Annotated in this window: 51 protein-coding genes and 3 pseudogenes (1 of these 54 running past the window's edge); 47 read left to right on the top strand and 7 right to left on the bottom strand. The window is 51.6% G+C overall.

All coding sequences use genetic code 11. The features are described 5' to 3' along the window. The 19 genes and pseudogenes from B5E66_RS08815 to B5E66_RS08730 form a co-directional block, all read left to right on the top strand. A protein-coding gene (locus tag B5E66_RS08815; protein ID WP_087231652.1) for a PcfB family protein crosses the window boundary here: on the top strand, positions 1-115 show its end. Its footprint begins 356 nt before the window's first position; only the last 115 of its 471 coding nucleotides appear in the window; its start codon lies off the left edge, out of view; the stop codon is at positions 113-115. Further along, complete coding sequence (locus B5E66_RS08810) at positions 112-1,866, top strand: VirD4-like conjugal transfer protein, CD1115 family (protein ID WP_087231649.1); 1,755 nt, start codon at positions 112-114, stop codon at positions 1,864-1,866. The genes B5E66_RS08815 and B5E66_RS08810 overlap by 4 nt, the downstream gene beginning before the upstream one ends. A 236-nt stretch (positions 1,867-2,102) precedes the next feature. Then, positions 2,103-2,318 carry a Maff2 family mobile element protein gene (locus tag B5E66_RS08805; protein WP_087231647.1) on the top strand — a complete coding sequence of 72 codons (216 nt, stop codon included), beginning with the start codon at positions 2,103-2,105 and terminating at the stop codon, positions 2,316-2,318. A gap of 265 nt (positions 2,319-2,583) precedes the next feature. Then, positions 2,584-3,450, top strand: coding sequence for a VirB6/TrbL-like conjugal transfer protein, CD1112 family (locus B5E66_RS08800; protein ID WP_087231645.1), 867 nt, complete (start codon positions 2,584-2,586; stop codon positions 3,448-3,450). Between the two features lie 31 nt (positions 3,451-3,481). Beyond that, positions 3,482-3,874 (top strand): PrgI family protein, encoded by a 393-nt coding sequence (locus B5E66_RS08795; protein ID WP_087231642.1) that lies wholly within the window; start codon positions 3,482-3,484, stop codon positions 3,872-3,874. A 31-nt stretch (positions 3,875-3,905) separates the two neighbouring features. Further along, on the top strand, positions 3,906-6,251 hold the full coding sequence (locus tag B5E66_RS08790; RefSeq protein ID WP_446718509.1) for a VirB4-like conjugal transfer ATPase, CD1110 family: 2,346 nt from the start codon (positions 3,906-3,908) through the stop codon (positions 6,249-6,251). Then, positions 6,248-7,972, top strand: coding sequence for a C40 family peptidase (locus tag B5E66_RS08785; protein WP_087231636.1), 1,725 nt, complete (start codon positions 6,248-6,250; stop codon positions 7,970-7,972). Before B5E66_RS08790 ends, B5E66_RS08785 begins: the two co-directional genes overlap by 4 nt. A gap of 14 nt (positions 7,973-7,986) precedes the next feature. Continuing rightward, a complete protein-coding gene (locus B5E66_RS08780; protein WP_087231633.1) occupies positions 7,987-8,259 on the top strand; it encodes a DUF4315 family protein in 273 nt (90 codons plus the stop codon). Next, positions 8,240-8,944: a DUF4366 domain-containing protein gene (locus tag B5E66_RS08775; protein WP_242958137.1), complete on the top strand. Its 705-nt coding sequence runs from the start codon at positions 8,240-8,242 to the stop codon at positions 8,942-8,944. Before B5E66_RS08780 ends, B5E66_RS08775 begins: the two co-directional genes overlap by 20 nt. Before the next feature lie 129 nt (positions 8,945-9,073). Continuing rightward, positions 9,074-10,297: an ATP-binding protein gene (locus B5E66_RS08770; RefSeq protein WP_087231630.1), complete on the top strand. Its 1,224-nt coding sequence runs from the start codon at positions 9,074-9,076 to the stop codon at positions 10,295-10,297. A gap of 306 nt (positions 10,298-10,603) precedes the next feature. Continuing rightward, the gene (locus B5E66_RS08765) at positions 10,604-11,812 is read left to right on the top strand and encodes an ATP-binding protein (RefSeq protein WP_087231626.1); all 1,209 of its coding nucleotides are present in this window, start codon (positions 10,604-10,606) and stop codon (positions 11,810-11,812) included. Between the two features lie 16 nt (positions 11,813-11,828). Further along, complete coding sequence (locus tag B5E66_RS08760; RefSeq protein ID WP_087231623.1) at positions 11,829-12,287, top strand: low molecular weight protein-tyrosine-phosphatase; 459 nt, start codon at positions 11,829-11,831, stop codon at positions 12,285-12,287. Positions 12,288-12,354: 67 nt separating this feature from the next. Then, positions 12,355-14,442 carry a DNA topoisomerase 3 gene (locus B5E66_RS08755; protein WP_242958136.1) on the top strand — a complete coding sequence of 696 codons (2,088 nt, stop codon included), beginning with the start codon at positions 12,355-12,357 and terminating at the stop codon, positions 14,440-14,442. Continuing rightward, positions 14,439-14,924 carry a YodL domain-containing protein gene (locus B5E66_RS08750; protein WP_087231617.1) on the top strand — a complete coding sequence of 162 codons (486 nt, stop codon included), beginning with the start codon at positions 14,439-14,441 and terminating at the stop codon, positions 14,922-14,924. Before B5E66_RS08755 ends, B5E66_RS08750 begins: the two co-directional genes overlap by 4 nt. Next, positions 14,921-15,133, top strand: a complete 213-nt coding sequence (locus B5E66_RS08745) for a transposon-transfer assisting family protein (RefSeq protein ID WP_087231614.1) — start codon at positions 14,921-14,923, stop codon at positions 15,131-15,133. Before B5E66_RS08750 ends, B5E66_RS08745 begins: the two co-directional genes overlap by 4 nt. Positions 15,134-15,142: 9 nt before the next feature. Then, positions 15,143-15,685, top strand: coding sequence for a hypothetical protein (locus tag B5E66_RS08740; protein ID WP_087231611.1), 543 nt, complete (start codon positions 15,143-15,145; stop codon positions 15,683-15,685). 56 nt (positions 15,686-15,741) lie between these two features. Further along, the gene (locus B5E66_RS08735) at positions 15,742-16,470 is read left to right on the top strand and encodes a class I SAM-dependent methyltransferase (RefSeq protein WP_242958135.1); all 729 of its coding nucleotides are present in this window, start codon (positions 15,742-15,744) and stop codon (positions 16,468-16,470) included. Positions 16,471-16,928: 458 nt separating this feature from the next. Continuing rightward, on the top strand, positions 16,929-17,666 hold the full coding sequence (locus B5E66_RS13635; protein ID WP_446718508.1) for a TnpV protein: 738 nt from the start codon (positions 16,929-16,931) through the stop codon (positions 17,664-17,666). A gap of 419 nt (positions 17,667-18,085) precedes the next feature. Further along, positions 18,086-23,611: pseudogene (locus B5E66_RS08730) on the top strand (DEAD/DEAH box helicase family protein); the annotation flags it as partial. Positions 23,612-23,664: 53 nt separating this feature from the next. Here the strand turns inward: B5E66_RS08730 and B5E66_RS13105 are convergent. After that, positions 23,665-23,829, bottom strand: a complete 165-nt coding sequence (locus B5E66_RS13105; protein WP_158098348.1) for a hypothetical protein — start codon at positions 23,827-23,829, stop codon at positions 23,665-23,667. 163 nt (positions 23,830-23,992) lie between these two features. Between B5E66_RS13105 and B5E66_RS08725 the strand changes: the two genes are divergently transcribed. Beyond that, a complete protein-coding gene (locus tag B5E66_RS08725; protein ID WP_087231606.1) occupies positions 23,993-24,469 on the top strand; it encodes a DUF3848 domain-containing protein in 477 nt (158 codons plus the stop codon). Positions 24,470-24,543: 74 nt separating this feature from the next. Here the strand turns inward: B5E66_RS08725 and B5E66_RS08720 are convergent, their stop codons facing one another. Together B5E66_RS08720 and B5E66_RS08715 are read right to left on the bottom strand one after the other, a co-directional pair. Beyond that, positions 24,544-25,440 (bottom strand): IS3 family transposase, encoded by an 897-nt coding sequence (locus B5E66_RS08720; protein ID WP_242958140.1) that lies wholly within the window; start codon positions 25,438-25,440, stop codon positions 24,544-24,546. Next, on the bottom strand, positions 25,413-25,733 hold the full coding sequence (locus B5E66_RS08715; RefSeq protein WP_158098347.1) for a transposase: 321 nt from the start codon (positions 25,731-25,733) through the stop codon (positions 25,413-25,415). Before B5E66_RS08715 ends, B5E66_RS08720 begins: the two co-directional genes overlap by 28 nt. A 71-nt stretch (positions 25,734-25,804) precedes the next feature. Between B5E66_RS08715 and B5E66_RS08710 the strand changes: the two genes are divergently transcribed. The 3 genes from B5E66_RS08710 (at position 25,805) to B5E66_RS08700 (ending at position 28,006) form a co-directional block, all read left to right on the top strand. Beyond that, on the top strand, positions 25,805-26,140 hold the full coding sequence (locus B5E66_RS08710) for a hypothetical protein (protein ID WP_446718507.1): 336 nt from the start codon (positions 25,805-25,807) through the stop codon (positions 26,138-26,140). A gap of 69 nt (positions 26,141-26,209) precedes the next feature. After that, positions 26,210-26,542, top strand: coding sequence for a plasmid mobilization protein (locus tag B5E66_RS08705; protein ID WP_087231596.1), 333 nt, complete (start codon positions 26,210-26,212; stop codon positions 26,540-26,542). 81 nt (positions 26,543-26,623) lie between these two features. Beyond that, positions 26,624-28,006 carry a relaxase/mobilization nuclease domain-containing protein gene (locus tag B5E66_RS08700; protein ID WP_087231685.1) on the top strand — a complete coding sequence of 461 codons (1,383 nt, stop codon included), beginning with the start codon at positions 26,624-26,626 and terminating at the stop codon, positions 28,004-28,006. Positions 28,007-28,254: 248 nt separating this feature from the next. On the opposite strand, the gene B5E66_RS08695 is transcribed toward B5E66_RS08700, so the two are convergent. The 3 genes from B5E66_RS08695 to B5E66_RS08685 form a co-directional block, all read right to left on the bottom strand. Beyond that, on the bottom strand, positions 28,255-29,334 hold the full coding sequence (locus tag B5E66_RS08695) for a HipA protein (RefSeq protein ID WP_087231593.1): 1,080 nt from the start codon (positions 29,332-29,334) through the stop codon (positions 28,255-28,257). A 424-nt stretch (positions 29,335-29,758) separates the two neighbouring features. Then, a complete protein-coding gene (locus B5E66_RS08690; RefSeq protein ID WP_087231589.1) occupies positions 29,759-30,001 on the bottom strand; it encodes a helix-turn-helix domain-containing protein in 243 nt (80 codons plus the stop codon). A 180-nt stretch (positions 30,002-30,181) separates the two neighbouring features. Then, on the bottom strand, positions 30,182-31,180 hold the full coding sequence (locus tag B5E66_RS08685) for a tyrosine-type recombinase/integrase (RefSeq protein ID WP_087231586.1): 999 nt from the start codon (positions 31,178-31,180) through the stop codon (positions 30,182-30,184). A gap of 250 nt (positions 31,181-31,430) precedes the next feature. Between B5E66_RS08685 and B5E66_RS08680 the strand changes: the two genes are divergently transcribed. From B5E66_RS08680 to B5E66_RS08565, 24 genes and pseudogenes are all read left to right on the top strand, one after another. Next, positions 31,431-31,940, top strand: coding sequence for a hypothetical protein (locus B5E66_RS08680; RefSeq protein WP_143406959.1), 510 nt, complete (start codon positions 31,431-31,433; stop codon positions 31,938-31,940). Next, a complete protein-coding gene (locus tag B5E66_RS08675; protein WP_087231581.1) occupies positions 31,930-32,649 on the top strand; it encodes a CpsB/CapC family capsule biosynthesis tyrosine phosphatase in 720 nt (239 codons plus the stop codon). The genes B5E66_RS08680 and B5E66_RS08675 overlap by 11 nt, the downstream gene beginning before the upstream one ends. Further along, on the top strand, positions 32,646-33,665 hold the full coding sequence (locus B5E66_RS08670; RefSeq protein ID WP_158098349.1) for an LCP family protein: 1,020 nt from the start codon (positions 32,646-32,648) through the stop codon (positions 33,663-33,665). The genes B5E66_RS08675 and B5E66_RS08670 overlap by 4 nt, the downstream gene beginning before the upstream one ends. A gap of 20 nt (positions 33,666-33,685) precedes the next feature. Then, entirely contained in the window at positions 33,686-34,504 is an 819-nt protein-coding gene (locus tag B5E66_RS08665; protein WP_087231575.1) for a YveK family protein, read from the top strand. Beyond that, a complete protein-coding gene (locus B5E66_RS08660; RefSeq protein ID WP_158098346.1) occupies positions 34,501-35,274 on the top strand; it encodes a CpsD/CapB family tyrosine-protein kinase in 774 nt (257 codons plus the stop codon). Before B5E66_RS08665 ends, B5E66_RS08660 begins: the two co-directional genes overlap by 4 nt. 1 nt (position 35,275) lies before the next feature. Further along, positions 35,276-35,992, top strand: a complete 717-nt coding sequence (locus tag B5E66_RS08655) for a hypothetical protein (protein ID WP_087231568.1) — start codon at positions 35,276-35,278, stop codon at positions 35,990-35,992. A 161-nt stretch (positions 35,993-36,153) separates the two neighbouring features. Then, a complete protein-coding gene (locus B5E66_RS08650; RefSeq protein ID WP_087231565.1) occupies positions 36,154-37,506 on the top strand; it encodes a sugar transferase in 1,353 nt (450 codons plus the stop codon). A 48-nt stretch (positions 37,507-37,554) separates the two neighbouring features. Beyond that, positions 37,555-37,971 carry a serine O-acetyltransferase gene (locus B5E66_RS08645; protein WP_206393050.1) on the top strand — a complete coding sequence of 139 codons (417 nt, stop codon included), beginning with the start codon at positions 37,555-37,557 and terminating at the stop codon, positions 37,969-37,971. Positions 37,972-38,158: 187 nt separating this feature from the next. Beyond that, positions 38,159-38,611: a glycerol-3-phosphate cytidylyltransferase gene (tagD, locus tag B5E66_RS08640; RefSeq protein ID WP_087231562.1), complete on the top strand. Its 453-nt coding sequence runs from the start codon at positions 38,159-38,161 to the stop codon at positions 38,609-38,611. 71 nt (positions 38,612-38,682) lie between these two features. Further along, on the top strand, positions 38,683-39,837 hold the full coding sequence (locus B5E66_RS08635) for a CDP-glycerol glycerophosphotransferase family protein (RefSeq protein ID WP_087231559.1): 1,155 nt from the start codon (positions 38,683-38,685) through the stop codon (positions 39,835-39,837). Further along, on the top strand, positions 39,834-41,021 hold the full coding sequence (locus B5E66_RS08630; RefSeq protein ID WP_087231556.1) for a glycosyltransferase family 4 protein: 1,188 nt from the start codon (positions 39,834-39,836) through the stop codon (positions 41,019-41,021). The genes B5E66_RS08635 and B5E66_RS08630 overlap by 4 nt, the downstream gene beginning before the upstream one ends. Next, entirely contained in the window at positions 40,999-42,204 is a 1,206-nt protein-coding gene (locus tag B5E66_RS08625) for a glycosyltransferase family 4 protein (RefSeq protein ID WP_087231553.1), read from the top strand. Before B5E66_RS08630 ends, B5E66_RS08625 begins: the two co-directional genes overlap by 23 nt. After that, positions 42,201-43,280 carry a glycosyltransferase family 1 protein gene (locus B5E66_RS08620; protein WP_087231550.1) on the top strand — a complete coding sequence of 360 codons (1,080 nt, stop codon included), beginning with the start codon at positions 42,201-42,203 and terminating at the stop codon, positions 43,278-43,280. The genes B5E66_RS08625 and B5E66_RS08620 overlap by 4 nt, the downstream gene beginning before the upstream one ends. Positions 43,281-43,295: 15 nt before the next feature. Then, positions 43,296-44,528, top strand: a complete 1,233-nt coding sequence (locus B5E66_RS08615) for an O-antigen ligase family protein (RefSeq protein ID WP_143406958.1) — start codon at positions 43,296-43,298, stop codon at positions 44,526-44,528. Beyond that, positions 44,503-45,678 (top strand): glycosyltransferase family 4 protein, encoded by a 1,176-nt coding sequence (locus B5E66_RS08610; protein WP_087231545.1) that lies wholly within the window; start codon positions 44,503-44,505, stop codon positions 45,676-45,678. The genes B5E66_RS08615 and B5E66_RS08610 overlap by 26 nt, the downstream gene beginning before the upstream one ends. Then, the gene (locus tag B5E66_RS08605; protein ID WP_087231542.1) at positions 45,650-47,104 is read left to right on the top strand and encodes a lipopolysaccharide biosynthesis protein; all 1,455 of its coding nucleotides are present in this window, start codon (positions 45,650-45,652) and stop codon (positions 47,102-47,104) included. The genes B5E66_RS08610 and B5E66_RS08605 overlap by 29 nt, the downstream gene beginning before the upstream one ends. A 352-nt stretch (positions 47,105-47,456) precedes the next feature. After that, positions 47,457-48,509, top strand: coding sequence for a polysaccharide biosynthesis protein (locus B5E66_RS08600; protein ID WP_087231539.1), 1,053 nt, complete (start codon positions 47,457-47,459; stop codon positions 48,507-48,509). Continuing rightward, the gene (locus tag B5E66_RS08595) at positions 48,506-49,711 is read left to right on the top strand and encodes a capsular polysaccharide biosynthesis protein CapF (RefSeq protein ID WP_087231536.1); all 1,206 of its coding nucleotides are present in this window, start codon (positions 48,506-48,508) and stop codon (positions 49,709-49,711) included. Before B5E66_RS08600 ends, B5E66_RS08595 begins: the two co-directional genes overlap by 4 nt. After that, positions 49,708-50,235 (top strand): PglD-related sugar-binding protein, encoded by a 528-nt coding sequence (locus B5E66_RS08590; protein WP_087231534.1) that lies wholly within the window; start codon positions 49,708-49,710, stop codon positions 50,233-50,235. Before B5E66_RS08595 ends, B5E66_RS08590 begins: the two co-directional genes overlap by 4 nt. After that, complete coding sequence (gene wecB, locus B5E66_RS08585; RefSeq protein WP_087231531.1) at positions 50,232-51,404, top strand: non-hydrolyzing UDP-N-acetylglucosamine 2-epimerase; 1,173 nt, start codon at positions 50,232-50,234, stop codon at positions 51,402-51,404. Before B5E66_RS08590 ends, wecB begins: the two co-directional genes overlap by 4 nt. 27 nt (positions 51,405-51,431) lie before the next feature. Continuing rightward, the gene (locus B5E66_RS08580) at positions 51,432-52,463 is read left to right on the top strand and encodes an NAD-dependent epimerase/dehydratase family protein (RefSeq protein ID WP_087231528.1); all 1,032 of its coding nucleotides are present in this window, start codon (positions 51,432-51,434) and stop codon (positions 52,461-52,463) included. Between the two features lie 14 nt (positions 52,464-52,477). Next, the gene (locus B5E66_RS08575) at positions 52,478-53,710 is read left to right on the top strand and encodes a nucleotide sugar dehydrogenase (protein WP_087231526.1); all 1,233 of its coding nucleotides are present in this window, start codon (positions 52,478-52,480) and stop codon (positions 53,708-53,710) included. Between the two features lie 24 nt (positions 53,711-53,734). Further along, positions 53,735-55,111 carry a phosphoglucosamine mutase gene (glmM, locus tag B5E66_RS08570; protein ID WP_087231522.1) on the top strand — a complete coding sequence of 459 codons (1,377 nt, stop codon included), beginning with the start codon at positions 53,735-53,737 and terminating at the stop codon, positions 55,109-55,111. Between the two features lie 220 nt (positions 55,112-55,331). Beyond that, positions 55,332-56,753, top strand: a pseudogene (locus B5E66_RS08565) (deoxyguanosinetriphosphate triphosphohydrolase family protein); the annotation flags it as partial. Positions 56,754-57,062: 309 nt separating this feature from the next. Here the strand turns inward: B5E66_RS08565 and B5E66_RS08560 are convergent. Next, a pseudogene (locus tag B5E66_RS08560) lies at positions 57,063-57,535 on the bottom strand (IS256 family transposase); the annotation flags it as partial. Positions 57,536-57,671: the final 136 nt, after the last annotated feature.

Below are 57,671 nucleotides of genomic sequence, written 5' to 3'. Positions count from 1 at the left end.
CCAGAAAGAAAAACGCCCCAGCGTTCTGGAGCGTTTGCAGCAGTTCAAGGCCCTGGCTGCTGAGCTGGTGCCCGGCCGGATGAAAGAGAAAAAGCAGGAGCGTGGTGAGCGATGAACCAAAACACCAAACGCCTTGTACTCCTGAACCTGCCTTATGTCCTGATGGGCCTTTACGCCACCAATCTGGGCTGTGCCTGGCGGCTGGCTGTCGGGGCTGACTTTTCCGAAAAGATGCTATCCCTCATGTCGGTGCTGCCGGAGGCGCTGGGCCGCATCGTGCCCAGCTTTCACCCACTGGACCTGTTGGTGGGCCTGTGCTGCGGCGCAGGGCTTCGCCTGGCCGTCTATCTCAAAGGCAAGAACGCCAAAAAGTACCGCCACGGCAGCGAGTACGGCTCGGCCCGCTGGGGCAATGCCAAGGACATTGAGCCGTACATGGCCCCCAAGTTTGAAGATAACATTATCCTGACTCAGACCGAGCGCCTCACCATGTCCAGCCGCCCCAAAGACCCCAAAACGGCCCGGAACAAAAATGTTCTGATCGTAGGTGGCTCCGGCAGCGGAAAGACCCGCTTCTGGATCAAGCCCAATCTCCTGCAAATGCATAGTTCCTATGTTCTCACAGACCCAAAAGGCACCACGGTTTTGGAGGTCGGCAACGCCTTTTTGAAGAAAGGCTACCGCATCAAAATCTTCAACACCATCAACTTCAAAAAGTCGATGCATTATAATCCGTTCGTGTACATCCACTCGGAAAAAGATATTTTGAAGCTGGTGACGACCCTCATGACCAACACCCGCGGCGAGGGAAAAGGCGGTGATCCATTTTGGGACAAAGCAGAAAAGCTCCTGCTTACGTCGCTTATTGCCTATATCCATTATGAGGCCCCGGCAGAGGAGCAAAACTTCGCCACTCTACTGGAATTTCTCAACATCATGGAAGTGCGAGAGGATGACGAGGAATTCCAAAACCCGGTGGACCTGATGTTCGAGGACCTGGCAAAAGAGAAGCCCGACCACTTTGCGGTGCGGCAATATCGTCTTTATAAGCTGGCGGCGGGCAAGACTGCCAAGTCAATTTTGATTTCCTGCGGTGCCAGATTGGCCCCATTTGACATCGCTGAACTGCGGGAAATTACCACCTACGATGAGCTGGAACTGGACACCCTGGGCGACCGAAAAACAGCGCTGTTCCTCATTATGAGCGACACCGACAGCACCTTCAACTTCCTGATTTCTATGGTGTACACCCAGTTGTTCAACCTGCTTTGCGAGAAGGCCGACGATGTGTACGGCGGGCGGCTGCCCGTCCATGTGCGATGCCTGATCGACGAGTGCGCCAACATCGGCCAGATCTCGAACCTGGAGAAGCTGGTGGCCACCATCCGCAGCCGGGAAATCTCCGCCTGTTTGGTTTTGCAGGCACAGTCCCAGCTCAAAGCTCTGTACAAAGACAACGCCGACACCATCATCGGGAACATGGACTCGCAGATTTTTCTGGGCGGCTCGGAAAATACCACCCTAAAAGAGCTGTCAGCGACCCTGGGCCGGGAAACCATTGATATGTACAACACATCGGACACCCGCGGTAACAGCCCCAGCTACGGCACATCGTACCAAAAGACGGGTCACGAACTCATGAGCCGGGACGAGCTGGCTGTTATGGACGGCGGCAAGTGCATCCTGCAGCTGCGGGGCGTCCGGCCTTTTCTGTCCAACAAGTATGACCTGACCCAACACCCCAATTACAAGCTGACCGGCGACTACGACAAGAAGAACCTCTTTGACATCGAGAAGTTCCTTGACCGCCGGCTCAAACTCAAACCGTCGGATGTGTACGATGTGGTGGACGCTGACGAATCATAAAATCCTTTCTCCCAAAAGACACCGTAAATTGGGAGAAAGAACCGGCCCGTTGGGAGTAAATGGGCCATAAATAGTCGTTCCGCTCTCCCTGCTCTGGGAGAGCGTTTTTATTTACCCCAGGCTCCAGGATACACCGGCAAATCAGCCCTCGCTGTGGTTGGCAGCTTATCAAAATCAACGATTTCAGGTGTGTATCGGGGCCGCAAGTGTTCTTTTATAACAAGGAGAAGATCACCATGGAATTCTTCAATAGCGCAATCGAAGTCCTTCAGACCCTCGTTGTTGCCCTGGGCGCTGGCCTCGGCGTGTGGGGCGGCGTCAACCTGCTAGAGGGGTATGGGTCCGACAACCCCGGCTCGAAAAGCCAGGGCATGAAGCAGCTCATGGCCGGCGGCGGTGTCGCCCTCATCGGCACCACCCTCGTACCTCTGCTGAGCGGCCTGTTTGGCTAAAGATAGCCGGATAGCGTAACCCTGTAATCTGCCCCCGCCCAGCGCCCCAAGCGGGAACTGCCGCCCACAGAATAGGGCTTCCACATTCAGCCCGCGGCGCGCTGGGACATGGCGGCATTCATCCAAAAACCAACCCATACAAGCACAATTTCAGGAGGACACAAATATGGAACTCTTTTCTGTTGCAACTGCGCTCTTTCAGTTTCTCGCTTCCCTCATGAGCCTTTTGTCCCGGTTCCCGCTGCTGGGCTAAGGAGGGCGGTCCGTGGACAAGGTACTCCAGAAAATCACCGAGTGGCTCAAGGAGATACTGGTCGGCGGGGTCATGGGCAACTTGTCCGGGATGTTTGATTCGGTCAACGAGCAGGTGGGCGAGATCGGCGAGCAGGTCAGCCTGACCCCCGCCGAGTTTTCGCCCCGGGTCTTTGAGATGGTCCAGGGGGTGTCCGAGTCGGCCATTTTGCCGATCGCGGGCATCTTCCTGACCATCGTGGCCTGCTATGAGCTGATCCAGATGGTCATCGACCACAACAATCTGGCCAACTTCGAGACCTGGACCTTCTTCCGCTGGGTGTTCAAGACCTTCGTGGCCGTCACCCTCATTTCCAATACCTTTGACATCACCATGGCCGTCTTTGACCTGGCCCAGACGGTGGTGGCCGAGTCCAGCGGCATCATTGCGGGCAACACGGCGGTGGACGATACCACTTTGCTCACCCTGCAAACCTCCCTCATGACCCTGGAACTGGGCGAGCTGCTGGCTCTCTACCTGCAATCCTTCCTCATCGGTTTTACCATGAAAATACTCGGTATAGCGATTTTCGTCATCGTGTATGGCCGTATGGTGGAAATCTATCTCGCCGTAAGTTTGGCCCCCATCCCGTTCTCCACCTTCGGCAGCAAGGAACAAAGCCAGATCGGCCAGAACTACTTGCGCAGCTTGCTGGCTTTGGGGTTGCAGGGGTTCCTCATCATGATCTGCGTGGGCATTTACGCGGTGCTCATCCAGGGCGTGTCGTTTGCATCCGACCCCATCGCGTCGATTTGGGGCGTCATTGGGTACACCGTCCTGCTCTGCTTCACACTGCTCAAGACCGGCACCCTCGCCCGCAGCATCCTCAACGCCCATTAACGCCCCACACCTATTATAAAAGGAGGACAATATGGCAGCCTATATTTCCGTCCCGCGGGACCTGACGCGGGTCAAATCCAAGATTCTGTTCGGCCTGACCAAACGGCAGATCGTCTGCTTCGGGACCGGCGCACTGATCGGTGTGCCGGTCTACTTTTTTGTCCGGGGCAGCGGCAACCTGAGCCTGGCGGCTCTTTCCATGATCGCGGTCATGCTCCCGTTCTTTTTCTTTGGGATGTACGAGCGCAACGGCCAGCCGCCCGAGGTGGTGGCCCGGCAGTTCTATCAGGCCCGGTTTGTCCGGCCGAAAGTCCGGCCCTACCGCACCAACAACTACTATGCCGCTCTCGTGCGGCAGGCAGACGCCCAGGAGGAGGTGACGCGCATTGTTCAAAAAGCTCAGCAGCGAAAAGCCCGCCGGTAAGCCCCTGTTCAGCAAGGCTGAGCGCAAGAAGATCGACCGCATCGTGAAAACGGCCCGCCGCGATGACGGCATCCCCCGCACCGCCCAGCAGACCATTCCCTTTGAGCGGATGTTTGCCGACGGTACTTGCCGGGTGCGGGACGGCTATTACACCCGCACCATCCAGTTTCAGGACATCAACTACCAGCTGGCATTGCAGGAGGACAAGACCGCCATTTTCGAGGAGTGGTGCAGCTTTTTGAATTTCTTCGATTCGTCGGTGCACTTTGAATTTTCCTTCGTCAACATGGCCGCCGACGCCGAGAGCTTTGAGTGCAGCATCCGCATCCCGCCTCAGAAGGACGGCTTCGATGACATCCGGGCCGAGTACAGCCAGATGCTGAAAACCCAGCTGGCCCAGGGAAACAACGGCCTGACAAAAACGAAATACCTGACCTTCGGCATCGAGGCGGCGTCCATGCGGCAGGCCAAGCCCCGGCTGGACCACCTGCAGAACGACATCCTCAACAACTTCCGCCGCCTTGGCGCGGCGGCCCGCGTCCTGAACGGTTGGGAGCGGCTGCGCCTCATGCACGACCTGTTCCACATGGATGGTGAATCCAAATTTAGATTTGACTGGAAGGAGCTGCCCAGGTCGGGCTTTTCTGCCAAGGACTTCATTGCCCCCAGCGCCTTTGCGTTCAACACCCGCACCTGTCAGGTGGGCGGTCTGCATGGAGCCATGAGCTTTTTGTCCATCACGGCGTCCGACCTCAGCGACCAGCTGCTGAAAGACTTTCTGGGGATGGAATCCAGCCAGATCGTGACCATGCACATCCACTCGGTGGACCAGAACAAGGCCATCAAGACGGTGAAGCGCACCATTACGGAACTCGATAGATCGAAGATCGAGGAACAGAAAAAAGCTGTCCGTGCAGGCTATGATATTGACATATTACCGTCGGATTTGGCGACCTATGGCCGGGACGCCAAGAACCTCTTGAAGGAGCTGCAAAGCCAGAATGAGCGGATGTTCCTGCTGACGTTTCTGGTGTTCAACACCGGGCGCACACCCCAGGAACTGGAGACCAATGTGTTCCAGGCGGCCAGCATCGCCCAGAAGCACAACTGCCAGCTGATCCGCCTGGACTGGCAGCAGGAGCAGGGCCTCATGTCGTGCCTGCCCTTGGCCCACAACCTGGTGGAGACCGAGCGGGCGCTGACCACTTCCAGCACCGCCATCTTTATCCCATTTACGACACAGGAGCTGTTTCAGGCAGGGCCCGGTGCGCTCTACTACGGCCTCAATGCTCTCTCCAACAACCTCATCATGGTGGACCGCAAGCGGCTCAAAAACCCCAACGGCCTGATCCTCGGCACGCCTGGAAGTGGAAAATCATTCGCAGCCAAGCGTGAAATCACCAATGCCTTCCTCGCCACAGACGACGATATCATCGTCTGTGATCCCGAGGCAGAATATGCGGCACTGGTGGAGCGGCTGCACGGTCAGGTTATCAAAATCTCGCCTACCAGCACCCAGTTTATCAACCCAATGGACATCAACGCCAACTATTCGGAAGAGGATAATCCCATCGCCTTGAAGTCGGATTTCATCCTCTCGCTGTGCGAGCTGGTGGTAGGCGGCAAGGAAGGGCTGCTTCCCGTCGAAAAAACCGTCATCGACCGCTGTGTGCATCAAATTTACCAGGCGTACTTTCAGGACCCGCGGCCCGAGAAAATGCCGCTTTTGGAGGACCTCTACAAGGCCCTCTTGGAACAGGAAGAAAAGGAAGCCCACCACGTTGCCACGGCTCTGGAAATCTACGTCAAGGGCAGCCTGAACCTGTTCAACCATCGGACCAACGTGGACATCGACAACCGCTTTGTCTGCTACGACATTCGGGAGCTGGGCAAACAGCTCAAGAAGATCGGGATGCTGGTGGTACAGGATGCCGTTTGGGGCCGCGTAACTACGAACCGTTACGCCGGAAAAACGACCCGATTCTTTATAGACGAATTCCATCTCTTGCTTCGTGAGGAGCAGACGGCGGCCTATTCGGTGGAGATCTGGAAGCGCTTCCGCAAGTGGGGCGGCGCACCCACCGGCATCACCCAGAACGTCAAGGACCTGCTGGCTTCCCACGAGGTATCGAATATTTTCGAGAACTCCGACTTCATCCTCATGCTGAATCAGGCCGCCGGCGACCGGCAGATTCTGGCGAAACAGCTCAACATCTCGCCCCATCAGCTGTCCTATGTGACCCACTCGGGCGAAGGCGAGGGGCTGCTGTTTTATGGCAACGTGATCCTGCCCTTCGTGGACCGCTTCCCGCAGGACACCGAGCTGTACCGCATCATGACCACCAAATTTTCCGACGGCGCAGGTGATGCCGGATGAAGCGGAAAACCACCCGCCTGACCTTCACCGAGGAGGAACTGGCAAACCCGAACGTCCGCCGCGCGGCCAAGAAGGCGGCCCGTGCCGCCGACCGGGCCGACAAGGCCAAGGCGAAACTTTCCACCCGCGCCCCGCCCAAGCGGGGCCTCAAGATGGACGCCGACAAGGCCAAAGAGCGGAGCGCCCAGCTCCGCTTTGGCAAGGCAGAATTCAGTGAGGAGATCGCCAAACCCAAGCGCCGCAAGCCGGGCGCAGAGGCGCTGCTGGGCGGCGAAGCACACCGCCAGGTGGACAAGCAGAATCAGGATGAAAACGCCGGTGTGCAGGCCGCCCACGAGGGGGAACGCCTGGCTGAGGGCGCGGCCAAAAAGCTGAAAAACGGCAAGTACAGCAGGAAACTGAAAGCCTACAAGAAGGCTGAAAGGCTGGACAAAGCCGCCGATAAAGCCAACATCCAAGCGTTGCATCGGAAGAAACAAGCCGAACAGCCCACATCCAACCTCATCTCCCGGTGGAAGCAGCGGCAGCAGATCAAGGCCAGCTATTACGCCAGAAAAACCGGAAGCAAGATGAGCGGCAGCGCGGCCAACACCGCCCGCAGCGCCGCCACCAAGAAGGCCAAGGCCGCCGCGGCCAAAGCGGCGCAGTTTGCCTCTACCCACGCCCACATGATCCTGATGGGCGGCGTGCTGGTACTGCTGATTATGGTGATCTTTTGCTTCATCACCTCCTGCTCGGTGTTCTTTCCGGGCGGGATGGGCACGGTCTGGACCACATCCTACACCGCCGAGGACGAGGACATTCTGGGCGCAGAGGCCGACTACCAGGCCCTGGAAGAAGCCCTGCGGGCGGAAATTGCCGCTATCCCCTCCAGCTACCCGGACTACGACGAGTATACCTGGGATTTGGACCCCATCACCCACGACCCTCACCAACTGGCCGCGGTGCTGACGGCCATCCACGAAGCCTACACCCGCGGCGAGGTGCAGGGCACCATGCAGTCTATTTTTGACGCCCAGTATGAGATCATCTTGACCGAGACCATCGAGATACGCACCCGGACCGAGACCCGCACCGGCACCGACCCAACCACCGGCGACACCTACACCTATGAGGTGGAGGTGCAGTATGAGTGGCGGATTTTGAACATCACCCTGCTGAATTTCGGGATCGACAGCGTGGCCCGCGGGATGCTCTCGGGGGACGATCTGGACCGCTACGACATCTTGCAGGAGACTCAGGGCAACCGCCCCGAGCTGTTCGGCGGGGTGTCGGTGGGGTATGGTTCGGACGGCTCCGGCGAGGTGGGCATCGACTACGAGGTGCCGGCAGAAGCGCTCAGCGACCCGGAGTTTGCCGCCATGCTGGAGGAAGCCGAAAAGTATCTGGGTACCCCTTATGTCTGGGGTGGTTCGTCCCCGGAAACGGGCTTTGACTGCTCCGGGTACGTCTGCTGGGTGCTCAATCAGTCCGGCTGGGACGTGGGCCGCACCACAGCCAACGGCCTGTGGCAGCAATCTGCCAAAGTGTCGGAACACGAGGCAAAGCCTGGCGATCTGGTCTTTTTCCAGGGCACCTACGACACCCCCGGCGCGAGCCATGTAGGGCTGTATGTGGGCGACGGCATGATGATTTCGGCGGGAGACCCCATCAAATATTCGAATATCCACTCAAGTTATTGGGACAAACACCTGCTGGGTTTTGGCAGGATTCCCAAGTGAAACGGAGGTGCACAATGAGCGAAAAACTGGACAAACTGCGGGCCGATCTGGCACGGGCCAGGGAGCGGCGCATCCAGCTGAACAATCGCATCGAACTGCTGGAACGGCGCATCGCGGAGGCGGAAAAGGTGGAGGTGGCCGAGATGGTGCGGGTGGCAAACCTCACCCCTGAACAGCTGGCCGCCCTGCTGCAGCAGAACGCCCACACCACCCCGAACCCCGCCGCGTTGGCGGCCGTCGGGGCCAACATGAACGAGGAGGAACCGTGTGAGAAAATTTCTGAATAAATTGACCTGCATAGCCTTGTCGCTGACCTTCCTGATGGGCTGCATGGCTACCCCGGCCTTTGCTTACGGCGGAGAAGAAACTGGCGAGGAAGTTAAAGCTCCGTCCATTTTTGAGACAGAGGAAGAACCTGTCACGGTAACTGAGCAGGACGTCGGTCCCCTGACCCCCGAGGGCAACCTGGCGGTGGTGGATGACTACCAGACCACCTTTTCGGACGGGACAGCCCAGCAGTTCATCACCCTGGTAAGCAAATCGGGGGCCTATTTTTACCTCATCATCGACCGGGCCGCCGACGGCGACCAGACGGCCCACTTCCTCAACATGGTGGACGAGGCCGACCTGCTGGCCCTGATGGACGAGGAGGACATCCCCGAACCTGAACCGGAACCGGCTCCCGCCCCGGAACCCGAACCGCTGCCCGAACTGGAACCCGAAGAAGAGGATGGTGCGGGCAAATTTGTGCTGGTGTTGCTGGTGCTGGCCGGTATTGCCGGCGGCGGGGCGTACCTCTGGTTGAAAATGCGGGAGAAGCAGCGCGAGGCCGAGGAAAACAAGCCCGATCCCGACGCCGATTACCGGGAGGACGAGGAGGAGATTGTTCTGCCGGAGGAAGAACCGGAGAGCGGACCTGACGAAGATGCCGAGCGCAAGGCGTATCAGGGCAACGATGGGTATGAGGAGTAAGACATGAATAAAAGAAATATATGGGGGTGGCCGCGGGGGCCGCCTGCTGACAAAATTTGCTTGCTTTTCGATGGGGTTTCGGCTAAAATAGAAACAGATTAGATTTTGGCCGAAAGGAGCTGCGCGCATATGAAGTACATCACCCGGAGTTTGGAAAAGGTCGTGATGGAGGTTACACAGGAATATCCCGTAGTTCTAGTGACGGGTCCGCGCCAGGTGGGAAAAACCACTATGCTCCAAAAATTGATGGACGGGACAGGACGCGGCTATGTCTCTCTGGATGACCTGACGGAACGGGATCTGGCCAAACGAGACCCGGAACTATTTTTGCAGCTCCACCGGCCGCCCGTTCTGATCGACGAGGTACAGTATGCGCCAGAATTGTTTCCTTATATTAAGTTGGCCGTAGACCGGGAGCACCAGGCGGGGGCGTTCTGGCTGACAGGTTCCCAAATCTTCAAGCTAATGCGTGGCGTGCAGGAATCTCTGGCCGGAAGGGTCGCCGTTCTCTCGATGACTACATTGTCTCAGGCCGAGGCTGACGGAGCGCAGACGGAACCATTTTTGGTAGAACTGGAAGCACTGAAACGCCGGGCTGCCGGACGTCTGCCGGCAGATACGCACGAAATTTTTGAACGCATCTATCGTGGCTCAATGCCTGCTATCGTCAGCGGCACAGCCAGCAACAGCCAAATCTTTTACAGCAGCTATCTGAGCACCTATATTGAACGGGATGTACGGTCGCTGTCTGAGAGCATCGATGCCACAAAGTTCATACGGTTTGTGACTGCGGTTGCGGCCCGGTGCAGCCAGATGCTAAATGTTGCAGAAATTGCTCAAGATGCGGACATCAATCAGAAGCAGGCCAAGGATTGGCTGGGCATCCTTGAGACATTAGGGATCGTCTTTTATTTGCATCCCTACTCCAACAACCTCTTGAAGCGTCTGGTCAAAACACCAAAGCTCTACTTTTTTGATAGTGGGCTGGTCTGTTATCTGACTCGATGGAGCAGTGCCGAGACATTGGAGTATGGCGCGATGAACGGCGCGATCCTGGAAAACTATGTGGTTTCAGAGATTGCCAAAACCTATCTCAACTGCGGCAAAGAACCATATCTCTACTATTACCGCGACAAGGATGCGAGGGAAATTGACATCGTTCTGGAATACGATGGCGTTTTGAATCCCATTGAAATCAAAAAGACGGCTGCTCCCGGCACGGAATTGACCCGTGTGTTTTCGCTTCTGGATAAGGCTTCTGTTCCCCGCGGTGCTGGTGCAATCGTCTGTATGAAACCGCAGCTCAGTGCTCTGGACCGGGAGAACTTCATCGTGCCAGTCTGGATGATCTGATCCAAATAATTTTTTACAGCCTTGCGTATGCAGGGCTGTTTTTATTTTCAAAGCAGAAAGGAGCCGATACTTTGCATAACCTGATCCTGCCGGTGGAAGAGCCGAAGGCTGAACCTGACGAGGATGCCGGGCGGAAGCCGTATCAGGGCAGCGATGGGTACGAGGAACAGTAAGCTATAAGGAGAATACAGAAAGCAGAGGGGCTGCGGGGGCCACCCTTAATTTTTACAAAAAGGAATGAAATCCGTTCTAGTGTTGCATGTGAGTAAAAAACGGAGTATACTCAATATGAGGGGAGGGCTGAACATGCAGCGTTTGGAACGGAAAAACGATCTGGATTGGCTGGTCAAGTGGAAAGACCGGCAGATCATCAAGGTGGTGACAGGGGTGCGCCGCTGCGGCAAATCCACCCTGTTTGCCATCTACCAGGACTACCTACGGGCGCAGGGCGTCGAGCCGCAGCAGATCATCGCCATCAATTTTGAGGACCTTGACTTTGAAGACCTGACCGACTACAAAGCGCTCTACCAGTATGTCAAGGCGCGGCTGTTGCCTGACCGGATGAATTATATTTTTCTGGACGAGATCCAGCACGTCGAAGGCTATGAAAAAGCAGTGGACAGCCTCTTTCTGCGGGAAAACTGTGATCTCTATCTCACCGGCTCCAATGGTTATTTCCTGTCCGGCGAGTTGGCCACCTTGCTGACCGGCCGCTACGTCGAGCTGTCTATGATGCCGCTCTCTTTCAAGGAGTTCTGCGCCGGTCTTGCCGATGACGGGGCCTCTCTGAACGAAAAATTTGAGCGGTACATCCGCAGTGGCTCTTTCCCTTATGTGCTGCGGTACGGCTACGGGGAGCAGGAAGCCCGCGAGTATATGCGCGGCATCTACAACACCATTCTGCTCAATGATATTGTCAAGCGGCTGAACGTGGCGGACGTCAATATGCTGGAAGCCATTACACGTTTTACAATGCACAACATCGGCAACCGGACTTCCCCTACCACCATCGCCAATACCATGACCTCGCAGGGACGGAAGATCGACCCCAAGACGGTGGACCGCTATCTGCGCGGCCTGACCGACAGCCTGCTGTTTTATGAGGCGCGCCGCTACAACATCAAGGGGAAAAGACTGCTGGCATCCATGAGCAAATACTACGTCTGCGACGTGGCGCTGCGCAGCCTGTTGGTGCGCAGCCAGGACAGCGACATCGGGCATATCCTTGAAAACGTCGTGTATCTGGAGCTGAAGCGCCGCTACCCGGAGGTCTATGTGAGCCAGTATGGAACCGACAGCGAGGTGGACTTCGTCGCCATCCGGGACGGCGCACCTGTCTACTATCAGGTGGCGCAGACCACTCTGGACGAGCAGGTCCTGGCGCGGGAGCTGGCCCCGCTGCGACAGATCCGGGACAACTACCCCAAGTATCTGCTGACGATGGACGAAGCCTTCGGCGAGATGAACTACGAAGGCATCCAGAAACGAAATGTTCTGAAGTGGATGCTGGAGTGAACGTGGAGAAAATGCTATGATTCGAGTGCTCTTTGTCTGCCACGGCAACATTTGCAGAAGTCCGATGGCCGAGTTTATCCTGAAAGACCTGGTTCAAAAAGCGGGCCGGGCAGAAGAATTTGAAATTGCTTCCTGTGCGACCAGCCGGGAAGAAATATGGAATGGCATTGGCAACCCAGTCTACCCGCCTGCCAAGGAAGAACTGCTGAAACACGGCATTGCCTGTCCGGACAGACGTGCGGTACAACTGCAAAAAAGCGACTATGAGCGGTATGACTACCTGATCGGGATGGATGAAAATAACATCCGCAATATGATGCGTATTCTGGGGTCGGACCCCGAACATAAGGTCCACAAACTGCTGGATTATACCGAACGGGGCGGAGATGTGGCGGACCCCTGGTACAGCGACCGCTTTGACATTGCCTACCGTGACATCTATGAAGGATGCAAAGCCCTGCTGGAACAGCTTTAACAAACATTTTTACAGCCTTGCGATTGCAGGGCTGTTTTTATTTTCAAAACAGAAAGGAGCCGATACTTTGCATAACCTGATCGTTACCGAGAAGCCCTCTGTCGCCCGCACCATCTCGAAGGTCCTGGGTGCCACCACCCGCCGCGACGGCTATCTGGAAGGCGGCGGCTACTTTATCAGCTGGTGTGTGGGACACCTGGTGGAGCTGGCCCCGCCCGGGGCGTATGACCCGCGCTTTGAACGCTGGGACCGCGCCGACCTGCCTATTCTGCCTGAAAGGTGGCAGTATCTTGTGAGCAGTTCCACCAAAAAGCAGTTTGACGTTTTGCGCAAGCTCATGCACCGGGCAGATGTGGACCGCATCGTCTGCGCTACCGACGCCGGACGGGAGGGCGAGCTGATCTTTCGCCTGGTCTATCACCAGTGTAACTGCCGCAAGCCGGTCTCCCGCCTCTGGATCAGCAGCATGGAGGACGCCGCCATCCGGGAGGGGTTCGCAAATCTCAAGCCCTCAACTGAATACGATTCGCTGTACAAAGCAGCCCTTTGCCGGGAGCGCGCCGACTGGTTGGTCGGCATCAACGCGACCCGGCTTTTTTCATGCCTGCACGGCGTCACCCTCAACGTGGGCCGGGTCATGACTCCAACGCTTGCCATGACGGTGGAGCGGGAAGCGGCTATCGCTGCCTTCCACCCTGAACCCTTTTATACAATATTTTTACAGATGGAGGGTTATATGGCGTCCAGTGAACGATTCAAAGACAAGACCCAGGCCGAAGCTCTTCTGGCAAAATGCCGGAAAAGCAGCCAGGCCCTTGTGCAAAAGAGCGAGCGCAAGGAAAAATCCGAGCGCCCGCCGGCCCTCTACGACCTGACCACCCTCCAGCGGGATGCCAACCGGCTGCTGGGCTATTCGGCCCAGCAGACCCTCGATTACACCCAGTCGCTCTACGAGAAAAAGCTCGTCACCTATCCCCGCACCGACAGTCGCTACCTCACCGAGGACATGGCGGCGGGCCTGCCCGGCCTGGTCATGGACACGGCGGCAGCGTTTGGTTTTCGGGGTGCGGTTCCGGTCCACGGAAAGCAAGTCATCCACAACCAAAAGGTCAGCGACCACCATGCCATTCTGCCGACGCAGAGCGTGGCCGGGGCTGACCTTTCTTCTTTGCCTGCTGGCGAGGTCAGTATTCTCCGCCTGATCGCCGCCCGATTGATGGCCGCCGTGGGCGAACCCTACCGCTATGCTGAAACCACCGTGCAGTTCGAGTGTGCCGGACAGACCTTCACAGCCAAAGGCAAGACGGTTCTGGACGAGGGCTGGAAGGCTGTGGAGAGGGCCATTCTTGGCGATACCACTGAAAAAGGCAACGAGAATTTGGGTGTTCTGACAGAAGTGCAGGACAAGGAAACGCTTCCTATCCTGGACGCCCAGTTGAAAGAAGGCCGCACCACCCCGCCCAAGCATTTCACCGAGGACACCTTACTGGCGGCGATGGAGACTGTTGGGAAAGAAGATATGCGGGAAGAAGTCGAACGCCGGGGTATCGGGACGCCTGCCACCCGGGCGGCCACCATTGAGAAGCTGGTGCAGAAAGGCTTTCTCTCTCGGGAGGGTGGCGGTAAAACCAAGCACCTGATCCCCACTGAAAAGGGCTGCGGCCTCATTGCGGCCATGCCCGAACAGCTCAAATCTCCGGCTATGACCGCTGAATGGGAAACGAAGCTCACACAAATCGAGAAGGGCCAGTATGTGCCCGAACAGTTTATGGAGGAAATCGAATCTATGATGAAAACGCTTGTGAATCAGTACGCCAGTACCCCCAACGCTCCTGCCAAAGCCGCCAACGGAGCGCCGGTGGTGGGCGCCTGCCCTCACTGTGGCTCGGAGGTGGCTGAGCGGGAAAAGGGCTTTTTCTGTGCCAGTCGCGAGTGTCGCTTTGTGATCTGGAAGGACAATGCCTTCTTTGCACGCCTCGGCAAGCGGCCCACCCGGCAGGTGGTGGACAAGCTTCTGCGGGACGGCCGCGCCCGGCTCAAGGACTGCAAGAGCCAGCGCACCGGCAAGACCTACAACGCCTCCGTCCTGATGACCACCGAGGCCGACGGCCGGGCCAAGTTCAGCCTGGAATTTGAGAACGGAGGTGCACGATGATGCAGGATGTTTTGGAGCGGTTTTTCGCCGCCGAAAACAACGTTTACCTGATTTTGCAGCTCAAAGACGGGCCGGAAACAGCAGATGTGCGGTTTGAACCCTTTGCCCGTCTGGAACAGATGGGCAGCGCACCGAACCTCGACCACTACGAGGCCGTTTACTTTGCCAATACCCCGGCGTACTTTTACGGCATGAGCAACGCGGAGGCATTGGAAGAACTGTACCTCACGTTCAATTTGAAGCGTCCGCCGGATTTTAGGGGGCACAGCCTTTCGGTCAGCGATGTGGTCGTGCTGAACCGCGAAGGTCAGGCCGGAGCGTTCTATGTGGACAGGATCGGCTTCAAGGAGCTGCCGGGCTTTTTGGAGCAGATGAAGGAGGCGGCCCGGCCCCAAAAGTCGGTAGCCGCTCAAATAAAGCAGGCCAAAGAGGCCGCACCCAAGGTCAAGACCAAGAAGCACAAAGAGAGGGACGCACGATGAAAAACTTCACCTATGAAGAAGTCAACTTGATGGCCCTCTACAACACTGGCAACCGGGAGCGGCTGATCGAGGTTCTGACCGAGATGCGCAGCTACCTCACCTGGTCTGAAATGGAGCTGCGGGACCTGACCGACAGCACTCTGGACAAGCTGGCCGGCATGACCGATGCCGAATTTGACGCGTTGGAACTGTACCCCGATTTTATCTAAGGAGGGCCTATGGCAGACGAAAAAGACAGCAAATGGCAGTGCTATATCATCCCCGACCTCGCCACCTGGACCGGCGCAGCGGGAAGCAAGCCCTACACACCCATTGAGCTTTTCGACACCTATGAGCAGGCCGCAGCACGTTTCAAAGAGTTGAGGGCGCAGCCCTACAACAATGAAGATCTGCCGGGTGCCCGGCTGACCTTCGGCGTCCAGCGGGAGGACCCGCCCAGCGCCGCAGACCTGCTCCATGTGCGGCAGGGCCAAAACTACCTGGTGGACGATTATACCCGGATGGCGTCCCTCAACCAAAGTCCCGAGGTTATGGGCATCTTGAAGCAGATGCGGAAAGACCTGGGCTTTGACCGGGTCCGCGCCTATGAACCGGGCGCGATGGAGCCGAAGGATGTTGCTTTCAGCCGCTGGAAACATCCCCTTAAGCCGAGCTTGCGAAAGTCAGTGTTAAAAGAGCTGAAAGAAACGCGGCCCAAAGAGGCTGCGGGCAAGTTGCCCCGTAAGCACAAAGAAAAAGGGTGGAGCGAAAGGTCTGATTGACTTGGTTTTCGAAAGTTTGTATAATGCAGACAACCGATGGATGGAGGATAAAGCCGATGGCATACAACGAATACGATGACCCGCATTTCTTTGAGGAATACGCCAAGATGGGCCGCAGCCAGGGCGGGCTGCCCGCGGCGGGGGAGTGGCATCAGCTGCAGCCGCTGTTTCCGCTTCTGGAGGGCAAAGCCGTGCTGGACCTGGGGTGTGGGTATGGGTGGCACTGTAAGTATGCGGCGGAACAGGGCGCGGCGGAGGTGCTGGGAATCGACCTCAGCCACCGGATGATCGCCGAGGCAGAGCAGCGCAACGCCGACAGCCGGATCACCTACCGCGTCTGCGGCATTGAGGACTACGAATACCCGGCAGAAAGGTGGGACTGCGTGGTCTCCAACCTGGCTTTGCACTACATCGCAGACCTTGATGCGATATACCGGAAGGTGCGCCATACGCTGCGGCCGGGCGGGGTGTTTCTGTTCAATATCGAGCACCCGGTATTCACCGCCCGGCCCGGCCAGGACTGGATCTATGATGAGGCCGGCCAGCCCCTCTACTGGCCGGTAGATGATTACTTTATGCCGGGGGAGCGCCTGACCCACTTTCTGGGCTGCGAGGTGAAAAAGCAGCATCACACCCTTACCCAAATCTTGATGGGACTACGCGCCAGCGGCTTTATCATCGACGCGGTGGAGGAAGCCCAGCCCTCCCAGAAGATGCTGGACTTGCCCGGGATGCGGGACGAATTGCGCCGCCCCATGATGCTGCTGGTGAAGGCCGTAGCATAAAAAGAATAAGCAAAAATCGTAAGCGGAAAGCCACAACGGATGGCTTTCCGCTTTTTTCGTGAAAGGAGGCGTCATGTCTCAAAAAACACTCTACTACGCGCAACTCGCCGAGGACACCGCCCGCCGTCTGACCGGAAACTGGGAGCGCTGGGCAGGCTTTTTGGCGACAGCCGGCAGGCTGTACAAGTACCCTTACCCTGACCAGCTCATGATCTACGCCCAGCGCCCCAATGCCACCGCCTGCGCATCCTACGATGTCTGGAACGACCGCATGAACCGCTATGTCCGGCGCGGGTCCAAGGGCATCGCCCTGCTGGACGATGCGGGCGACCGGCTGCGCCTGCGGTATGTGTTCGATCTGGCCGACACCGGCACCCGGCAAAACTCCCGCGACCCCTGGCTGTGGACACTGGAGGACCGGCATGGAATCCCGGTAAAGGCTATGCTGGAGCGCCGCTATGGCACCACCGCAGACACCTTGCCCCAGCAGCTGGCGGATGCAGCGGGACAGCTGGCAGACGCCTACTGGGCCGATCATAGACAGGAGATCAGCGGCATCCTTGCAAATTCCATGCTGGAGGAGTACGATGAACTCAACAGAGGGCTTGCCTTCAAACGGGCCGTCACCGCTAGCACCACATTTGCCCTCTTGTCCCGGTGCGGCTACGCCCCCGAAAACCACTTTGGAGCTGAGACGTTCCGAAACATTTATGAGTTCAACACGCCGGCCACCGTGGCCGCCCTGGGCACCGCCGTCAGAGAGAGCAGCCGCGAGGTGCTGCTGCAGATCGCAGCGGTGCTCCGGCAGGTGGAACGCGACATCGCAGAAGAAAGGAGACTTTGGGATGAGCAGCACAGCATTGCAGTACACGCAGAACGGGGACTATCTGGTCCCGAACATCGAGCTGAATCAGCCGCAGACACCTCTGGGCAAGTACGGCAGGATGCGGAAAACCTATCTGAAGGAGAACCGGCCCATCCTGTACAATCACCTGCTGTTGAGCGGGAAACTGTACCCGCACCTGGCGGAGATCGACCGGACAGCGAAAGACCGCTTGGACCGGCAGATGGAGGAGCTGCTGAAACAGAACCCAGCCCCGGACAAAGCGGCGCAGCAGATGGCCTGGGTGCAGCACATGAACGCTCTGAAAATGCAGGCCGAGGAAGCGATCCGGAACGAGTTGATTTTCAACTGAGTTTTTTCGTCACTGAGGCGGAGCAAATTGAACAGATCGACCGGCGAGCGGAGACCGAACAAGTCTCCGCTTTTTCCTTTTCCGAGGCGGATTGGCGGGCGGCCCTGGCCTCCGGCAGCGGGTTTGCGAACGGAAAAGAACGTATTGCGGCCTACTATGCTGAACATCACAGCGCCAAAGAGCGAACCGCCTTTCTGAAGCAGGAATACGGTACTGGTGGCCAGAGCTGGACGTTTCAGGATGGCAGTAATGGCTTCCTCGACTACGATGCCAGCGGCGTCAAGCTGCGTTCCTATCCCAAAGGACAGGAGCAACGTCTGAAATGGTCGGAGGTAGAAAAGCGCATCCACGTCCTGATTGCCACGGGGCAATATCGGGACGAGGCGGAGCAGACGGTTCCCACGGAAGGCGAAATTCTGCGGGAAAGACTGGCCGAGCGCGGCATTGTGAACGGCCAGCTTGTGGACCCGGAAAAGCTGGATAGCGACCCCTTTATTCGGCAGGTGGTGGCGGATGCTGAGGCAACTAAGGAGACTGTTTCCGCCCAGTTTCAGAAAACCTTAACGGCAGAAGATGTAACCGACATCCGTCTGGAAAGCAGCAGCTACTCGGCGGTGTCCCGGGAGAAAGAGTATCACCTGTCCTGCAAGATCAACGGTGTGCCGGATACGCTCGTCTATACTGTCTCCCGGCACGATGACGGAGAAGGCTTTACCATCCGGAGCGGCCAGCGCGAGGAAGATGACATCTGGAAAAAGATGCCTCAACCCGAGCTGGAAAAACTGGAGACTGTTTTGGCCCGGGCGGTGGAGTTTGACTACTGGAGCAAATCCATTGAACACGCAGCCGATGCAGATGCCCTCGAAGTGGTGTCTCTGGACTATCAATGGGCCGAAGATCTGAATTTGAGCAGCGAGCAGCGCAACGCCCTTTGGGAGCAGATCGAAGATCGGAAAGCACAGCTCACCACACAGCCTGCCGTTCCAACGGAACCGATGGCAGCCTACCCGGCAGAGGAAACACACCTGCCCTACGATGTGGTGGTCGAACGGCTCCATGTTGACCAGCCGCAGCCTGAAATTCCTGCCCCACCTGCCCGAAACTTCCGCATCACCGACGAGCATCTGGGCGAGGGCGGGCCCAAGCAGAAGTTTGCCCGCAACATCGATGCCATCCGCACCCTGCAGGCCATCGAGGCGGAAGGACGCAGTGCGACACCGGAGGAACAGGAAATCCTGTCCCAGTACGTCGGCTGGGGCGGCCTGGCGGACGCTTTCGACCCGGATAAAGACAGCTGGGCCAGAGAGTACACGCAACTGAAAGAGCTGCTTTCCCCCGAGGAGTACGCCGCCGCCCGAGCCAGCACCCTGAATGCCCACTACACCAGCCCCACCGTCATCCGCGCCATCTACGACACGGTGGAGCGGATTGGTTTCACCACCGGCAATATTCTGGAACCCTCCTGCGGCGTGGGCAACTTCTTCGGGATGCTGCCGGAGAGCATGGCCGGCAGCCGCCTGTATGGCGTAGAGCTGGACAGCATCACCGGACGCATCGCCCGCCAGCTTTACCCGGAGGCCAATATCACGGTGGCTGGCTTTGAGACCACCAGCCAGCGGGATTTTTACGACCTCGCCGTAGGCAATGTGCCCTTCGGTAATTACAAAGTCAACGACAAAGCCTACAACAACCTTGGCTTTTCCATCCACAATTATTTCTTCGTGAAAGCGCTCGACCAGGTGAGGCCGGGCGGTATCGTGGCGTTTGTCACCAGCCGTTTCACGATGGATTCCAAGGACAGCTCCGCCCGCAAGTACCTGGCCCAGCGGGCCGACCTGCTGGGCGCAGTACGCCTGCCCAACAATGCCTTCAAGGCCAACGCAGGCACGGAAGTGGTTTCCGACATCCTCTTTTTGCAGAAGCTGGAACGGCCCATCGACCGGGAACCAGAGTGGGTGCAGGTGGGGCGGACGCCCGAGGGTTTTACCATCAACCAGTATTTCGTGGACCACCCCGACATGGTGCTGGGCATTTTCTCGAGCGAGAACACCCAGTATGGCCGGGAGGATGTGACGGTAAACCCTATCGAGGGGGCCGACCTGGCCAAACAGCTCAAAGAGGCCACCGCAAAAATTCAAGGCTGGTACGTTGCCATCGAAAAGGCCGGCACCGAGTTGGACGAGCACGCTTCCCGCATCCTGCCCGCCAACCCGAGCGTTAAAAACTTCTCCTATACGGTGGTGGACGGTGAGGTCTACTACCGCGAAAATTCGGTCATGACGCCGGTGGAGCTGAGCGGCGACGCGAAGGAGCGGGTCAAGGGGATGGTGGAGCTGCGAGGCATCGTCAACGAGCTGATTTCTTACCAGTTGGAAGATTTTCCGGAGGCGGACATTGCCGCCAAACAGGCTGAGCTGAACGCCGCCTACGATGCTTTTACCGCTAAATATGGTCTGCTCAATGACCGCAAAAACGGTCGGCTTTTTGAGGACGATTCGTCTTACTACCTGCTCTGCTCCCTGGAAAACCTGGACGAAAACGGCAAACTGAAAAGCAAGGCAGATATGTTCACAAAGCGGACCATCCGGCCCGAACGTACTGTCACTCATGTGGACACCCCTGCCGAAGCGCTGGCGGTGTCCATCGGGGAAAAGGGCAAGGTTGATTTGTCCTATATGGCGGAACTTTTGGGCACGCCGGAAGATTTTGAGCGTATCACCGGCGAGCTGCGGGGCGTGATTTTCAAAGACCCTTCGGAGGATGTGAGCGACCCGGAAGCGGGCTGGCAAACCGCTGACGAGTACCTGTCCGGCAACGTCCGCAACAAGCTGCAGATCGCCAAGCTGGCCGCTGCGAATGACCCGGCTTTTGAGGTCAACGTGGAAGCCCTGACCGCCGCCCAACCCAAGGACCTGGATGCCACCGAAATCGACGTGCGGCTGGGGGCGACCTGGATCAGTCCCGACGTTATCCAAAAGTTCATGAACGAGACGTTTCAAATTCCCTTTTATTTAAGGTACGCCATTCGGGTCAAATTTTCCCCGGCGACGGCGGAGTGGCGTATTGAGGGCAAGACCAAAACAAACCGCAACGACGTTATAGCCTACGAGACCTTCGGCACGGCCCGGGCCAGTGCCTACAAGATTCTGGAGGATACCCTCAATCTCCGGGATGCGCGGGTCTATGATACCGTGGAGGATGACAGCGGCAAGCCCAAGCGGGTGCTGAACAAAAAGGAGACCATGCTGGCCGGGCAGAAGCAGCAGGCCATCAAGGATGCCTTTGCTAACTGGATTTGGCAAGACCCGCAGCGGCGTGAAAGTTTGGTTAAACAGTACAACGAGCTGTTCAATTCCGCCCGACCCCGGGAGTACGACGGCAGCCACATCCATTTTGTGGGCATGAACCCGGAGATCACCCTGCGGGAACACCAGCGGAACGCCATTGCCCATGTGCTGTACGGCGGGAACACCCTGCTGGCCCACGAGGTGGGCGCGGGCAAAACCTTTGAGATGGCTGCCTCGGCCATGGAGGCAAAGCGGCTGGGCCTGTGCCAGAAGTCCCTTTTCGTGGTGCCGAACCACCTGACCCTCCAGTGGGCGCAGGATTTTTTGCATCTCTACCCGAGTGCAAAATTGCTGGTGGCCAGCAAAAAGGACTTTGAGACAGCCAACCGGAAGAAGTTCTGCGCTCGCATTGCCACCGGGGACTACGACGCGGTCATCATCGGCCACAGTCAGTTTGAGAAAATCCCCCTTTCCTTTGAGCGGCAGGAGCGCATCATCCAGGAGCAGATCGACGAGATCCAGAGCGGCATTGCCGAGCTGAAACATTCCTCCGGGGAGAAATTTACCATCAAGCAGATGGAGAAAAGCCGCAAGCAGCTGGAAATGAAACTTGAAAAACTGCGGGCTACCGAGCGCAAGGACGATGTAGTAACCTTTGAAGAATTGGGTGTAGACAGGCTGTTTGTGGATGAGTCTCACAGCTTTAAGAACCTTTTTCTTGTAACTAAAATGCGCAATGTCGCTGGTTTATCTACGTCCGAAGCCCAGAAGTCCAGCGATATGTTCGGTAAGTGTCGCTATATGGATGAGCTGACCGGAGGCCGGGGCGTGGTATTCGCTACGGGTACGCCTGTGAGCAACTCCATGACCGAATTGTTTACGGTCATGCGTTATTTGCAGTACGGCACGTTGCAACAAAAGGGGCTGACGCATTTTGACTGCTGGGCGTCCACCTTTGGGGAGACCACCACCTCCATTGAACTGGCCCCCGAGGGCACCGGCTACCGGGCGCGGACCCGCTTTGCAAAATTCTTCAACCTCCCCGAACTTATGACTATGTTCAAAGAGGTAGCGGACATCAAGACCAGTGACCAGCTCCACCTGCCTGTGCCGGAGGCAAAGTTCGAGACGGTGCTGGTCAAGCCCTCTGAAATTCAGAAGGAAATGGTGCAGTCTCTCTCCGAGCGGGCGGGCAAGATCAACGCCGGGATGGTGGATGCTTCCGAGGACAATATGTTGTGTATAACGAATGATGGGCGGAAAATTGGACTCGATCAGCGCCTCATGAACCCTCTTTTGCCCGATGACCCAAACAGCAAGCTGAACGCCTGCGTATCCAACGTGCTGCGTATCTGGGAGGAAGGCAAAACGGACAAATTGACCCAACTCCTGTTCTGCGATTTGTCCACACCCAAGGGGGATGGGCAGTTTAACGTCTACGATGATGTGAAGAAAAAACTACTGGCGGCGGGCGTGCCGGAAAGCGAGGTCGCCTTTATCCACACGGCCGACACCGAGGCCAAGAAGAAGGAATTGTTCTCCAAAGTGCGCACCGGACAGGTGCGCATTTTGCTTGGCAGTACGGCAAAAATGGGGGCGGGCACCAACGTGCAGGACCGGTTGGTGGCCGTCCATCATCTGGATGTGGGCTGGAAACCCTCGGACATGACCCAGCGCAACGGCCGCATCATCCGGCAGGGCAATCGGAACAAGACGGTGCAGATTTACAATTACGTCACGGAAGGAACATTCGATGCGTACCTCTGGCAAACGCTTGAAAATAAACAGCGCTTCATCGGCCAGATCATGACCAGCAAAAGCCCAGTGCGAAGCTGCGAGGATGTGGACGAGCAGGTCCTCAGCTACGCCGAGGTCAAGGCGCTGTGTGCCGGAAACCCGCTCATCAAGGAAAAGATGAATCTGGATGTGGAGGTAGCAAAGCTGAAAGTTCTCAAAGCCGACCACCAGAGCCAGAAGTACCGGCTGGAGGATAAGCTGCTCAAAGAGTTTCCGGCCAGCATCCAGTGTAAGAAAACGGAGATCGCCGCCCTGCAACAGGATGCAAAAGTAGTTGAATCGAACCCCCAGGTGAAGGACGGTTTCTGCGGCATGACCGTGAAAGGGATGCACTTTGAGGACAAGCTGGCCGCAGGCGAGCGGCTGCTTCTGGCCTGCAAGGAAATGCCCACCGCCGAGACGGTGACGCTGGGTAATTATCGCGGCTTTGGCCTCGACTTGCGCTTTGATACCTTCCGCAACGAGTACCAGGCCGTGCTGCGTGGTGCAAGCAGTCACTTCGTTCCCCTCGGCACCGACGCCCGCGGCAACCTGACCCGCCTGGACAACGCGCTGGACAACTTCCCCGACCGCATCGCCCGCGCCGAGAACCAGCTGCAAACTTTGTACCAGCAGCGGGACGCGGCGCAAGTGGAAGTGGAAAAGCCTTTCCCCAAAGAAGCGGAGCTGGCTGAAAAATCCGCCCGTCTGGCCGAGCTGGACACCTTGCTGAACATGGAGGGCCGCCCTGAACCGGAGCGGGAAGAACCGGAGACTGAACAGGGCGGCGAGCACCGCCCATCGGTGATAGATAGCTTGAAACGCACGGTGCCGCCCTACGCTACTGAAAAGAAACTAAAACAACACAACAAGGAAAGGTAAAAAGAGGGCAAGCAGGTTATTATCTGCTTGCCCTTTATATCGCTTGAAGGAACCTATTTCTTTATAAAAAGGCCGACAATAAAGATGATGATTGCTAATACCACCAAGATTATCGAAACACCGCTCAACCATGTGTTTCTGCCTATGTCTACCAAAGCAATAAAAATAGACAACAACATCACCATTACTGCTGAAAGCATCACTTTGGTCGAGTTCATTGTCATGCCTCCTTCCGATTTTATTAAATATAATATACTTGAAAATCATGAACATTTCAACCAAAGAAAGTGAGATTTCAACCATATACTACACTTAAGAACAGATAATCGGGCAAACAAAAATTCTTATTTTTTCTTAGACAGCAAAAAGGAGAAAGGTGACATGAATACGAATGAAGAACCGAATACTACTCTTTACAAGCAGATGTTTGCGGAACAGGAGCAGTTCCGGGACTGGCTGCTGGCCCAGCCGCCGCAGGAGATTTTGAACCACGCCTATGAGTATGTCATGCGGGAGGACATTCTGCTTTCGCTGGAGTACAACGACCTGACCGATGCCCAAGCGGCGGCTTTGCTCTCATCGTCCTCACCGCTGGCCGATGTTTATGCAGAATTTGACCATTTGGAAAGCAGCCACATGGAGGAAATTTGGAACTGCATCGAGAGCCGGGCAGATGCTCTGCAGGCCGGCCAGCTGGACTATGCCAAGACCCTGATCGACGAGTTTTGCGCCTACGAATACGCTTCGCAGGCGGATTTCAGCGACTTGAGCAGGGTGAACATCGCTTACACCACCGTAGGCGACGAAGATATCCCGTTGCAAGTCCATGTGGACCTTGAAGGGTACAAGATCGAGTGAGCCCTTCCCCCAAAAACGGACACAAAACAGGATGAAAAAGCCGAATAAAAACGCAGAGATAAAGTGTACTGCAATCAGGCGGCGGAAGCGGCAAGTTCAGCTTCAAAACTTGCAGGCGAACGCCAGCCAAGGGCAGAATGGGGGCGGATGGTGTTGTAAAAGGCTTCGAGATAGGCAAAGACATCGTCCTGTGCAGCTTCCCTTGTAGGATAGTGCTTGAGGTGGACCAGTTCACACTTGAGGCAGCTGAAGAAGTTCTCCGCAACGGCGTTGTCATAAGGGTCGCCGCGGCGGGACATACTCTGCCGGATGCCATAGGTTTCCAGGCGCTCCCGGTAGGCCCAGGCGGCATACTGGACGCCCCGGTCGCTGTGAAAGATCAGACCTTTGGCAGGTTTACGGCGGCGATACGCCATATCCAGGGCTGCCAGTGTCAGCTGGGTATCGATTCTGTCCGAGAAGGCATAACCGACGATCTTACGTGTACACAGGTCTTTGACAATGGCTAAATAGAGCCAGCCTTCTCCGGTGGGAATGTAGGTAATATCTCCCACCCAGGCCTGATCGGGCCGGTCAAAGAAAAAGTTCCGCTGCAAAAGGTTGGGCGCAATGGGATGGCTGTGATTGGAATGGGTCGTCTTTTTATAAGCCCTTCTGCGTGCCGAGGAGATCCCGGCCAGGCGCATCTGCCGGTGCACCCGTTTGCGGGAGCAGCCAAATTCCGGCTTCAGCAGCCGGTACAGGCTGTCCAGCCCCATGGCCGGATACTTCTCATGCAGTTCGATCAGCCGGCGCCGGAGCGCCTGGTTTTGCAGCCTGCGCCTGCAAATTTTCTCTGCCTTCCAGCCGTAATACCCGCTGCGGGATACCTCCAATACCCGGCATGCCTGTTCCACAGAGGCTCCCTGACGCTTGAGCGTCTGGACGCAGCGGTATCTCTCCTCTACGGTTTCGACAGGATGCCGACGGATTTTTTTAAGACGTCTATGACCTCGTCTTTCTCGCCCAGCTGCCTGCGCAGGCTGCGGTTCTCTGCTTCCAGCTCCCGGATGCGCTTTTGCTCCCGGTTCTGTCTGCTGACCTGGCCCATCTGAACGCCGGAGGCTTTCAGCCAGCTGCGCAGCGTGTCGATGCAGATCCCCAGCTCTTTGGCCACTTCCACTGGCTGACGGCCTTGTTCTGTCACCAGCCGTACGGCTCCGGCTTTGAACGCATCGTCGTACCGTGGGGGTGCGGTTCGTTTTTTCGTTTTCTTCTGTTCCATAGCGTGTGCTCCTTTGCTTTCCAGTTTACGACTCTTTTTTCTGTTCGTCAATTCGGGTATGGGGGCACATTTTGTCGAAGCAAAAATATGAGGATTGGCGTTTTGGCAAGGTGGATTATCTGGAGCGTGTTTGTTCGGCAAATTTAAAGAAGCTGTCATTGGTTTTGCACCAGATGCGAGTGTACGCACAAAAAGCAAATTTGAAACCGTCCTTTTGTTATTACAAACGGTGGGGTGTCAAGAAGAAGGGCGGACAAGGCAAAAAGCCTGTGATCCCGCTGAGATTCAGTAAAAGCGAAAACCCGGAAATTGAAAAGTGGTATGCTACACATTTTGTGGACAGCAAACGTATTGCTCTTTTGAAAGAACAGCAGAACCCACAAAACGAGTCGTCAGAAACAGAATAACGCCCAATATCAGGACAGGGGCAGATGAAAATCATCTGCTCCTGTTTTTCTTTTGGAAAGGGAAAGGGTATGAAAAACCGCCGCGACCAGCAGCTGCACTTCCGGGTCAGCAAGCCGGAACTGGACCGCATTCACGTCAAGATGGCGGAGCTGGGCATTGTGAGCATCGGGGCATACCTTCGGAAAATGGCGCTGGATGGCTACTGCATCCGGCTCGATTTGAAGGAAGTGAACTGGATGGCTTATCTGCTGCAAATGTGCAGCAACAACCTGAACCAGTACGCCAAGCGTGCCAACGAGAGCGGCCGCGTTTACCAGACAGACATAGAGGACTTACGGGCACGGTTGGATGAATTGATCGGTCTCGCCAAACAAATTTTGGCGCAGCTGGCCGCCCTATGAGCCGCGACATCCTTGCAAGGGCCGCGGCTTATTTTTTATACTGCGGTCAGGTGGGCACAAATCCGAAAGGGGGTGAGAAAACTGGCCGCCACACGTCTCATTGCGCTGCATCAGAACAAAGGCAAGAGCGTTGCAGCCTGCTTGAAAAGCCGCACCGATTACGCCCAAAACCCGGAGAAAACCGCCGGCGGCGAAATGGTCAGCAGCTACGGGTGCAGCCCATTGACAGTGGATGAGGAATTTCTTTTGTGCAAACGGCAATACGAGCAATCCACTGGGCGCAGCCAGAAAAATAACGTCATTGCCTACCAGATCCGGCAATCCTTCAAGCCGGGCGAGATCACGCCGGAAGAAGCCAACAAGGTGGGCTATGAGCTGGCCATGCGCTGGACAAAAGGCAAGTACCAGTTTTTCGTCTGTACCCATACCGACCGTCAGCACATTCATAATCACATTCTCTATAACTCTACCTCCATGGACGGCAGCAGGAAGTTCCGGGACTTCTGGCTGTCGGGTTTGGCAGTGCAACGGCTCAGTGATGTGATTTGTTTGGAGCACAAGCTGTCGGTGATTGAAACCAAGCCCTACCGCGAGCGGCAAAAACGTATTCTCTACCCGCCCAAGGAGAGCAACCGCGACCACCTCTGCGCGGTAATCGACAACATCTTGCGAGACAAGCCTTCCGACTTTGACGCCTTTCTGCAAAAGCTGGAACAGGAGGGCTACGAGGTCAAGCGGGGCAAGCATACCTCGGTGAAAGGGAAGCGGCAGAAACGGTTCATCCGCTTTCGGACGTTGGGTGCAGGCTACAGTGAGGAAGAAATTCGTGCTGTTTTGGAAGGTAGGGCAGAGCACAAGCCGCGGCAGAGGCCGGAGGTTTCAGCCAAAGAGGATACTTTCCGGCTCTTGATCGACCTTGCCGCGAAGCAGAACAAGGGGACCGGCTACCAGCGGTGGGCCAAGAAGTTCAACCTGAAGGAAATATCCAAAACGCTGATCTTCTTGCAGGAGAACAAGCTCACCAACATGGATGAGCTGAACGACAAGGCTGATGTGGCAGTCAAACGTTTCCATGAATTGCAGGAGACGATCAAAGCCGCAGAGAAGCGGATGGCCGAAATAGCGGAACTGAGGACACAGATCATCCAGTACGCCAAGACCCACGATGTATATGCCGCCTACCGTAAGGCCGGGTACAGCAAAAAGTTCCGCGCCGAGCACGAAGCAGAGATTCTGCTGCATCAGGCAGCCAAAGAATTTTTTGATAAGCAGGGTATCAAAAAGTTGCCCAAGGTGAAGGACCTGAACGCCGAGTATGCCGAGCTGCTCATGCAGAAGAAGGAGGTCTACCCGGAATACCGCAAAGCCAGGGAGGAGATGCAGCGGCTTTTGCGGGCACAGAAAAATATCGAGCGATTCTTCGCAGAAGAGACACCGCAGCCGGACCGGCAGCAGAGCCGGTAAACGAAACACGCCAAAGGTCGATTTTGCGTCGGCCTTTGGCGTGCTTTTTTGTTTGTATGGAAATGGAAGCGTTCCGAAGGAACGCGCAGCCTGCATCCAGCGGATGCAGTTTTGAGAAGGGTTTGGGAAGCTCCCAACAAGCATTTTTGCACGGCCAGAGGAGGTACGATGCAAAAATAGCAGATTGGTACCAGTCTGCCCTGCTTGCGCACTCCGCGTTGCGAAAAGAACCCCAAAATTTAGAATGCTTATGCTAGAATCTCCTGCAGCTGGCGCTGCACAATTTGGGTCAAACAGTCCAGCCGTTCCTGCGGTGCCGGGATGCTCGGATGCTGTTCAAAGCAGAAGCTTCGCAAATTCTTTAAATCGCTGCGGATGGCATCCGTCATCAAGCCTCTGGCCGTGGCGATGAAATCCACGCCCAGCCGGGGGGAACAATGCCGGATGCACCAGTCAGTATTCTTCAGCTGGTCGTCATCCAGATCAAACAGCAAACTTCGGTTATTATCAAACACCGGAGCCATCTTCTGAACCTGCATGGTATCGTTTTGGTAGAGAACACCAAAATTCCCGCTGTGGCGGTCAGTATTCAAAATCAGAGCGTCCAGAATACACATCCGGCGGAAGGCATCGCCGCTGCCAATGCTCTCAAAGTATTTCAGAAAACCGGAAATGGTCCGGTCTTTGGTCAAAACGGCTGCCTTGGCAAGGCCAGACGTTTCGCTGGTGAACAGTGGACATTTGGAGATCAGCACACCATGATAGAACCCCAGATCGTAGGTCACGGCATCCGGGCAGAGACAGGCTGCCAGCTGGGAAGCCAGATATTCCGAAAGTGGTTCCAGACCAAAAACACCGCCGGTCTTGTAGAGCCAAATGGTATCACCCTCCCGCATCCAGCACTTGGCATACTGACCATCTGTGCTGAACTCTGGCGAGGTGGAGAAAAAGGTGGAACTGCTCAGAGAACCATCAAATGCCGCCTCCGAAATCACTTCATTGAATGGATTGCGGTAAAGAGAAACTTCTCTCCATTTTAAGGGAGAATCCACCCGCTTGACCCAGAAAGTGTCGTTCAGAGACAGCGCATGGGTCACATCCAGATAGCCGTCCAGTTCCTGACAGCCGTATTGCTTGAGCAGCTCGGCAATGTGGGCTCGATGCTTGGGCGCTTTCCGGCGTTCCAGAAAATCGGTCAAATTGGTATAGCCAAAAGGCCGTTTCTCTGTGTACCAAACTTCTTCCTGGGCTGTGACTTCCAGGTATTCATTTCGTTCGCACCGGAATGACAACCAGACGATATCTTTATTGAGAAGAAGATAGCACATCCAGACCACTCCTTTCATCCGGGGAAGAACCTTATACCATGGTCGCTTCGCTCTTGCGATACAAGGCCGGCGCTCCGCACAGATTGAAAATAACATCCTTTGGGCTATTATACCATAACAAATCTCTTTTCTGTCAAGAAAAAGAAAATCGGTTTGGAACCTTTTAAGAAAGGAGTGCCCAAGCTGGCGTCCTGCCAGTCCGGCCAGCCGGCTTTATCGCTGGAGCGTTCTTTGCGATGAATGGCAGGCAGCTGGTTGGGCCTGTCGTTCAGATCAAAGGATCTGCGCAACGATCCGTTCCGGCCGTGTTTTCTCAACAACTTTCATCTCGATGATGGATGTATAATCGATTGCAGCAGGGAGGATTGGCGCGACCCGATCGTTTCCGAAAAATGCAAAATGTTTCGCCGAAACAGGGGTATTCTCACTGAAATTCCTGTTTCTGTCCATCAAACAGCGCACAGGAGAAAAAATGCCCCAGCGTGATATCCAGGCCATCGCACAATTTCTTGATGGTGGTGATGGAGACCTGCTGCCGGCTGGGGTCCAGCATACTGTAAACAGTGGAGGGGGTGATCCCGGCAAGGTTGGCCAGTTCATTGGGACAGATGCCCCGCTGGCGGCAGAGTTCCTGAAAGCGTTCGGCAACAGCGTCTTTTACGGTCATACACATTTCACCTCAAGAAAATGATACTAAAATTTTTTCACACGCGTATACGCAAGCGCGTATAAATGCGCGCGCTCCATCCATACGATGGGGGATTAACGGGTCGAAAACAAAAATGAATGGTAAAACGCAGAAGATGGAAAAGAAAAGTATCCTCCATCTGGAAAATGGAGGTACAGGTCAGGCTGGCGTATGTAGTTTTTCCGGACCTTTTTTCCATACAGCCGAAAAGATCCGCTGCATCTCGGTCCTCTTGCGTTTCATGTCCGAATGGACATAGCGTTTCAACGTCACGTTGGCATCAGCGTGGCCCAGGATCTCACTCAGTGTCTTGATGTCGCAGCCGTTTTGCAGGCAGGTGGTGGCAAACGTATGGCGCAGGGCATGGGGGTGCACCCGGCGAACACCGGCCCGGCGCAGATAGCTCTGGATGCTCTTGCGGTAACAGCGAGGCTCCACCGGCCTTTCGGTGCTGCTTGAGAGAAACCAGGTGTCCGGGCTGGCGCTGCCCCGCATCTTGCGCAGCAAAATGACCAGATCGTGAGGGATCGGGATCTCACGTCCGGAACTCTTTGTTTTTGGCGTTTGAACAACGATTTTGGTGCAGCCGACGCCGCAGTAAATGCGGCTTACCGTGCGGCGGACGGTCATGGTTCCGGCCTTGAAGTCAAAATCGCCCCACTGTAAACCGCATACTTCTCCGATGCGCAGTCCCAGCTGCATTTGCAGCAAAAGGCCTACTTTGCGCGGCGTCGGGGCGGCCAATACAAAATTCCGAAGCGCCGCCTGTTCCTGGTCGGAAAAAGGCTTGGTCTGGTTGGATTCCATCTGGGGCAGCTTGACAAACACTTCCACCGTCCGCATCAAGTGCAGGTGAGCAGCGTATTTGCAGATGCGGCGCAACATGGTCAGGCACTCCCGGGAGGAGGAAGCACCCAGTGGTTTGTGCCTGCCGTTCTTTGCGGAGATCACTTGCAAAATGCCCTGCTCCAGCCGCTGCTCGTTCAAAGCCGCAAGTGTGTCGCCGCCAAAAACAGGCAAAAGATATCGTTCCAACGTATAATGATAATGAGCCAGGGTGGATTCTTTGAGCCCGCATGAAATCGACAAAAGCCACTGCGCTGCAAGTTCTGAAAATTTCATCTTGGAGCTGCTTTTGTTTTGAACCTTTCTTGCCATATTGATCTCTCCTTACTGCATTTCGTTACATAAATCATACAGTCTATTACATGGCCGTTCTTGCGATCTGTAAAATATTGGTATAGGGTCGCAAAAATCGTTTGTTACATTGCACGATTTTGGTTGCGGACGAACTCGCTCTACTTGCAAAACACTCGAAACCATGCTAAAATACATATACATTCAGCAGTAAAAGGTATCCTCCATTTTCCAGATGGAGGATACCTTTGGGTACAAAGGAGGAAAGGGCATGGCGTTGGTTTTATCCGAACACAACGGGTGGACCATGCCGCCATGCAGCAAAATGGATGCTGTTTGCCCCACAGGCGAGAGCTGCACAAAATCGCATCGAACCGGCGCAAAGCGCCGGTGTGAAGGAGCGCAGAGCTTGCTGGATCCAGGCCAAAAACAGCCCGAAGACATGCGCAGAAAGGCGAAGCGTTGGAACGCCCTCGACAAGGCTTTCGCACAGCATAGCACAGAAAAATGTGGAAAGTGTATTGGAATCGTAGGGGATGAGTGGCAGCCTGAGTCATTGGCAGGATTGGACAAAGGCGAGCGTTGGGCCGGCAGGAATTTTGCACCCTGCAAGGCAGACGGGAAGAAACCTCTGGGATGTACCGATAAACTGAATGGATGTGTTCCTGCAAATGGTGTGCTGAGATTGCAGGATACACCTGAAAAGCTGACGCCGGATCAGCGCCAAAAGCTGGAGCAGCTCCTGGGTCAAACAGAAAGGACAGAGCTCCATGCAGCTTAAAACGATCGATTTACATAGCCACATCCTGCCGGATTTTGATGACGGCAGCCAATCGGTGGAAATATCCCTGGCCATGCTGCGGCGGGAGGCAGAACAGGGCGTGGATGTGGTCTGCGCCACTTCCCATTATTATGCGCACCATGAAGGGATCGACGCATTCTGCGCCCGGCGGGCGGAGGCTCTGGAGCGCCTGTCCGCTGCCATGACGGATGACCTGCCTCAGGTACTCCCGGCGGCGGAGGTGACCTATTTCTCTCACATGGAGGAGCGGGACCTGGAGCCGCTGTGCATCCGGGACACCCGGACCCTCATGCTGGAGATGCCCTTTACCGACTGGACCGATCTCCAGGTGGAGACGGTGGAGGCTCTGGTCCTGGACCGCCGCTATGATGTGGTACTGGTCCACCCCGAGCGATTCTGTTTCAGCAAGTCCAACAAACACAAGCTGAAGCAGTTGGCGCAACTGCCCATCGGGCTGCAAGTCAATGCGGGGAGTTTGCTCCGCTGGGGCACCCGGCGGCTGGCGCTGGACCTGCTGCAGATGGCCCATATGCCTCTGCTGGGCAGCGATTGTCATAACCTGACATCCCGTCCGCCCAATCTGAAAGAAGGAAGAAAAGTCGTTATGCAGAAATTGGGAGAGGACTTCCTCACCAAAATCGACCTCAATGGGGAATGGGTCACCATCCCCACTACGGAGGCACCATGAGCCGGTATGGACGTAAACGGGTCAGCCGGCGGGATGTGCTGAAAGCGGCAGGCGCTTTGGCAGCATCCGTGGCCGCTCTGGGCGGCGGGGCCTGGCTGTTGCAGCGAATGGACGATGAGCAGGACCGTGTCAACGCCTCGGACAGCTACACCACCAACGACCACCGTACCGCCGCCGAGCTGAAGGAGATCACTTATAAAGGCAAGAACTACCGGCAGCGTCCGGATCTCGAAAGTTACCTCTTTTTGGGCATCGACGTCATGGGCCCGGCGGTGGGTACTCAAAGTTATGTGGCTGGCGGCCAGGCCGATACTCAGATCCTTCTGGTGCTGGATAACGCCGCCAAGACCTGGCAGCTGCTGCAGATCAACCGCGACAGCATGGTGGAGGTGCCGGTGCTCAGTATGATGGGAACGGTGGCCTATACCATCAAACAGCAGATCGCTCTGGCCCACGCCTATGGCAATGGCCGGGAGCAAAGCTGCGAAAACAATGTGTTGGCAGTGTCCATGCTGTTGGACGATCAGCCCATCGACGGATATTTTTCCCTGAATATGGGAGGTGTGGGCATCCTGGTGGACCTGATCGGCGGTGTGACGCTGACGGTGACCTCGGACTTTTCCGCCATCGACCCGTCCCTTGTGGAAGGGGAGACCATCACCCTCAACGGCGAACAGGCTTTCGAGTATGTTCGCCAGCGCCAGAACGTGGATGACCAGACAAACCTGGCCCGTATGGCCCGGCAGCGGCAGTTCCTCACTGCGTTTGAAGAAAAGGTGAGGGGGATGGACCCGGAATTTGCGGTCACTGCTTATGAGGAACTGTCGGAGTATGTCATCACGGACATGGCCAGCGGCACCGCAGTGGATATCGCAGATAAACTGAAAACCTATACAGAACAGCCCTTGCTCACCATCGATGGCGAAAACACAGTGGAGGACGGCTATTGGGCTTACTACCTGGATGAGGACAGCTTGCAGGAAACGATTTTACAGCTGTTCTATGCAGAAATTTGAAGGCAGGAGAAAGAAGACGGATGGAACAACAAAACCGCAATGACATGGCATCGCCCAACATACAGACGCCGGTGGTACGGCAGCAGCGGGCTGATACAACAGAGATCGACCTGGTGGAGGTATTCTACCTGCTTTTGGACCACTGGTGGCAGATCTTTCTCTGTCTGGTGCTGGGGGCAGGGATCGCCTTTGGGGTGACAAAATTTCTCATGACCCCCCTGTATAAGGCTACGTCCAGCATCTACATCGTTTCGGCCTCCAACAATTCAGTGGTGGACCTGACCGATCTGCAGATCGGCGCTCAGCTGACCGCGGATTATCAGGAACTGATGCTCAGCCGGCCGCTGCTGGAGGATGTGATCAAAAACCTGGAACTGATGGATGCAGAAGGTGAGAAGTCCATGAGTACAAGGGCTTTGGCCGAGATGATCCAGATCACCAACGCCACAGATACCCGTATTCTGGATATCACCGTGACCAGCCCTGATCCCAGGCAGGCGGCGGACATCGCCAATGAGCTGGTGGAACAGGCCTGCATCTACCTGCCCCAGATCATGGAGACAGATGAACCCAATCTGGTGGAGTCCGCGATCCCGCCCACCGAAAAATCCAGCCCCAGCACCGCCCGCAATGTGGTACTGGGCGGGATGCTGGGAGCAATCCTCTGCTGCGGCGTACTGCTGCTGCGGTATCTCATGAACGATACCTTCGTCACTCCGGACGATATCGAAAAGTATTTTGGCGTGCAGCCTCTGGCCACCATCCCTGAGACAAATATGGGAGGATTCGATGAGGCGAACAAAAAACGCAGATGGTTCAAAAAGAGAGGTGCCAAATGAAGGAACTGGAAATCAGCAGAATACCGCAGCTGTCCTTCGAGGTGACTGAGGCCCTCAACCAGCTGCGGATCAACCTGGGCTTTTGTGGGGACCAGATCAAGACCATTATGGTGACCAGCAGTGTGCCCAACGAAGGAAAGAGTTTCATCGCCATGCAGCTCTGGCGGATGATGGCGGAGGTGGGGACCCCGTCGCTGCTCATCGACTGCGACTTTCGCAATTCGGAGATGCGCCGCAAGTATGGACTGCACAGCGCCGATAAAGAAAAGCTGCTGGGCGCGGCCCACTATCTGGCGGGCAAGACGGATGTGCAAAACATCATTTATAAAACCAATATTCCCAACGGCTATATGATCCCGGTGACGACCGCCATCGTCAATCCCACTATCCTGCTGGAAAGCGCCAACTTCGCCAGGATGCTGGACTACTGCAAAGAGCATTTTGCCTACATCCTGGTGGACACACCGCCGCTGGCCAGTGTGGCCGACGCGCTGAATATTGCCCGATACTGCGATGGTAGTGTGCTGGTGGTGCGCAGCGGCGACACGCCCCGCAAGGTGGTGGACAACTCGGTGCAGATGCTGCGGCGCACAGATACGCCGCTGCTGGGCCTGGTCCTCAACCGTGCCGATGTAAGCGGGCGATCCAGCGTCTATTATCATCGCTATTATCGTTCCGGCTATTATTACAAAGGTTCCCGTTATGGCTATGGATATGGCGGTAGTCATACCAGAGATACAGGAAAAACGACCGACAATGGAGGTAAGTAACATGCGTAAACAATGGATCTTGAAGCTGACCAGCGTTTCTCTGGTGGCAGTGATGGCGGCGGCCATGGGCAGCCAGGCTCTGGCCATCGATTGGCATCCCAGCCGTACCCAGAGTGAGGTGGAGGTGAGCGAGTCCACCACCACGACCACCACCGGCAGCACCATTACTGTGACTACACCTACGGGTGATCAGGTGCAGGACTCGGAAGCAGCGGTGATCCAGGTGACACCGGTCTCGGTGACCCTGACGGCCAACGCTGCCGTAGAAGCGGCCAACCCCGGTGCTACGGCTGAACAGCTGGCGGCAGTTGCTACCGAGAGCGGCCTGAGCTATGCGGCCAACGGTCAGCTGAATAACCTTTACAACCAGGTTACCAACGCGGAAAGCACCGAGCAGCTGCTGGAAACCACGGCTCCTGCCGCTGCTGCAACCTTTGAGACGACTGTGGGCGCGTCGGCCAGTGAGTACGCTCCCATTGCCCTGTACGACGTGGCCGCCTCGGCCAGCGCGGAGGCTGTCATTGCGGAAAGCGGCAGTGTACAGGTGGCCATTTCGGTGCCTGGTGTGGCTGACGGCACCCAGGTGGTGGCGATCTGCTGGGACCGCAACGGCAACTCCCGCACCGTGCCCGTGCGCGTCGTGAACGGCGTTGTGTACCTGACCGTCTACAGCTCCGGGCCTGTCATGATCATGGCCCGGACACAGGTGCAGGGCTGAGTTTGAAAAAGGCTTTGGGGTAAAAGGCAGCCGGCCTGAAGAAAAGTGTAAAAGACAGTAAGGACTTGCGAAAAGGGCTGCTTTCCAGACACAACGTGTGGCAGGGAGGCAGCCCTTACTTTTGAGGGGTATTTGATATTGAAGGATTGCGGAGGAAACCTATGTCGAAATTTCAGCACGATGTGATGCTGCGTGTTGTGAAGCTGTTGGATGTATTTCTCGTTGCAGTGCCGTTCGCAGTATGCTGGTTTTTTTACTATGCAAAACATATTCACACTCCATTTGGTTGGATGGGACATGCCTGCATACTGGCACTCTATGCGGGGCTGTACATCATTCTTGGAAAAGTATACGATGCCTTTTTGATGTCCATGCAGCGCGTTTCAGAACTGGTTTACAGCCAGATCCTGGCAGCCATGGCGACCGACGGACTGATCTATATTGTGATCTGTTTGCTTTCCGCAAAACTGTGCAATCTGATACCCGGTATGGCAGCCATTGCGGGCCAGTGTGTGATGGCTGTATTGTGGGCGTTTATAGCGCATCGCTGGTATTATGACACGTTCCCGCCTCAGGCGACAGCGGTGATTTACGATGAACGTCATGGGATGGAAAAACTCATCAATGAGTATGACCTGAACTTAAAATACAATGTCAGAACAAGCATGCATGTGAAAAAATGCCTGGACGATCTGCATGCGCTGGACGGCATGAAAACTGTATTTCTCAGCGGTATCCACAGTCACGACCGGAACATTATTTTGAAGTACTGTGTGGCGCGGGACATCAGTGTGTTTGTGGTCCCGCGAATCGGCGATGTGATCATGAGCGGTGCGTATCCGATGCATATGTTCCACCTACCCATGCTGCGGGTCGGGCGATATATGGCAAACCCTGAATATCTGTTTATCAAGCGTGCGATGGACATTGTGTTGTCGCTCGCTGCACTGGTGATCACCAGTCCCATCTTCCTGGTAACTGCCATTGCCATCAAGTCGGATGGCGGGCCTGCATTTTACAAACAGGTGCGCCTGACAAAGGACGGAAAGCCGTTCGAAATCATGAAGTTCCGCAGTATGCGGGTGGATGCAGAGAAGGATGGTGTGGCGCGGCTTTCGACCGGCGATAAGGACGACCGCATCACGCCGGTGGGGCATATTATCCGCAAGTGCCGCATCGACGAGCTGCCCCAGCTGATCAACATCCTGAAGGGGGATTTGTCCATCTGCGGCCCCCGTCCGGAACGCCCTGAGATCGCAGCACAATACTGCGAGGAGATGCCGGAGTTTGCACTGCGTTTGCAGGCCAAGGCGGGACTGACAGGGTATGCGCAGGTGTATGGCAAGTACAATACAACGCCCTACGATAAGCTGCAAATGGACCTGATGTACATTGCACATCCCAGCATCATTGAGGACCTGAAAATTATGCTGGCGACGGTGAAGATTTTGTTTTTGCCGGAGAGCACGGAGGGGATCGCAGAAGGGGCAACGACGGCGATGAGCGGGGAATGAAGAGGATACTATCCGGATAGGATATGTTTTTATGCATGGAGGAAATAAATGAATAGTAAATTGTGGAAGCTATCTCATAAATTATATGCGCATGGGTACAGACGTGTAGGAAGGACTTTGGAATTGATATACAATGTATTAAATGCAAATAGTATTTCCACTGAAGCGGAGATAGGCTGTAACACGGTATTCTTTTATCATGGCCTTGGATGCGTGGTACATAGAGACTGTATTATTGGAGATAATTGCAAGATTTTCGGGAATGTGACGATTGGCTGTAAGTGGTCGAATGGAGTTAATGATGGGAAGCCGCCGCATATAGGTGACAATGTATTGATTGGTGCTGGAACGGTTATTCTCGGCGACATTTATGTTGGCGAGAATTCGATTATAGGAGCGAACACAACAGTAATAACAGATGTGCCAGAGAAACTGTATTGCGATTGGAAGTCCGGCAAGAATTGAGTTGAGAAGCAGAAAATGAAGACAAATAGTAGTATTAGTAGTATGGAGCCTCCGATTACTTCTGCGATAATTTAGCGCGTAAAGATTGTTACTAAGCTTATACAACGTAGAAGAAAGCAGAGATGACGAATCTGCGCTAGATATCAATGATGATTCAAGCCTTTGGAAAAATACAAGGAGAACGAGAATGAAACGAGTTATTACATATGGCACTTTTGATCTGTTGCACTATGGCCATATCAATCTGCTAAAAAGAGCAAAGGCTCTTGGTGACTATCTCATTGTGGCCGTTTCTTCTGATGAGTTCAACTGGAATGAGAAACACAAGAAAACCTATTTCACCTATGAGCAGCGAAAACAGCTCCTTGAAGCAATTCGTTATGTTGATCTTGTTATTCCCGAAGAAAACTGGCAGCAAAAACGTTCAGATATGCATGAATATTGTGTGGATACCTTTGTTATGGGCGATGACTGGAAAGGTAAATTTGATTTTTTGAAAAAAGAGGGCGTGGAAGTTGTATATCTGCCCAGAACACCGGAAATCAGCACCAGCCAAATTAAGCACGATTTGTATGATGCGAACGCGGTTGACGGTAAGAGCATGACTTCACATGAGGAGATTAATACTGATCCACAGTGACAAAGCGAACGTGTGGTAATAAATAAGTTTATAGCAGGAATAATTGACGAAAGAAGAAAGAAACACAAATCATGAGGGATAGACTGATTTACATTTTGAAACACAACAAGCTCATTCAAAAGCTATATATTGTGATTATGAGCTTAGTTTTCAAAGCATGGGGTTTTTTCATAAAAACGGATGACAAGCTAGTACTCTTTGTCTCTTTTATGGGCAAGAACTTCAATGACAGTCCTAAAGTTTTGTATGACTATATGCAATCTCATCCGGAATATAAAAAGTATCGTTGTGTTTGGGCATTTGAGAACCCCGAAAACTTTCCGGAGCTTGACACAGTGAAAATTGATACACCTGCGTATTTCAATATAGCACTCAAAGCTAAGTACTGGATTACGAATACCAACATTGAGCGTGGTCTAAAGTTCAAGAAAAAGAATCAGGTGTATTTGAACACATGGCACGGTATTGCGCTCAAGCTTATCGGTAACAATTGCCCTGGGAGGAAGGACTATAATTTTGACACGCTCGATTATCTTACCGTTTCGGGGGACTATGATGAGCGTGTGTTCAAAAGAGCTTTCAATGCAAAAGAGTCCAGTTACCTTCGCTGTGGTATGCCCCGCAATGAGGAACTATGGCTTATAGATGATGCTGTAAAGAACAGGATAAGAAAGAAACTGGGTATTCCAGAAGAGAAAAAGGTTATCCTGTATGCACCAACATGGCGTGAATCCACTGATGGCGGCAAATCCTATGCTATCAAGCCTCCGGTTCACTTCGATGAGTGGAAAAAAGAACTGGGGGATGAGTATATTGTTTTGTTTCGTGCCCATCACCAGACCACAAAGGTGCTGGGAGTAGAATATAACGACTTTGTCCGTAATGCCTCTGATTATCCTGATGTCAATGATTTGATGATTGCAGCGGATATTCTTATTACGGACTATTCTGCAATAGCGTTTGATTATTCAATTTTATGCAGACCGATTTTTTGCTATGCATACGACTATGACAGCTACCTGGCAGAGCGTGGTACATACTTTGCAATAGATGAGAAGTATCCCAACAAAAGTTGTCGGACTGAAACTGAGCTGCTGCAGCGAGTCAGAAGTGTTAATTATTGGACAGAGTGTCTGAATACAAAACGATTCCGTGACGAGTTTGTACAGTATGGCGTGGGTGCTACTGAGACTTGTATTAAAAAGATATTCGGAGAATCTAAATGAAAATACTTATGTGGATGGCGGGCAACTTTGATAGAAGAACTCCATCGGAGCATTTGTTAGTTGCAATAGTTCAAGCTTTGTATACAGAGGGACATACAGTCCATATTATTCAAAAGAGTACTGGAGGACCATTGCCTAAACTTCCCAAAAGGCTGGTAGAGCTTGGTGTTACTACGGATTGCGTTCCATGCCAATTGGCTTCTAAGGGTAACTTTGTTGCAAGATACCTTGTTGAATTACAGTATGTGTGGAAATGTCGAAAACTAATCAAAAAATACAGAAATTATGAAGCGATTTTTAATCAGTCAAGCACTGTAGCAGGCTTTATGGCATTTGTAGCAAAGCATATTATGCCTAAAGCACGGCTTACTTACAATATTCAAGATATCTTTCCAGAAAACGCTGCCTATATTGGCAGCATAAAAGGAATTATATATAGAATTTTGTCTGCAGAGCAACAGTACGCTTATCGTCATGCAGATCAGCTTATCACAATTTCAGAAGATATGAGAGAATTGCTGATTGAAAAAGGTGCAGATCCAAAGAAAATTCAGGTCATATATAATTGGAGCTACTCAGACAATCCATACTGCTACGAAGAGGTGTACAGTAAAAAGATTGCAGAATATCTTCCAATGAATACATTCAATGTTGTATATGCGGGCAATATTGGAACTATGCAGAATGTTGATATTGTTGTTGCGACTGCCAAACTGATGCAAAATGAAAGTGATATTCATTTCCACATCTTTGGAGACGGTATATATAAAGAACGGCTTCAGCGCAAAGCAGAAAGAATAAACAATGTTTCCTTCTGGCCGATGCAACCATCTGATCTTGCTCCCAGTATTTACAGCATGGCAGATGTGAATATTATTCCTCTTGCCCCTAACATCTACCGAACAGCTCTTCCGAGTAAAACAGCAACTTGCATTGCTTGCCAAAAACCAATTATATTTTGCTTTGGTGCTGAGTCACTTTTTTTGAAATCAATTCAAGAGATAGGATGTTTTTTTGAATGTAATACACCGCTGGAAATCCAAAAAGCTATATTGGAAATCAAAAATAAAAAAAAGAATGTAAAAGTGGTTGCCAATTTTTCCCCCTTTAGCCGGACAAAAAATAGTAAAGAATATGCGCAGATAATTACAGGAGTTAAAAATGAAAATTGCAGTTGTTTGTGATGCACATATTTTCCGAACATCAAATAATGAATATTGGTGTACTAGTGTTTACGGATATAGTTTTTTTCAAAGATTCTTTGATGTCTTTGAAAAGGTTAGAGTTGTAGCAAGAGTTAAGGAAAAAGAGCTTCCTCTTGGAGAAAAGTATTTACGGGTGGATGGTCCAAATGTTGAGATTTATCCGGTTTTCTTTTTCCAGGGCCCAAGAGAATTTCTTTCACATATAGGGGCAGTTATTTCTTCATTACATGGCTTTGAAAAAAGCTGTGATGTTGTATTATACCGGATGCCGTCGACTACCGCTCAAATGGCATATCTTATGACTCGTCAGTGTTCACAACCCAAAGGTATTGAAGTTGTATATAACCTACATGATGAGCTTGTTGATTCTATTCTAAGCAAGCCAAGAAAGATTATAAGCTGGCTTAACCATATATGTGTAAGAAATGCCTGTGCAGATAGAAAAATTAATGGCGTTGCTTATGTAACAAAAAGAACCTTACAAGAGTATTATCCATCATTTTCACGAATAAATAAACCGGATGAATTGCATTTTGAGAGCCATTACTCAACAATACAATATAGTGGTAAGTATATTGGTAAGCCAAAAAAATATAAAGGAAAAAAGCATTGGTTAATTTCTCATGTCGTGATTCATATTCAATCAAAGTATCGTGGCCATGAAACTATGATTCGTGCGTTAAAAAAAGTAAGAGAAAATGGATTTGATGCAGAAATTGAATTTATTGGTGATGGGCCTATGGTTCCACATTTTAAGAATCTAGCTGATCAACTTGGAGTAGGGAACTATGTTCATTTCATAGGACTTCTTCCGTCTGCGGCAGATGTAAATAGACATTTGCGAGAAGCTGATATTTTTGTTTATCCAACTCATTTTGCAGGATTGCCGAGAGTTTTAATTGAAGCTATGGGTGCAGCGCTCCCTTGCATTTCTACTCCAGTTGCAGGTATTCCTGAAATACTAGATCCAGAAGATTTAGTTGGGCCTGACGATGACAAAGCCCTAGCAAAGCGATTAATAGAACTTTTTAATGATCCTGAGTATTTGGAGAGAAAAAGTAGAGAAAATTTGGAGATTGCAAAGCAGTATACAAACGAAATTCTGCAGGTCAAAAGAAATAAATTCTATGAAAAGCTGAAGAAGTGTGTGAAAATAAAATGAAAGTATTGCAAGTTCTTGGCAGTCTAACATATGGTGGCGCTGAAACGATGGTTATGAATTACTATCGTCATATTGACAAAAGTATTTGCCAAATTGATTTTATTGTTCATGGTAGAGGTAATGGGGTATATGAAGATGAGGTTATCAGCAATGGTTCAAAAGTGATACATTTACCTACTGCGGGAAAACTTGGTTTTTTGAAGTATGTGTTGATTCTGTATAAGACGATTATTAACAATGGTCCTTACGATGTCGTTCACGCACACACGAACATACAGGAAGGAATGGTGTTACTTGCAGCAAAAATGGCAGGTGTTCCAATTCGAATAAGTCATTCACATAATACTAGTTTTAACACAAGTGCAATGAAACTGAATATTAATAGAATGCTCCTAAAGTTTAATGCAAACAAAAAACTTGCTTGTGGAGAAGTTGCGGGTAAGGCATTTTATGGAAATAACGATTTTGTAGTGGTAAACAATGCGGTCGAAGTCAAAAAATTTTTAAGCGTGCCAGAAAGTAGCGGAAGTGCATTAAGAACAAAGTTTGGAATTAGTCAAAATGCTATCATAATTGGGCATGTTGGAAGATTTGTAGATCAGAAAAATCATGAATTTTTATTAGAATCCTTTTCAGATGCAGTCAACGATAATCCATATTTAAAATTGATTTGTGTAGGAGAAGGAAGTTTACTCCCTCAAATGAAACAGTTAGTAAAAAAAATGTCAATTGAAGAGAATGTATATTTTATAGGTAGCTGGTCAGATATGCCAAGTATTTACCAAATGTTTGATGTGTTTGTATTGCCGTCTAAGCATGAAGGCCTACCGCTTACGCTTGTTGAAGCACAGGTATCAGGGCTAAGATGCTTGGTAGCTGATAATATTACAGATGAATGTGATTTGGGACTGAATTTGATTAATTACATTCCTTTGGATAGGAAAATTTGGAGTCAATATTTCGCCCTATTAAGAAAAAAAGTGGAAATAACTGATAAATGTAGGTTGGAAAAGGCGGCCGAACGATATAATATCGAGAAACAATGCGCTAAACTTTTGAATATCTATAGAAGCTAATGTGAGGTGGTGATTTTGAATTTGAATAACAGAAAAGTCTACATAAATTTTGCTGGGTTTAAACTATTTCAAGGGAAAAAGGCAGCGAATTACTTATTATATCTGAGCTTTTGCGTTAGCATGTTTTTACTTCAAGATAGTCATGACCAATCTACGTACATGATTTATTATGGTTTGGGAGCATTAATTTTTATTCGCAACATAAGAAAAGTAAAAGCGGTGAGATTTGTAGGGCTGGCTTTTATATTGTATTTTGCTTTTGTAGCATATGCTACTTGTGGACTATTCTGGGGACCGTCTACTCAAATTCCATCTTATAAGCTATTTATATTTGGAGCTGTGATATTTTTTTCGGTTTACGTTGAATTATCTTCCATAGATGAATGCGAAAGAATGATTCGGGTATTGTATATAGCTAGTGTAATTCTATCGATTTATTTCATAGCAAATATGTCATCTGGCAAGGAAGGAGGACGTACAACTGTTGAAGGGTTAAATGTTATTAATGCGGGGGTTGTTGCGGCAATTGGATCAATATCAACATTTTATTTGGTAAAGCATGAACAAAAAAAAGGTTATTACATTGCGCTAATCCCTACTTATTTTGTTGTTTTAATGTCGGGAAGTAAGTTGGCACTATTTTCATCAGTTGCAATGCCATTTCTATTTTACTATTTCTGTAATGGACAGATTACAAAAAAATTGAAAATCATTTTTGTCGGACTGTTTTGTATGCTTTTGGCAGTCATAGCTATCTTTAAGGTGGAAATACTATATAATACTGTTGGGTATCGCATAGAAAGCCTTTTACAAGTACTGTTAAGCGGTCAAGAAGGCGATGATACGCTTAGGATTATTATGATACAGAAAGGAATTGAATTATTTAAAACGAGCCCATTATTTGGCGTAGGGTTTGACTGCTACCGGCTTTTGAATGGCTGGACTAGTACATGGTCGCATTGTAATTATATAGAGGTATTATCATGCTTGGGAATAATTGGATTTATTCTTTATTATTCTCGATACTTAGTACTTCTGAGGGAAATCTTCCATTCTAAAAGAGCTGACTTAATTAACAGTGCTTTTGCAAAAGCCCTAATTATTAGCATTATTATTTTGGAAGTTGGTATAGTAACCATGCATACAGCGCTGTATCAATTTTTGTTTGCACTTGCATATCGGTTGGGGACGACGCTATCAGATACGGAGGAGAACAATATCAATGAAAATACTAGCAGTAACATTTGATGTGGAACTTCTTGGTGGAGCAAATCGATCATTTTTGATGGTGATAGAAAATCTAAAAAAAAAATATAATCATACAATAAAGGTTATTATCCCTGGAAAAGGGCCCATCGAAAAAGAACTTATTAGCAAGGGAATACTATATGATATTGTTGATCTGCCACAGACAGGTTGTGTACTTTGTGGTGAAAAAAAAGATTTACTTAGAAAATGTAAGGCTAATATAAAAGCCGCTATACATTATCTGAAGGCTAATATAAGATACAAAAGTTATATAGAGTATGATTTAGTATATATTAACGGAACAAGCCAGCTCTTTGGATATTATATTGCAAAAAAAATGCATAAACCTTTCGTCTGGCATTTCAGAGGATATTTAACAGAAAATCATTACTATTGTTTTAGCCAGACAAAGATATTCAATGATAATTGTGGGAAAATAATAGTTATTTCTAAGTCAATGTTTCAAAATCTCCCAGAGCTGCTAGGAATAGATTGTAAACATATGACTGTTATTCCGAATGGCCTTGAAATGATGCTAGGAAGAAAAAAAACAATTCTTTGCAACAATAGTGTTAATTGTGTGCTTTGTGGAAGATTGATTAGCATTAAAGGACAAATGGAGGCAATTGAAGCATTATACATATTGAAAAGACATGGAATTAAAAACGTATATTTGCATTTTGCGGGAGACTTGAATGCTGGTAATAAAAGATACATTGAAGAACTTAAAAAAGTTACTAAAAAATATGATTTGCAGGATAAAGTGATATTTGAGGGACAGATAGATGACATGACTAACTTCAGAGAAAAAATGGACATTGAATTGATGTGTTCGATAAATGAACCATTTGGTAGAGTAACAGTAGAGGGAATGAGGAGCAATCTTTTGGTGATAGGTGCGAATACTGGTGGGACATTGGATATAATTAATAATGGCTATAATGGGTTGCTGTATGAACAAGGAAATCCGGAAGACTTAGCTGAAAAAATTTTATATGCACTTAATCATCCAGATAAAGCTCAAAAAATTTCAGATAATGCATACGAGTTCTCTAAAAATAACTTTACAATTGATGAAAATGTAAAAAAAATCAATGAAGTTCTGATGGAGGTTAAAATACATGCCCATGAACGACAGCGTAAAAGCTAAAATGGCATCAGGACTAGTGTACAGTTTTGCAGAAAGAATGGGTGCGCAGCTCGTCAGCTTTCTAGTTTCTATAGTCTTGGCAAGAATTCTTATGCCTGATGAATACGGGTGTGTAGCAATTGTGACTGTTCTGATTGCGATATGCGATGTCTTTGTTACACAGGGATTAGGAACAGCTTTAATTCAAAAAAAGGATGCGGATGATGTAGACTTTTCGACAGTATTCTATGCAAATATTGTATTTTCAATTGTGCTATATTTTATTTTGTTTATTAGTGCGTCATTTATTGCAAGATTTTATAGTTATCCTATACTGGATTCTGTTATTCGTGTAATGGGCATTAAAATAATCTTGTCATCGATTAATTCTATTCAAAATGCTTTTATATCTAAACGAATGATGTTCAAGAAATTTTTTTATGCTACATTGATTGGAACCATTATCTCTGCGTTTGTTGGGATTGGAATGGCATACAATGGATTTGGTGTATGGGCACTAGTAGGTCAATACTTAACGAATTCGGCGATTGATACAGTCATGCTTGTTCTTTTGGTTAGGTGGATACCTCAAAAAGCCTTTTCGTGGGTGTCTTTTAAGTCTCTTTTTTCCTATGGATGGAAAATTTTAGCTGCGGGCGTTATTGATGAAATATACAAGGAACTTAGAACACTTATGATTGGTAAAGTTTATTCAACGACAGATTTGGCCTACTTCAATAAAGGATCATCATTCCCCAATCTTCTTATGAGCAATGTGAACACAGCAATCAATACAGTAATGTTTCCAGTGATGGCTAATGCTGAACGTGAACAAATAAAGGGAATTATGAAAAGAACCCTTAAAACAAGTACTTTTTTGGTATTCCCGATGATGGTAGGGTTAGCTCTTGTGTCCGAGAATCTGGTGAGATTTTTACTTACCGAAAAATGGATTGAATGTGTGCCATATTTGCAGGTATATTGTGCTGTATATGCAATGTATCCAATTATTACGTTAAATAAGGATGTTATTAAAGCAATCGGAAGAAGTGGTACTTATTTGAGAATGGAAATTTTGAAGAAATTGATTTTTGTGATTATTCTAATTTCATTTGTCCAATACGGTACGATATGGGTTGCCTATAGTATGTTTGTCTCCATTTTTATTGAAACTATTATTAATGCATATCCAACGGGAAAGTATATTCATTACAGCTGGCTAGAGCAGCTAAAGGATGTTTTTCCTACATTGGTTAATTCCTTTATTATGGGTGGAATAGTGTATGTTGTGGGGATGATCGGTCTGAACTCTGGAGTGGAGTTAGTACTTCAGGTTAGTGTGGGAAGTATGACATATTTGTCAATTTGTCTTTTTACTAAATCACCTCAGTTAAAATATATGTACGATTTTATACGTTGTCATGTTCTAGCTAGGGTCAAAACATAATGGTAGATAAGTTACACAAGAGATATAACCTATCTGCTAATAGCTGTATAATCGCATAATTACATTGTACGCTGGGCTTTCTTGTTTATGAGCAGTGTAAAATGCATGGAGTGCTTATTACTACAAGTAAAGTTTCCTTAAATATTTGTACATTGGATCTACGGTAACCAATGTTTTATTCGATGCATGGTTGATACCGATTTGGAGAGTCGGGCGTAGTGATGCCTTCTATTATCATTCAGATGAGTTCAATAGCGTTTTTCACGGCGATTATAAAAGGCTTAAGACTTAAGTTGGGATGATGATGGATGCGAGATTATAAGATGGTTTTAATAGTTGAGGAGGAAATAATATGTCTGTCTTTAATAACTCCACCCTCATGATCACCGGTGGTACCGGTTCTTTCGGTTCCACCGTTCTCAAGCATTTTCTTGACTCCGACCTCAAGGAGATCCGTATCTTCTCCCGCGACGAGAAAAAGCAGGACGATATGCGCCACGAGCTCCAGGCCAAGCACCCGGAGAGCGCCAAAAAGGTCAAATTCTACATTGGCGATGTCCGCAACCCACAGGCAGTGCGGGATGCAATGCCCGGCGTGGATTACATCTTTCATGCGGCAGCACTCAAGCAGGTGCCGAGCTGCGAGTTTTTCCCGATGGAAGCGGTTCGCACCAACATCGTTGGCACAGATAATGTGTTGCACGCTGCCATTGATGCAGGTGTCAAGCGTGTGGTTTGCCTCTCTACCGATAAGGCAGCCTATCCCATCAATGCCATGGGTATCTCCAAGGCTATGATGGAACACGTTATCTATGCAAACGCTCGTGTGGCTGCTGAACGTGGGGGCACGACCATCTGCTGCACCCGGTACGGCAACGTTATGTGCAGCCGCGGCAGCGTTATTCCTCTGTTCATCGATCAGATCAAGGCGGGTAACCCCATCACCATCACCGACCCCAACATGACCCGGTTTTTGATGAACCTGGACGAGGCCGTCGATCTGGTGATGTTCGCGTTCCAGCACGCCAACCCTGGGGACCTGTTTATCCAGAAGGCGGACGCCTCCACCATTGGCGACCTGGCCAAAGCGGTACAGCAGCTGTTTGGCGATACGGGTACACAGATCATCGGAACCCGTCATGGCGAGAAGCTTTATGAAACTCTTATGACCCGGGAAGAGCGGCTTCGCAGCGAGGATATGGGGCATTATTTCCGCGTAGCCGCAGATAACCGTGATCTGAACTACGACAAGTTCGTGGTCAAGGGCGAGGTACATACCATGGCCGATGAGGCTTACACCAGCCACAACACCAACCGTCTGGATGTGGATGGGACGGTCAAGAAGATCCTGACCACAGACTATGTGCAGGAAGCGCTGAAAAACTGGGAGGAGAAGCGCGCATGAATATCCTCATCACCGGCGCAAAGGGCTTTGTAGGCAAAAATCTCGTCTGCAATCTGCGCAACATCGCGGAAGGTAAAAACCGGACACGCCCAGGACTGTCCATTGGTGAAGTTTATGAGTACGATCTGGACACAGACCCCGCCCTGCTTGACACATACTGCGCCAAAGCGGACTTTGTGTTCAACCTGGCCGGCGTCAACCGCCCGAAGGAGCAGAGTGAGTTCATGCAGGGCAACTTTGGCTTTGCATCCATGCTGCTGGATGCCCTGAAAAAGCACGGCAATGCGTGCCCGGTCATGCTGTCCAGCTCCATTCAGGCGACCCTCATCGGCCGCTATGGGCAAAGTGATTATGGTAAAAGCAAGCTGGCCGGGGAAGAATTGTTTTTCAGCTATGGCAGGGAGACTGGCGCCAGGGTGCTGGTATACCGTTTCCCGAACCTGTTCGGCAAGTGGTGCCGTCCCAACTATAACAGTGTGGTGGCGACCTTCTGCAACAATATTGCGAACGATCTGCCCATCCAGGTGAATGACCCTGCCACCGAGCTTGAGCTGGTCTATATCGACGATCTGGTAGAGGAAATGCTGGACGCCCTGGAAGGGAAAGAGCACCATTGTACGTTCTCCGGGCTGGATACGGTGGCCCAGACAGATGGGCGTTACTGCTGCGTCCCGACCTCGCACAAGGCTACGCTGGGTGAGATCGTGGACTTGCTGGAAGCCTTCAAGGCCCAGCCGCAGACGCTGCTCATGCCCGAGATCCCGGCAGGGAGCTTTGCCAAAAAACTGTACAGCACCTACCTGTCCTATCTGCCCAAAGAAAAGGTGTGCTTCCCGCTTAAAATGAATGTGGATGAGCGCGGAAGCTTTACAGAGCTGCTCAAAACAGCCAACTGCGGCCAGGTGTCGGTCAATATTTCCAGGCCCGGGATCACCAAGGGGCAGCATTGGCATAACTCCAAGTGGGAATTTTTTATGGTGGTCAGCGGCCGCGGCCTGATCCAGGAGCGCAAAATTGGCACGGATGAGGTCATCGAGTTTGAAGTCAGCGGCGAGAAGATCGAAGCGGTCCATATGCTGCCGGGTTATACCCACAATATCATCAACCTGAGCGATACCGAAAATCTCGTGACGGTCATGTGGGCCAACGAGCTCTTTGACCCGCGGCATCCGGATACGTTTTTTGAGAAGGTGAGTGAATGAAACGGCTGGTGATTCTGGGGGCCGGCGGCTATGGACGTACGGTGGCGGATGTGGCGGCCCAGTCCGGCCAGTTTGAGCCAATCATTTTTTTAGACGATAACAGCGCCGCGGCAGATGTTGTGGGAAAGTGTGCGGATTACCTAAATTATCTGAATGCTGATACGGTGTTTTACCCAGCCTTTGGAAACAACAAAGTTCGTATGGATTGGCTTTGCCGTCTCGAAGCAAGCGGTTGCGCGCTGCTGACGCTGGTCCATGCCACGGCCTATGTCAGTCCAACGGCGATGATCGGGCAGGGAACGATTATTTTACCGCACGCGGTCGTCAATACCGGCGTGAAGATCGGCAAAGGCTGCCTCATCAACTGCGGCGCGATCGTTGACCATGGATGCGTCATCGAGGATGGCGTACACCTTTGTCTGGGGGCCATCGTCAAGGCGGAAAATCAGGTTGCCGCACTGCAAAAAATAGAGGCGGGGGAAGTGATCGAGGCGCGCAGCTTCCCTGTGGGAGGAAATGTATGAGCGATTACAGCAAGATATCTTTTAAAAACAACGGCAAACTCAAGCTGCTGATCATTGTGGGCACACGCCCTGAGATTATCCGGCTTTCTGCGGTGATTACCAAGTGCCGCAGATATTTCGATGTGATTCTGGCCCACACCGGTCAGAACTATGACTACAACCTGAACGGTATTTTCTTCAGGGACCTGGAGCTGGCCGATCCTGAGGTCTACCTCAACGCTGTGGGCGCGGACCTTGGCGAGACGATGGGCAACATCATTGCGGAGTCTTACAAACTGATGGTCGCCATCCAGCCCGATGCAGTTCTGGTGCTGGGGGATACCAACAGCTGTCTGTCGGTCATTGGCGCGAAGCGGCTTCACATTCCCATCTTCCACATGGAAGCGGGCAACCGGTGCAAGGACGAGTGCCTGCCTGAGGAAACCAACCGCCGTATTGTGGACATCATCTCGGATGTGAACATGGCCTATTCGGAGCATGCCCGGCGCTATCTGGCGGATACCGGCTTGCCCAAGGAACGCACCTATGTCACCGGCTCCCCGATGGCGGAAGTGCTGCATAAAAATCTCGCCAAGATCGAGGCATCGGACATCCATGCACGGCTGGGCCTCGAAAAGGGCAAGTATATTCTGCTCTCTGCCCACCGGGAAGAGAACATCGACACAGAAAAGAACTTTATTTCGCTGTTTACGGCCATCAATAGGATGGCGGAAAAGTACGATATGCCGATTTTGTACTCCTGCCATCCCCGCAGCCGCAAGCGTCTGGAACAGAGCGGTTTCCAGCTCGACAAGCGAGTCATTCAGCATGAGCCTCTGGGCTTCCACGACTACAACTGCCTGCAAATGAATGCCTTCTGCGTCGTGTCGGATTCCGGCACCCTGCCGGAGGAGAGCAGCTTTTTCACCAGCGTGGGGCATCCGTTCCCGGCGGTGTGCATCCGCACCAGTACTGAGCGCCCGGAGGCACTGGACAAAGGCTGCTTCATTTTAGCGGGCATCGACACCGATAATCTGTTACAGGCCGTGGATGTGGCGGTCGAGATGAACCAAAACGGTGACCTCGGTATCCCTGTACCGGATTATACCGACGAAAATGTGTCAGATAAGGTGGTAAAGATCATCCAGAGCTATACCGGGGTGGTCAATAAGATGGTGTGGAGAAAATAATAATTGATGATTGGGGAATGAATCTATATGGGCAAAATTGCTTTTATCACTGGCGCATCGGGGTTCATCGGCTCGAATCTTGCCAAGCGTATCTTGACCACAGAACCAGATACTAAGGTCGTTGGTCTTGATAACATGAATGACTACTACGATGTCCGCATCAAGGAGGTGCGGTTGGCCGAACTCCAAAAATTCGAAAACTACACCTTTGTCAAAGGGAACCTCGCGGATAGAGCTCTCATCAACAGTATTTTTGAGCAGCATCACCCGGATATTGTGGTCAATCTTGCTGCTCAAGCGGGTGTTCGTTACTCTATTATTAATCCGGATGCATACATAGAAAGCAATATAATCGGATTCTATAATATTCTGGAAGCTTGTCGGCATTATCCAGTAGAACATCTGGTGTATGCCTCCAGCTCCTCAGTCTATGGCAGCAACAAGAAGGTGCCATACAGCACAGATGACAAGGTGGACAACCCGGTGTCTCTGTATGCAGCCACGAAGAAGTCTAATGAACTAATGGCGCATGCCTACGCAAAACTCTACAACATCCCGTGCACTGGTCTGCGGTTTTTCACGGTGTATGGTCCTGCCGGTCGCCCGGATATGGCTTACTTCGGCTTTACCAACAAGCTGGTGAACGGAGAATCTATCAAAATTTTCAACTATGGTAACTGTAAGAGGGACTTTACCTATATCGACGATATTGTTGAGGGCGTCATCCGTGTGATGAAGAAGCCGCCGGAAAAGAAAAATGGCGAGGACAGTCTGCCTATTCCGCCGTATGCTATCTATAACATTGGCAACAGTAACCCGGAAAACCTGCTGGACTTCGTTCAGATTTTGTCGGAGGAGCTGGTTCGTGCAGGTGTGCTTCCGGTGGATTATGACTTTGAAGTTCATAAGGAACTCGTTCCCATGCAGCCTGGCGATGTGCCCGTGACCTATGCGGATACGGAACCGCTAGAGCGTGACTTTGGGTTCAAACCGAGCACGCCGTTGCGTGAAGGATTACGGAAGTTTGCGGAGTGGTATAAAGCGTTTTATATCGCATGAGGAGGAGTGGCAAAATGAAAATCGCAGTCGCAGGAACCGGCTATGTCGGCCTTTCCATTGCTACATTGCTTGCGCAGCACAATGAGGTCATAGCCGTTGATATTATTTCTGAAAAGGTAGATTTGATCAATCAGAGAAAATCTCCCATACAGGATGAGTACATCGAAAAATATCTCGCGGAAAAAGCGCTCAACCTTACTGCTACTCTGGATGCTGAGACAGCCTATAAAGGGGCAGACATTGTAGTTATTGCAACCCCTACCAACTACGACAGCAAGAAAAACTTCTTCGATACATCGGCGGTCGAAGCTGTCATCAAATTGGGAATTCAATATAATCCGGACGCCATTATGGTGATCAAGTCTACCATCCCAGTTGGCTTTACTTCTTCGGTTCGTGAGAAGTATCACTGCGACAACATTATCTTCAGTCCAGAGTTTCTGCGGGAAAGCAAGGCTCTGTACGATAATCTCTATCCCAGCCGCATCATCGTTGGCACCGATGTGCAGAACGCCCGGCTTGTGAAGGCGGCGAACACGTTCGCAGCGCTGTTGCAGGAGGGAGCGCTCAAAGAAAACATTCCCACCCTGATTATGGGCTTCACAGAGGCAGAGGCGGTAAAGCTCTTTGCCAATACCTATCTGGCCTTGCGTGTGTCCTATTTCAATGAACTGGACACCTATGCCGAAATGAAGGGTCTGAATACAAAACAGATCATTGAGGGCGTCTGCCTTGATCCGCGCATTGGAGATCAGTATAACAACCCGTCCTTCGGTTATGGCGGATACTGCCTGCCGAAAGATACGAAGCAGCTTCTCGCCAATTACCAAGATGTGCCTGAAAATTTGATCGAAGCCATTGTCGAAAGTAACCGGACCCGCAAGGATTTTATTGCGGACCGGGTGTTGGAAATCGCTGGCGCTTACGAGGCTAGTGCAGATTACGACCCGGGTAAGGAACATAATGTCGTGGTTGGCGTTTTCCGCCTGACCATGAAGTCCAACTCCGATAATTTCCGCCAGTCCTCGATCCAGGGCGTCATGAAACGTATCAAAGCCAAGGGGGCAACTGTGATCGTCTATGAGCCGACGTTGGAAAATGGTAGCACTTTCTTTGGTAGTGAGGTCATAAACGATTTGGAAGAATTCAAACAGCGTAGCCAGGCTATTATTGCCAACCGTTATGACAGCTGTTTGGATGATGTAGAGGAAAAAGTCTATACAAGAGATTTGTTTCGGCGGGATTGAGAAAACTGAAACGGGGGAATTTATATGTCCAAATATTTCGGCACCGATGGCTTCCGCGGGGAAGCCAACATTGAACTCACCGCAGACCACGCCTACAAGATCGGCCGTTTCCTCGGCTGGTACTACGGCATGCTGCGCCAGCGCAACGGCGACAATGACCCGCCGCGCGTTGTGATCGGCAAGGACACCCGCCGTTCCAGCTATATGTTCGAGTATTCGCTGGTCAGCGGCCTAGTGGCTTCGGGGGCGGATGCCTACCTGCTGCACGTCACCACTACCCCCAGCGTGGCCTACATCGCCCGGGTGGATGACTTCGACTGCGGCATCATGATTTCGGCCAGCCACAACCCCTACTACGACAACGGCATTAAACTGATCAACTACTGTGGCGAAAAGATGGACAAGGAGACCCTGCAGCTGGTGGAGGACTACCTGGACGGCAAGCTGCACGTTTTCGACCAGGACTGGCCCGAGCTGCCCTTTGCCCACCGGGACCGCATCGGCTGCACCGTGGACTATGTGGCGGGCCGGAACCGCTACATGGGCTACCTGATCTCTCTGGGCATTTACTCCTTCAAGGGCGTCAAGGTGGGCCTGGATTGCGCCAACGGCAGCAGCTGGAACATTGCCAAGTCGGTGTTCGACGCCCTGGGCGCGGATACCTACGTCATCAACAATCAGCCCAACGGCCTGAACATCAATCGGAACGCCGGATCCACCCACATCGAAGGGCTGCAAAAGTTTGTGGTGGAGAAGGGCCTGGACGTGGGCTTTGCCTACGACGGCGACGCCGACCGCTGCCTCTGCGTGGATGAGAAGGGCCATGTGGTGGACGGCGACGCCATCCTTTACATCTACGGCCGCTACATGAAGGAGCGGGGCAAGCTGACCAACAATACCATCGTCACCACTGTCATGTCCAATTTCGGCCTGTACAAGGCGCTGGACGAGCTGGGCATCGAGTACGCCAAGACCCCGGTGGGGGACAAGTACGTCTACGAGTACATGGCCAAAAACAGCTGCCGCATTGGCGGCGAGCAGTCGGGACATATCATCTTCTCGAAGTACGCCACCACAGGCGACGGCATTCTGACCAGCCTCAAGATGATGGAGGTGATGCTGGCCCGCAAAAAGAAGATGAGCGAGCTGGCTGCGCCCTTCAAAGTCTATCCGCAGGTGCTGGAAAACGTCCGCGTGAGCGACAAGGAAGCAGCCCAGTCCGACCCGGATGTGCAGGCTGCGGTGGCCAAAGTGGCCGAGGCCCTGGGGGACACCGGCCGCATTCTGGTCCGGCCCTCCGGCACCGAACCGGTGGTTCGGGTCATGGTGGAAGCGCCGGAGAAGGGGACCTGCCGGCAGTATGTGGACGAGGTCGTTGCGGTCATTAAATTAAAAGGTTGATGCGAAAGGCTGTATAAACTTTATGTCAGCATAAGCGTGTATTTTAGTATTATTAAAATTCCTGCCTTTTACAAAAGAGAGCATATTCATATATTACATTAGAATTTTAAAACAGAGGAAAATAAGTATAAAACCAAAAAGGAGAGAAATTATGAATATTCTGCGGGCACCTGAAGGTTTAGCAAAACGTGTTGAATTTGAACCACTAAACTCACCCTATCGAAGCAATTTTATGCGAGATAGAGATCGGATTATGTATAGTAATTCGTTTAGGAGAATGGATGGTAAAACACAAATATATTTGACGGGTGAAAACGACCATAGGCGTAATCGACTGACGCATACACTTGAAGTTGCTCAAATTGCAAGAACCATTTCGCAAGGATTAGAGTTAAATTTAGATCTCACAGAAGCTATTGCCTTAGGTCATGACCTCGGACATACACCGTTTGGTCATGCTGGTGAAAGAATGCTAAATGAGATTATGTCACCTCAGAATACCGTTAAAATACCTGAATCACCATTTTTTAAAGATAACGAAGAATATTGGAATAACCCTTATGAATGTAATGAAGACAAACTTAAAGCAACAGTTTATGGATTCAAACATAATATGCAAAGTGTGAGGGTTGTTTCGAGTTTAGAGACTGGTTATGGAAATCAAGGACTTAATTTGACAAATTATACTCTTTGGGGAATGTTGCATCATTCTAATTTGCGTTATAAAAAAATAAATAATGGTGCAATATGTGATCCGAATTACTATAAAGAGTACGCCCAAGCGATGAGTGTGGATAATGGCCATGAAGCCTGGTCTTTTGAAGCGTTTGTTGTAGCACAAGCAGATGAAATCGCGCAGTGGCATCATGATTTAGAGGATGCATATCGAAGTCATGCTCTATCTGGAAAACATATTTGTAGTATCATTAAGGATACTTTAATTACGATTATGAATGAGGCAGACAAGAAAAATCTCCAAGATATGGAAAAAATGGTTTCATCATTTCATTCGGAATATTATGATCGATCGAAATTTGTTGCACTTGCCTCAAAAATTGTCGTAAATACATTGGTGAGCCGCATTGTCGATTGTTCGAGCCAAAACCTTTTAACGATTGTTAGAGACAATAAGTTAAGTGAAAACAATCGAGAGGATTTCTTTAAACAAAAGACAGGAGACGAAGCACGTATTAAAACGGCTATTGGGTTTGATATGTTTGATGAAAATGGCTATATAAGAAATACAATAGAAGAACAGCTTAAAAAATTCCCATGTGCGATTCAAACAGAAATTCATCATTCTCCTGAAGTGGAAAGAATGAATGAAAAGGGATGCTATATTATTAGAAAACTATTTCAGGCCTATTCAACTCATCCGCAACAATTGCCGGATATTTCTATTAAGCAGTTTATGATTGAAACCAGTGATAAAAATATAAAGTCTGGATATAATTATAGAAACAATGAAACTGCTTCTGTAGTAAGCCCAGGAAAAATTAGAAGCGATTTTGATGTTTTTTGGCATGATGATGGCAGTAATGATTTCCTGATAAGAGCTAGTATGATACGTACAATTTGTGACCATATTGCATCTATGACTGATCATTATGCGATTTCCGAGTACGAGAAGTTGTATGGTTGATCTTTGTATGAAACTGCAAAAATCGGACGCTGAGCGACACCTGCACGGAGTTTTAGCGACACCCTGCCGGAGAGCCAGCGACACCTCACCGCCCTAAAGCGACACCCCTGTGGCACATATAAAAGCTCTGCCGGGTCACTCCCAAATTTTGTGTAAAGTCCAATGAGTGCAGGAATAGAGCAAAATTTATATGTAGGCGGCAGCGGCTTGACCGTCTGCCGCCTATGTCTACAACATAACGCCGGTGGGGATGGATGTCAAGGGCGGCGAAGCCGTTCATTTAACCCTTGACATCCAGACACAGCGGTGTTACTCAGGCATACGCCCGGCGAAGTAGATCGCCATCTGTGCATGGATCATGTCCAGCCCTGCCGCCGGCCGGTCCACTTTTTGGTAATATCCATCATGGCCAGATACAGCATTTTCAGCAGGCTGTCATCGGTGGGGAATACAGATTTGGACTTGGTTACCTTGCGCAGCTGGCGGTTGAAGCCCTCAATAGTATTGGTGGTATAGATCAGCCGCCGGACCTCCTGGGGATACTTGAAGTAGGTGCTCAGGTTGGCCCAGTTGTCCCTCCAGGACTGGGAAATTTTGGGGTATTTTTTGTCCCAGAGTTCTCCAAAGACGTCCAGGGCATCCAGAGCGGCCTGTTCATCCACGGCGGCATAGACTGCCTTCAGGTCGGCCATAAGGGATTTAAGGTCTTTGTAGGACACATACTTGCTGGAATTGCGAAGCTGGTGAATGATACAGTTCTGGATCTCGGTCTTGGGAAATACGTAACCGCCCCATAATTCCCCGTCTCAGCAGATCCCATCAGTATAAGAGCAGCACTTTCTAATCCTTTTAGACACAAAAAGAGCTGCCGTGTCAAGTGCGGCAGCTCGGGGTTCCAGGGATGTTGTTAAACGATTT

It is taken from the genome of Faecalibacterium sp. An121 (assembly GCF_002160915.1).
GTDB classification, from domain to species: Bacteria; Bacillota; Clostridia; order Oscillospirales; family Ruminococcaceae; genus Faecalibacterium; species Faecalibacterium avium.
Note: the sequence above shows the minus strand (reverse complement) of the source record. Positions and strands in the feature narration are given on the sequence as shown.

Coding starts and splice junctions, on each gene's coding strand:
- B5E66_RS08665 (WP_087231575.1), top strand. CDS start 33,686: ATGGAACAACAAAACCGCAATGACATGGCATCGCCCAACATACAGACG.
- B5E66_RS08740 (WP_087231611.1), top strand. CDS start 15,143: ATGGCAGACGAAAAAGACAGCAAATGGCAGTGCTATATCATCCCCGAC.
- wecB (WP_087231531.1), top strand. CDS start 50,232: ATGAGCGATTACAGCAAGATATCTTTTAAAAACAACGGCAAACTCAAG.
- B5E66_RS08620 (WP_087231550.1), top strand. CDS start 42,201: ATGAAAGTATTGCAAGTTCTTGGCAGTCTAACATATGGTGGCGCTGAA.
- B5E66_RS08645 (WP_206393050.1), top strand. CDS start 37,555: ATGAATAGTAAATTGTGGAAGCTATCTCATAAATTATATGCGCATGGG.
- B5E66_RS08765 (WP_087231626.1), top strand. CDS start 10,604: ATGCAGCGTTTGGAACGGAAAAACGATCTGGATTGGCTGGTCAAGTGG.
- B5E66_RS08745 (WP_087231614.1), top strand. CDS start 14,921: ATGAAAAACTTCACCTATGAAGAAGTCAACTTGATGGCCCTCTACAAC.
- B5E66_RS08760 (WP_087231623.1), top strand. CDS start 11,829: ATGATTCGAGTGCTCTTTGTCTGCCACGGCAACATTTGCAGAAGTCCG.
- B5E66_RS08660 (WP_158098346.1), top strand. CDS start 34,501: ATGAAGGAACTGGAAATCAGCAGAATACCGCAGCTGTCCTTCGAGGTG.
- B5E66_RS08805 (WP_087231647.1), top strand. CDS start 2,103: ATGGAATTCTTCAATAGCGCAATCGAAGTCCTTCAGACCCTCGTTGTT.
- B5E66_RS08725 (WP_087231606.1), top strand. CDS start 23,993: ATGAATACGAATGAAGAACCGAATACTACTCTTTACAAGCAGATGTTT.
- B5E66_RS08650 (WP_087231565.1), top strand. CDS start 36,154: ATGTCGAAATTTCAGCACGATGTGATGCTGCGTGTTGTGAAGCTGTTG.
- B5E66_RS08580 (WP_087231528.1), top strand. CDS start 51,432: ATGGGCAAAATTGCTTTTATCACTGGCGCATCGGGGTTCATCGGCTCG.
- B5E66_RS08675 (WP_087231581.1), top strand. CDS start 31,930: ATGCAGCTTAAAACGATCGATTTACATAGCCACATCCTGCCGGATTTT.
- B5E66_RS08810 (WP_087231649.1), top strand. CDS start 112: ATGAACCAAAACACCAAACGCCTTGTACTCCTGAACCTGCCTTATGTC.
- B5E66_RS08780 (WP_087231633.1), top strand. CDS start 7,987: ATGAGCGAAAAACTGGACAAACTGCGGGCCGATCTGGCACGGGCCAGG.
- B5E66_RS08590 (WP_087231534.1), top strand. CDS start 49,708: ATGAAACGGCTGGTGATTCTGGGGGCCGGCGGCTATGGACGTACGGTG.
- B5E66_RS08595 (WP_087231536.1), top strand. CDS start 48,506: ATGAATATCCTCATCACCGGCGCAAAGGGCTTTGTAGGCAAAAATCTC.
- B5E66_RS08630 (WP_087231556.1), top strand. CDS start 39,834: ATGAAAATACTTATGTGGATGGCGGGCAACTTTGATAGAAGAACTCCA.
- tagD (WP_087231562.1), top strand. CDS start 38,159: ATGAAACGAGTTATTACATATGGCACTTTTGATCTGTTGCACTATGGC.
- B5E66_RS08635 (WP_087231559.1), top strand. CDS start 38,683: ATGAGGGATAGACTGATTTACATTTTGAAACACAACAAGCTCATTCAA.
- B5E66_RS08680 (WP_143406959.1), top strand. CDS start 31,431: ATGGCGTTGGTTTTATCCGAACACAACGGGTGGACCATGCCGCCATGC.
- B5E66_RS08690 (WP_087231589.1), bottom strand. CDS start 30,001: ATGACCGTAAAAGACGCTGTTGCCGAACGCTTTCAGGAACTCTGCCGC.
- B5E66_RS08600 (WP_087231539.1), top strand. CDS start 47,457: ATGTCTGTCTTTAATAACTCCACCCTCATGATCACCGGTGGTACCGGT.
- B5E66_RS08625 (WP_087231553.1), top strand. CDS start 40,999: ATGAAAATTGCAGTTGTTTGTGATGCACATATTTTCCGAACATCAAAT.
- B5E66_RS08785 (WP_087231636.1), top strand. CDS start 6,248: ATGAAGCGGAAAACCACCCGCCTGACCTTCACCGAGGAGGAACTGGCA.
- B5E66_RS13105 (WP_158098348.1), bottom strand. CDS start 23,829: ATGAACTCGACCAAAGTGATGCTTTCAGCAGTAATGGTGATGTTGTTG.
- glmM (WP_087231522.1), top strand. CDS start 53,735: ATGTCCAAATATTTCGGCACCGATGGCTTCCGCGGGGAAGCCAACATT.
- B5E66_RS08655 (WP_087231568.1), top strand. CDS start 35,276: ATGCGTAAACAATGGATCTTGAAGCTGACCAGCGTTTCTCTGGTGGCA.
- B5E66_RS08715 (WP_158098347.1), bottom strand. CDS start 25,733: ATGGAACAGAAGAAAACGAAAAAACGAACCGCACCCCCACGGTACGAC.
- B5E66_RS08705 (WP_087231596.1), top strand. CDS start 26,210: ATGAAAAACCGCCGCGACCAGCAGCTGCACTTCCGGGTCAGCAAGCCG.
- B5E66_RS08575 (WP_087231526.1), top strand. CDS start 52,478: ATGAAAATCGCAGTCGCAGGAACCGGCTATGTCGGCCTTTCCATTGCT.
- B5E66_RS08695 (WP_087231593.1), bottom strand. CDS start 29,334: ATGTGCTATCTTCTTCTCAATAAAGATATCGTCTGGTTGTCATTCCGG.
- B5E66_RS08670 (WP_158098349.1), top strand. CDS start 32,646: ATGAGCCGGTATGGACGTAAACGGGTCAGCCGGCGGGATGTGCTGAAA.
- B5E66_RS08685 (WP_087231586.1), bottom strand. CDS start 31,180: ATGGCAAGAAAGGTTCAAAACAAAAGCAGCTCCAAGATGAAATTTTCA.
- B5E66_RS13635 (WP_446718508.1), top strand. CDS start 16,929: ATGGCACCACCGCAGACACCTTGCCCCAGCAGCTGGCGGATGCAGCGG.
- B5E66_RS08610 (WP_087231545.1), top strand. CDS start 44,503: ATGAAAATACTAGCAGTAACATTTGATGTGGAACTTCTTGGTGGAGCA.
- B5E66_RS08735 (WP_242958135.1), top strand. CDS start 15,742: ATGGCATACAACGAATACGATGACCCGCATTTCTTTGAGGAATACGCC.
- B5E66_RS08770 (WP_087231630.1), top strand. CDS start 9,074: ATGAAGTACATCACCCGGAGTTTGGAAAAGGTCGTGATGGAGGTTACA.
- B5E66_RS08795 (WP_087231642.1), top strand. CDS start 3,482: ATGGCAGCCTATATTTCCGTCCCGCGGGACCTGACGCGGGTCAAATCC.
- B5E66_RS08750 (WP_087231617.1), top strand. CDS start 14,439: ATGATGCAGGATGTTTTGGAGCGGTTTTTCGCCGCCGAAAACAACGTT.
- B5E66_RS08605 (WP_087231542.1), top strand. CDS start 45,650: ATGCCCATGAACGACAGCGTAAAAGCTAAAATGGCATCAGGACTAGTG.